This is a genomic window from Kitasatospora sp. NPDC058184 (genome assembly GCF_042883725.1).
Lineage (GTDB): Bacteria > Actinomycetota > Actinomycetes > Streptomycetales > Streptomycetaceae > Kitasatospora.
The window spans coordinates 275,698-330,525 of record NZ_JBHVVE010000010.1 but is presented as its reverse complement, the minus strand read 5'-3'; the positions used below and the strand labels follow the sequence as shown (position 1 = coordinate 330,525).

General features: G+C 74.0%; 54 protein-coding genes and 1 tRNA gene (1 of these 55 only partly in view). 29 read left to right on the top strand and 26 right to left on the bottom strand.

From position 1 onward, the window contains the following. Together ACFVXH_RS21620 and ACFVXH_RS21615 are read right to left on the bottom strand one after the other, a co-directional pair. Positions 1-368: the beginning of a glutamate ABC transporter substrate-binding protein gene (locus ACFVXH_RS21620; RefSeq protein WP_387826137.1), read on the bottom strand. Its footprint begins 628 nt before the window's first position; the window shows 368 of its 996 coding nt (coding positions 1-368); it begins with the start codon at positions 366-368; its stop codon lies beyond the left edge, outside the window. Positions 369-390: 22 nt separating this feature from the next. Beyond that, positions 391-1,932, bottom strand: coding sequence for a hypothetical protein (locus ACFVXH_RS21615; protein ID WP_387826134.1), 1,542 nt, complete (start codon positions 1,930-1,932; stop codon positions 391-393). 370 nt (positions 1,933-2,302) lie between these two features. Between ACFVXH_RS21615 and ACFVXH_RS21610 the strand changes: the two genes are divergently transcribed. Continuing rightward, positions 2,303-2,878 carry a nucleosidase gene (locus ACFVXH_RS21610; protein ID WP_049649370.1) on the top strand — a complete coding sequence of 192 codons (576 nt, stop codon included), beginning with the start codon at positions 2,303-2,305 and terminating at the stop codon, positions 2,876-2,878. A 107-nt stretch (positions 2,879-2,985) separates the two neighbouring features. Here the strand turns inward: ACFVXH_RS21610 and ACFVXH_RS21605 are convergent, their stop codons facing one another. Beyond that, on the bottom strand, positions 2,986-3,918 hold the full coding sequence (locus ACFVXH_RS21605; protein WP_387826131.1) for a sigma-70 family RNA polymerase sigma factor: 933 nt from the start codon (positions 3,916-3,918) through the stop codon (positions 2,986-2,988). Positions 3,919-4,021: 103 nt separating this feature from the next. Here ACFVXH_RS21605 and ACFVXH_RS21600 point away from each other — a divergent pair, with 103 nt between their 5' ends. Continuing rightward, positions 4,022-4,804, top strand: coding sequence for an SDR family oxidoreductase (locus ACFVXH_RS21600; RefSeq protein WP_387826128.1), 783 nt, complete (start codon positions 4,022-4,024; stop codon positions 4,802-4,804). Positions 4,805-5,029: 225 nt separating this feature from the next. Here ACFVXH_RS21600 and ACFVXH_RS21595 read toward each other — a convergent pair whose 3' ends face one another. Continuing rightward, a complete protein-coding gene (locus tag ACFVXH_RS21595) occupies positions 5,030-5,680 on the bottom strand; it encodes a cysteine hydrolase family protein (RefSeq protein ID WP_338016376.1) in 651 nt (216 codons plus the stop codon). Positions 5,681-5,695: 15 nt separating this feature from the next. On the opposite strand from ACFVXH_RS21595, the gene ACFVXH_RS21590 reads away from it, so the two are divergent. Continuing rightward, complete coding sequence (locus ACFVXH_RS21590; RefSeq protein ID WP_074005563.1) at positions 5,696-6,658, top strand: GlxA family transcriptional regulator; 963 nt, start codon at positions 5,696-5,698, stop codon at positions 6,656-6,658. Positions 6,659-6,687: 29 nt separating this feature from the next. Here ACFVXH_RS21590 and ACFVXH_RS21585 read toward each other — a convergent pair whose 3' ends face one another. Next, the gene (locus ACFVXH_RS21585) at positions 6,688-7,893 is read right to left on the bottom strand and encodes an MFS transporter (RefSeq protein WP_387826124.1); all 1,206 of its coding nucleotides are present in this window, start codon (positions 7,891-7,893) and stop codon (positions 6,688-6,690) included. Positions 7,894-8,055: 162 nt separating this feature from the next. On the opposite strand from ACFVXH_RS21585, the gene ACFVXH_RS21580 reads away from it, so the two are divergent. Further along, positions 8,056-8,907 carry a helix-turn-helix domain-containing protein gene (locus ACFVXH_RS21580; protein WP_387826121.1) on the top strand — a complete coding sequence of 284 codons (852 nt, stop codon included), beginning with the start codon at positions 8,056-8,058 and terminating at the stop codon, positions 8,905-8,907. Positions 8,908-9,138: 231 nt separating this feature from the next. Here the strand turns inward: ACFVXH_RS21580 and ACFVXH_RS21575 are convergent, their stop codons facing one another. From ACFVXH_RS21575 to ACFVXH_RS21565, 3 genes are all read right to left on the bottom strand, one after another. Continuing rightward, the gene (locus ACFVXH_RS21575; RefSeq protein WP_387826119.1) at positions 9,139-10,689 is read right to left on the bottom strand and encodes an AMP-binding protein; all 1,551 of its coding nucleotides are present in this window, start codon (positions 10,687-10,689) and stop codon (positions 9,139-9,141) included. Between the two features lie 172 nt (positions 10,690-10,861). Further along, positions 10,862-11,377, bottom strand: coding sequence for a hypothetical protein (locus ACFVXH_RS21570; RefSeq protein WP_074005567.1), 516 nt, complete (start codon positions 11,375-11,377; stop codon positions 10,862-10,864). A 316-nt stretch (positions 11,378-11,693) separates the two neighbouring features. After that, on the bottom strand, positions 11,694-12,443 hold the full coding sequence (locus ACFVXH_RS21565) for an SDR family oxidoreductase (protein ID WP_074005568.1): 750 nt from the start codon (positions 12,441-12,443) through the stop codon (positions 11,694-11,696). Positions 12,444-12,561: 118 nt separating this feature from the next. Between ACFVXH_RS21565 and ACFVXH_RS21560 the strand changes: the two genes are divergently transcribed. Next, positions 12,562-13,947: an aspartate aminotransferase family protein gene (locus ACFVXH_RS21560; protein ID WP_387826115.1), complete on the top strand. Its 1,386-nt coding sequence runs from the start codon at positions 12,562-12,564 to the stop codon at positions 13,945-13,947. Positions 13,948-14,121: 174 nt separating this feature from the next. Then, on the top strand, positions 14,122-14,856 hold the full coding sequence (locus ACFVXH_RS21555; protein WP_387826113.1) for an alpha/beta fold hydrolase: 735 nt from the start codon (positions 14,122-14,124) through the stop codon (positions 14,854-14,856). A gap of 60 nt (positions 14,857-14,916) precedes the next feature. On the opposite strand, the gene ACFVXH_RS21550 is transcribed toward ACFVXH_RS21555, so the two are convergent. Continuing rightward, complete coding sequence (locus ACFVXH_RS21550; RefSeq protein ID WP_387826110.1) at positions 14,917-16,116, bottom strand: pentapeptide repeat-containing protein; 1,200 nt, start codon at positions 16,114-16,116, stop codon at positions 14,917-14,919. Positions 16,117-16,332: 216 nt separating this feature from the next. Between ACFVXH_RS21550 and ACFVXH_RS21545 the strand changes: the two genes are divergently transcribed. Further along, complete coding sequence (locus tag ACFVXH_RS21545) at positions 16,333-16,512, top strand: hypothetical protein (protein ID WP_147409168.1); 180 nt, start codon at positions 16,333-16,335, stop codon at positions 16,510-16,512. Between the two features lie 12 nt (positions 16,513-16,524). Here the strand turns inward: ACFVXH_RS21545 and ACFVXH_RS21540 are convergent, their stop codons facing one another. The 4 genes from ACFVXH_RS21540 to ACFVXH_RS21525 all read right to left on the bottom strand — a co-directional run bounded on the left by ACFVXH_RS21540 (position 16,525) and on the right by ACFVXH_RS21525 (position 21,029). Continuing rightward, positions 16,525-17,727, bottom strand: coding sequence for an alpha/beta hydrolase family protein (locus ACFVXH_RS21540; RefSeq protein WP_387826107.1), 1,203 nt, complete (start codon positions 17,725-17,727; stop codon positions 16,525-16,527). A gap of 105 nt (positions 17,728-17,832) precedes the next feature. After that, a complete protein-coding gene (locus tag ACFVXH_RS21535) occupies positions 17,833-18,864 on the bottom strand; it encodes an LD-carboxypeptidase (RefSeq protein WP_387826104.1) in 1,032 nt (343 codons plus the stop codon). 59 nt (positions 18,865-18,923) lie between these two features. Then, a complete protein-coding gene (locus ACFVXH_RS21530) occupies positions 18,924-20,255 on the bottom strand; it encodes a tetratricopeptide repeat protein (RefSeq protein WP_387826101.1) in 1,332 nt (443 codons plus the stop codon). A gap of 156 nt (positions 20,256-20,411) precedes the next feature. Further along, positions 20,412-21,029, bottom strand: a complete 618-nt coding sequence (locus ACFVXH_RS21525; RefSeq protein ID WP_074005573.1) for a TetR-like C-terminal domain-containing protein — start codon at positions 21,027-21,029, stop codon at positions 20,412-20,414. 68 nt (positions 21,030-21,097) lie between these two features. Here ACFVXH_RS21525 and ACFVXH_RS21520 point away from each other — a divergent pair, with 68 nt between their 5' ends. Continuing rightward, the gene (locus ACFVXH_RS21520; RefSeq protein ID WP_387826098.1) at positions 21,098-22,462 is read left to right on the top strand and encodes an alpha/beta hydrolase; all 1,365 of its coding nucleotides are present in this window, start codon (positions 21,098-21,100) and stop codon (positions 22,460-22,462) included. Positions 22,463-22,769: 307 nt separating this feature from the next. Beyond that, a complete protein-coding gene (locus ACFVXH_RS21515; protein WP_049649385.1) occupies positions 22,770-23,336 on the top strand; it encodes a LysM peptidoglycan-binding domain-containing protein in 567 nt (188 codons plus the stop codon). 117 nt (positions 23,337-23,453) lie between these two features. Here the strand turns inward: ACFVXH_RS21515 and ACFVXH_RS21510 are convergent, their stop codons facing one another. Further along, on the bottom strand, positions 23,454-24,005 hold the full coding sequence (locus ACFVXH_RS21510) for a hypothetical protein (RefSeq protein ID WP_387826095.1): 552 nt from the start codon (positions 24,003-24,005) through the stop codon (positions 23,454-23,456). A 14-nt stretch (positions 24,006-24,019) separates the two neighbouring features. Continuing rightward, complete coding sequence (locus tag ACFVXH_RS21505; protein ID WP_387826092.1) at positions 24,020-24,448, bottom strand: ATP-binding protein; 429 nt, start codon at positions 24,446-24,448, stop codon at positions 24,020-24,022. Between the two features lie 161 nt (positions 24,449-24,609). Here ACFVXH_RS21505 and ACFVXH_RS21500 point away from each other — a divergent pair, with 161 nt between their 5' ends. Genes ACFVXH_RS21500 through ACFVXH_RS21490 form a run of 3 tightly spaced genes read left to right on the top strand, consistent with a single transcriptional unit; the run spans position 24,610 to position 25,932 of the window. Then, positions 24,610-25,557, top strand: a complete 948-nt coding sequence (locus ACFVXH_RS21500; RefSeq protein ID WP_387826089.1) for a helix-turn-helix domain-containing protein — start codon at positions 24,610-24,612, stop codon at positions 25,555-25,557. Continuing rightward, positions 25,514-25,651: a DUF397 domain-containing protein gene (locus ACFVXH_RS21495; protein WP_387826201.1), complete on the top strand. Its 138-nt coding sequence runs from the start codon at positions 25,514-25,516 to the stop codon at positions 25,649-25,651. The genes ACFVXH_RS21500 and ACFVXH_RS21495 overlap by 44 nt, the downstream gene beginning before the upstream one ends. A 20-nt stretch (positions 25,652-25,671) precedes the next feature. After that, positions 25,672-25,932, top strand: a complete 261-nt coding sequence (locus tag ACFVXH_RS21490; protein ID WP_387826086.1) for a DUF397 domain-containing protein — start codon at positions 25,672-25,674, stop codon at positions 25,930-25,932. A 74-nt stretch (positions 25,933-26,006) separates the two neighbouring features. Here ACFVXH_RS21490 and ACFVXH_RS21485 read toward each other — a convergent pair whose 3' ends face one another. Further along, the gene (locus ACFVXH_RS21485) at positions 26,007-26,600 is read right to left on the bottom strand and encodes a CGNR zinc finger domain-containing protein (protein WP_387826083.1); all 594 of its coding nucleotides are present in this window, start codon (positions 26,598-26,600) and stop codon (positions 26,007-26,009) included. Positions 26,601-26,697: 97 nt separating this feature from the next. Here ACFVXH_RS21485 and ACFVXH_RS21480 point away from each other — a divergent pair, with 97 nt between their 5' ends. The 4 genes from ACFVXH_RS21480 to ACFVXH_RS21465 all read left to right on the top strand — a co-directional run bounded on the left by ACFVXH_RS21480 (position 26,698) and on the right by ACFVXH_RS21465 (position 29,688). After that, positions 26,698-27,765 (top strand): alcohol dehydrogenase catalytic domain-containing protein, encoded by a 1,068-nt coding sequence (locus tag ACFVXH_RS21480; RefSeq protein WP_387826081.1) that lies wholly within the window; start codon positions 26,698-26,700, stop codon positions 27,763-27,765. Positions 27,766-27,789: 24 nt separating this feature from the next. Then, a complete protein-coding gene (locus ACFVXH_RS21475; RefSeq protein ID WP_387826078.1) occupies positions 27,790-28,791 on the top strand; it encodes an alpha/beta hydrolase in 1,002 nt (333 codons plus the stop codon). Positions 28,792-29,094: 303 nt separating this feature from the next. Further along, positions 29,095-29,292, top strand: coding sequence for a hypothetical protein (locus ACFVXH_RS21470; protein WP_049649391.1), 198 nt, complete (start codon positions 29,095-29,097; stop codon positions 29,290-29,292). Between the two features lie 312 nt (positions 29,293-29,604). Then, positions 29,605-29,688 (top strand) — tRNA-Leu (locus ACFVXH_RS21465). A 64-nt stretch (positions 29,689-29,752) separates the two neighbouring features. Here ACFVXH_RS21465 and ACFVXH_RS21460 read toward each other — a convergent pair. Further along, the gene (locus ACFVXH_RS21460; RefSeq protein WP_387826075.1) at positions 29,753-33,262 is read right to left on the bottom strand and encodes a hypothetical protein; all 3,510 of its coding nucleotides are present in this window, start codon (positions 33,260-33,262) and stop codon (positions 29,753-29,755) included. A 309-nt stretch (positions 33,263-33,571) separates the two neighbouring features. On the opposite strand from ACFVXH_RS21460, the gene ACFVXH_RS21455 reads away from it, so the two are divergent. Beyond that, complete coding sequence (locus ACFVXH_RS21455; protein WP_380745370.1) at positions 33,572-33,961, top strand: peptidoglycan-binding protein; 390 nt, start codon at positions 33,572-33,574, stop codon at positions 33,959-33,961. Positions 33,962-34,203: 242 nt separating this feature from the next. Further along, positions 34,204-34,560, top strand: coding sequence for a peptidase inhibitor family I36 protein (locus ACFVXH_RS21450; protein ID WP_143204708.1), 357 nt, complete (start codon positions 34,204-34,206; stop codon positions 34,558-34,560). A gap of 17 nt (positions 34,561-34,577) precedes the next feature. Here the strand turns inward: ACFVXH_RS21450 and ACFVXH_RS21445 are convergent, their stop codons facing one another. The 5 genes from ACFVXH_RS21445 to ACFVXH_RS21425 form a co-directional block, all read right to left on the bottom strand. Further along, positions 34,578-34,985, bottom strand: a complete 408-nt coding sequence (locus ACFVXH_RS21445; RefSeq protein WP_387826071.1) for a hypothetical protein — start codon at positions 34,983-34,985, stop codon at positions 34,578-34,580. 112 nt (positions 34,986-35,097) lie between these two features. After that, the gene (locus ACFVXH_RS21440; protein WP_387826069.1) at positions 35,098-35,556 is read right to left on the bottom strand and encodes a hypothetical protein; all 459 of its coding nucleotides are present in this window, start codon (positions 35,554-35,556) and stop codon (positions 35,098-35,100) included. A gap of 133 nt (positions 35,557-35,689) precedes the next feature. Beyond that, a complete protein-coding gene (locus ACFVXH_RS21435) occupies positions 35,690-36,715 on the bottom strand; it encodes a hypothetical protein (protein ID WP_387826066.1) in 1,026 nt (341 codons plus the stop codon). Positions 36,716-36,779: 64 nt separating this feature from the next. Continuing rightward, positions 36,780-37,049: a hypothetical protein gene (locus tag ACFVXH_RS21430; protein ID WP_387826063.1), complete on the bottom strand. Its 270-nt coding sequence runs from the start codon at positions 37,047-37,049 to the stop codon at positions 36,780-36,782. Between the two features lie 354 nt (positions 37,050-37,403). Further along, a complete protein-coding gene (locus ACFVXH_RS21425) occupies positions 37,404-37,691 on the bottom strand; it encodes a hypothetical protein (protein ID WP_387826060.1) in 288 nt (95 codons plus the stop codon). A gap of 169 nt (positions 37,692-37,860) precedes the next feature. Here ACFVXH_RS21425 and ACFVXH_RS21420 point away from each other — a divergent pair, with 169 nt between their 5' ends. Beyond that, complete coding sequence (locus tag ACFVXH_RS21420) at positions 37,861-38,445, top strand: LuxR C-terminal-related transcriptional regulator (protein WP_387826057.1); 585 nt, start codon at positions 37,861-37,863, stop codon at positions 38,443-38,445. A gap of 36 nt (positions 38,446-38,481) precedes the next feature. On the opposite strand, the gene ACFVXH_RS21415 is transcribed toward ACFVXH_RS21420, so the two are convergent. From ACFVXH_RS21415 to ACFVXH_RS21405, 3 genes are all read right to left on the bottom strand, one after another. Further along, positions 38,482-39,699 (bottom strand): hypothetical protein, encoded by a 1,218-nt coding sequence (locus ACFVXH_RS21415; protein WP_387826054.1) that lies wholly within the window; start codon positions 39,697-39,699, stop codon positions 38,482-38,484. A gap of 44 nt (positions 39,700-39,743) precedes the next feature. After that, positions 39,744-40,952 (bottom strand): hypothetical protein, encoded by a 1,209-nt coding sequence (locus tag ACFVXH_RS21410; RefSeq protein WP_387826051.1) that lies wholly within the window; start codon positions 40,950-40,952, stop codon positions 39,744-39,746. Positions 40,953-41,230: 278 nt separating this feature from the next. Further along, positions 41,231-41,563, bottom strand: a complete 333-nt coding sequence (locus ACFVXH_RS21405; protein WP_387826048.1) for a hypothetical protein — start codon at positions 41,561-41,563, stop codon at positions 41,231-41,233. A 311-nt stretch (positions 41,564-41,874) separates the two neighbouring features. Between ACFVXH_RS21405 and ACFVXH_RS21400 the strand changes: the two genes are divergently transcribed. Then, the gene (locus tag ACFVXH_RS21400) at positions 41,875-43,089 is read left to right on the top strand and encodes a histidine kinase (protein ID WP_387826045.1); all 1,215 of its coding nucleotides are present in this window, start codon (positions 41,875-41,877) and stop codon (positions 43,087-43,089) included. 86 nt (positions 43,090-43,175) lie between these two features. After that, positions 43,176-43,859, top strand: coding sequence for a response regulator (locus tag ACFVXH_RS21395; RefSeq protein ID WP_387826042.1), 684 nt, complete (start codon positions 43,176-43,178; stop codon positions 43,857-43,859). 118 nt (positions 43,860-43,977) lie between these two features. Here the strand turns inward: ACFVXH_RS21395 and ACFVXH_RS21390 are convergent, their stop codons facing one another. Continuing rightward, the gene (locus ACFVXH_RS21390) at positions 43,978-45,390 is read right to left on the bottom strand and encodes an amidase (RefSeq protein ID WP_117489864.1); all 1,413 of its coding nucleotides are present in this window, start codon (positions 45,388-45,390) and stop codon (positions 43,978-43,980) included. A 134-nt stretch (positions 45,391-45,524) separates the two neighbouring features. Between ACFVXH_RS21390 and ACFVXH_RS21385 the strand changes: the two genes are divergently transcribed. From ACFVXH_RS21385 to ACFVXH_RS21350, 8 genes are all read left to right on the top strand, one after another. Further along, on the top strand, positions 45,525-46,187 hold the full coding sequence (locus ACFVXH_RS21385) for a TetR/AcrR family transcriptional regulator (RefSeq protein ID WP_387826039.1): 663 nt from the start codon (positions 45,525-45,527) through the stop codon (positions 46,185-46,187). A 160-nt stretch (positions 46,188-46,347) separates the two neighbouring features. Next, on the top strand, positions 46,348-47,595 hold the full coding sequence (aroA, locus tag ACFVXH_RS21380; RefSeq protein WP_387826036.1) for a 3-phosphoshikimate 1-carboxyvinyltransferase: 1,248 nt from the start codon (positions 46,348-46,350) through the stop codon (positions 47,593-47,595). 102 nt (positions 47,596-47,697) lie between these two features. Beyond that, the gene (locus tag ACFVXH_RS21375) at positions 47,698-48,723 is read left to right on the top strand and encodes an RNA ligase family protein (protein WP_387826033.1); all 1,026 of its coding nucleotides are present in this window, start codon (positions 47,698-47,700) and stop codon (positions 48,721-48,723) included. A 167-nt stretch (positions 48,724-48,890) separates the two neighbouring features. After that, positions 48,891-49,268, top strand: coding sequence for a YciI family protein (locus ACFVXH_RS21370; protein WP_074005594.1), 378 nt, complete (start codon positions 48,891-48,893; stop codon positions 49,266-49,268). Next, complete coding sequence (locus ACFVXH_RS21365; protein WP_387826030.1) at positions 49,265-50,542, top strand: RNA polymerase sigma factor; 1,278 nt, start codon at positions 49,265-49,267, stop codon at positions 50,540-50,542. The genes ACFVXH_RS21370 and ACFVXH_RS21365 overlap by 4 nt, the downstream gene beginning before the upstream one ends. A 155-nt stretch (positions 50,543-50,697) precedes the next feature. Further along, a complete protein-coding gene (locus tag ACFVXH_RS21360; RefSeq protein WP_380778252.1) occupies positions 50,698-51,747 on the top strand; it encodes an alpha/beta hydrolase in 1,050 nt (349 codons plus the stop codon). Between the two features lie 310 nt (positions 51,748-52,057). After that, complete coding sequence (locus tag ACFVXH_RS21355) at positions 52,058-52,969, top strand: diiron oxygenase (protein ID WP_387826027.1); 912 nt, start codon at positions 52,058-52,060, stop codon at positions 52,967-52,969. Between the two features lie 58 nt (positions 52,970-53,027). Continuing rightward, positions 53,028-54,722 (top strand): 4Fe-4S binding protein, encoded by a 1,695-nt coding sequence (locus ACFVXH_RS21350; protein ID WP_387826024.1) that lies wholly within the window; start codon positions 53,028-53,030, stop codon positions 54,720-54,722. Positions 54,723-54,828: the final 106 nt, after the last annotated feature.

Sequence of the window (54,828 nt, the reverse complement as noted above, 5' to 3'; positions counted from 1 at the left end):
TCGATGTCGAAGCCCTCGATCTGGCCGGTGTTCGGGTTGCGGGCGCCCCAGCGGTAGCTGTTCTGGTCCACGCCGATCACCAGGCTGCGCCTGGCCTTGATGGCCTTCACGGCCGGGCCGTCGTCGGTGCTCGGCGGCACGCTCTTCGTGACGTCGCAGCCGTCGGCCTGCTCCTGCTGCTCCTGCTGGTCCTGCTTCGTCCGGTGCAGGGCCGCCGGCGCGGCGCCGACCGGGCCGCCCCCGGCGAGCACGGCCGCGCCGGCCGCCAGCAGGGCCACCGCGACGGCGGGCCTGGTCCTCCTCCCGGAACCGCCGGAACGGCCGGAACCACTGGAACCTCTGAAGCTCCTGAAACCCCTGGTGCGCATCGGTCGCTCTCCCCCTTGCCCGTTACCGGTACTCGGCCAGTCGCCGGCCCAGGCCGCGCAGCGCGGCGGCCGCGGCCACCAGGCCGAGCAGCGCGGCGGCGACGGCGGCGGTGCGCAGGTCCCCGCCGGTGCCCTCGGCGGCCTGCTTGAAGCGGTCCTGCTCGATGTCGGCGGCCTGGGCGAGCGCCTTGTCGGTGGCGTTGAAGGAGGCGTCGGCGGTGGCCGCGTCGCCCTTGGCCGTCACGGTGGCCTCCAGCGCGCCCTGGTAGTCGGCCTCGAACACCTCCCGCTTCCGGGCCTCATCGTGCCGTTTGCGCCACTCGTCGAACTGCTTGGCGGCCTCCCGGACGCCCGGCTGGGCGGCCGAGGGGGCCAGGCGGAGGGCCTCCGGCAGCGAGCCGGCGGACCGGTCCGCCGGGACGTCGGTGGTTCCGGCGAGGTCTCCGACGGCCTTCGTCCACTGGTCGGCGTACTTGGTGGTCGAGCCGCGGGCGACGAAGTGGAGGTTCTCCGCCAGCCGGGCGGTCAGTACGTCCGCCCGGGCGGTGTTGAGCGCCTTCAGCGGGGCCGCGCCTTCGTGGACGCTCCGCTTGAGCGCCGCGCTGGTGGTCAGACCGGTGACGGCCAGCCACAGCCCGCCGGCCAGGACGGCGGCGGTGGCGCCCAGCAGCCCGATGTTGAACACCCGGTTGGTGCGGCGGAACAGCGTGAGCTGCACCCAGGCCAGCGCGGCCAGGGTGACCAGCGCCAGGCCGTACGCCCCCCACGGCACCGCCTTGGCCTCGGCGTAGTCGTCGGCCAGCTCCTGGTTCTCGGCCGCGGCCAGTTCGGCGGCGGCCGGCAGCAGCACGGTCTGCATCTGCTCGGAGGCGTACCGCAGGTAGGCGCCGCCGAGCGGGATGCCCTGCCGGTTGTCGGCCCGCGCGGTCTCCACCAGGCCGGCGTAGGCGGGGAGTTGCTGGTTCAGCCGGGAGAGCGAGCCCTGGGCGGGCGAGGTCGCGGTGGTCCGGGCGGCAGCCTGGGCGATCAGCTTGGCGGCGGTGGCGATGTCCTGCTCGTAGCGGGTGCGGACCGCGTCGGGCTCGGCGCCGGCCAGCAGGAAGCCGCTCGCCGCGGTGGTGGCGGCGTCGGCCAGGCTGCGGTGGATCTCGGCGGCGTCCCGGCTGAGCGGCTGGCTGTACGAGACCACCCGGTCGGCGGCCTGCGCCCTGGTCTCCAGCTGCCAGGCGGTGAGCCCGCCGAAGGCGACGGTGAGCACCGCGAGCACCACGCCGGCCAGTCGCAGCCGCCCTGGGGGCGTGCGGGTGGCCTGTGCGAGCCGGGCGCGCACGCCGGTGGCGACGGCCGCCGGAGGGCGCTTCTCGGGCGCCCCACCGGGTCTGGCCGCCGGGGGCGCCCCGCCGGACTTCGCGAGCGGTGCCGATCCGGGGACGGCCGGTGCCCCCGGTGCGGCCGCCGCCACCGGCACGGCCGTCGCCACCGCGGCGCCCGGCGCCCCCGGCAGCTGGTTCGGCCGTGCCGGGAACGCGGCGCCGGACGCGCCGTTGCCTACTGGTGTTGCCACCCGCCTCATCCTCCCCTGGGGCCGGGCCCGTCCCCGGGGCCCGACCGATGGCAGCAGTATGGCCGTGACTCCCCCCGACCACACCTGACTTGCGCCGATCTTGAGCATGTCGTGCACGTCCCCCGGACGGCCCGTGGCACCGGCGCGGCCGGTGCCGTCGGCGCCGCCGGTGCGGCCCGTACGGTCCCGTATGGCCCGTACGGTTCGTGCCGCTCCCGCCGGTCGTCTCCTGCCGGTCGTCCCGAGAGGTGGCGAACCGTCCGACGCGGGCCGCACCCTACGCGGTTCCCCCGGCCGGGCGGAGCGCGGGGGTCCGGTTGCGGGCGGGCTTTCCCGGGTGCGGCGACCCCTCGCTCCGTACGATGGAGGTATGCGCCTGCTTGGAACGATCTCGCCCGACCGTCCGCTGCTCGTCGTCGCCGTGCGCGAGGAGGCCGCCCACCTGGACGACCGCCTGCCCGTGCTGCTCACCGGGATAGGGAAGGTCAACGCCGCCGTCGCGCTGGCCACCGTCCTCGCGCAGGGCGAGAAGCCGTCCGAGGTGATCAACCTCGGTACGGCCGGCGCGCTGCGCCCCGGCTGGGAGGGCACCCACCACGTGGTCCAGGTGATCCAGCACGACCTCGACACCGCCGCCCTGCACGCGCTCACCGGGCGTGAGTACGGGGCCCCGCTGGTGATCGGCAAGGGCGACGGCCCGGTGCTGGCCACCGGCGACCTCTTCGTCTCCGACACGGACGCCCGCGACCGGCTCGCCGAGCACGCCGACCTGGTGGACATGGAGGGCTACGCCGTCGCCACCGTCGCCCACCGCGCCGGGCTGCCGGTGCGGCTGGTCAAGCACGTCAGCGACCAGGCCGGGGACGGTGCGGAGCACAGCTGGAAGGAGGCGGTGGACGACTGCGCCCGGAAGCTGGCCGACTGGGTGGTCGCGCAGGGCTGGTGACGTCCTCTCAGGGGCTGGTCAGGGTGGCGCGGTGACCGGGGGGAACGCAGGGCCGACCGGGCTTGACCGGGGAGGGCGCGGCCGCCCTCCCCGCCCCGCCTCCCGGGTCAGCCGTTCCGGAAGTCGGTGAGGTCCAGGCCCGCCAGCCGCTCCGGGTCGGTGAGCACGTCGATCGCGACGATCGCGCCGTCCACCACGGTGAACGCCATGACCGACAGCGGCCGGCCGTTGTCGCCGATGACCACCGCGCCCGCGGTGCCGTTGACCAGCGCCGGGCGGGCGAACGGCGACAGCGTGCCCCACAGGACGGCCTGGCCGGCCACCGTGCCGGCGCCCGAGAGCACCACGGTGTGCCGGGCCAGCAGCGCGCCGCCGTCCGAGCGCAGCACCACGTCCGGGTCGAGCACGGCGAGCAGCGCGTCCAGGTCGCCGTTGCGGGCGGCGGCGAAGAACGCGTCCACGGCCGCCCGCTGCCGGCCGAGGTCCGGGTCGGGCGCGGGCGCCTGCCCCTGCACCTTGCGGCGGGCCCGGCTGGCCAGCTGGCGGGTGGCGGCGGCGGTCTTCTCGATCAGCGGGGCGATCTCCTCGAACGGCACCGCGAACAGGTCGTGCAGCACGAAGGCGACCCGCTCGGCCGGTGACAGCGACTCCATCACCACCATCAGCGCCAGCCCGACCGAGTCCGCGAGCATCACCTCCTGCTCCGGGTCCACCACGCCCTCGCGCCGCAGCAGCGGGTCCGGGATGCGCGGCGGGCCCGGCTCGCCGCCCGGCCCGGCGGGCTCCAGCGGCTCCTCGCGGCGCAGGGCGCGGGTGCGCAGCAGGTTCAGGCAGACCCGGGAGACCACCGTGGTCAGCCAGCCGCCGAGGTTGTCCACCCCGGCGGTGTCGGTGCGGTCGTAGCGGAGCCAGGCCTCCTGGAGGGCGTCCTCGGCCTCGCTGATCGAGCCGAGCATCCGGTACGCGACCGCGCGCAGGTGCGGGCGGTGCTCCTCGAAGAGCGCGGTCCGGGAGGATTCCCCGTCCACCTTCTCGTCCACGTGTCACATTCCTTCGTCGCCGGGGGTCAGGGCAGCAGGAGTCACCCAACAACGGCCGCGGCGGGGAGATCAACTCCCCTCCCGGGACGAATCGGAGACGGTCATGACGAAGAACACGGTGCTGGTCACCGGAGGTACCGGGACCCTGGGCCGGCAGGTGGTCCCGCTGCTGCGCGCGGCCGGGCTGCCGGTGCGGGTGCTCAGCCGGCGGGAGCGCCCGGACGCCGACGGCGTCGCGTACGTGCGCGGCGACCTGCTCGGCGACCCGGCGACGGCGGCCGCCCGGCTGGACGAGGCGCTGGCGGGCGTGGACACCGTGCTGCACCTCGCGGGCGGCCCCAAGGGCGACGACGTCGCCACCCGGCTGCTGGTCGCCGCCGCCCGGCGGGCCGGGGTGCGGCACCTGGTGTACATCTCGGTGATCGGCGCGGACCGGCTGCCGCTCGGCTACTTCCGGGCCAAGCACGCCGCCGAGCGGGCGGTGGCCGAATCGGGCCTGCCGTACACGATCCTGCGGGCCGCGCAGTTCCACGACCTGGCGTTCACGGTGGCGGAGAAGACGGCCCGGCTGCCGCTCGTCCCGGCCCCCGGCGGGGTCCGCTGGCAGCCCGTGGACGTACGGGAAGTCGCCGCCCGGCTGGTGGAGTTGGCGCTGGGCGAGCCGGCCGGGGCGGTGCCCGACCTGGCCGGTCCGACGGTGTACGCGATGGAGGAGCTGACCCGCGGCTACCTCGCGGCGCGCGGCCGCAGCCGCCGGCGGCTGCCGCTCCGGGTGCCGGGCAAGGTCGGGCGGGCGTACCGGGCGGGGGAGAACCTGGCCCCGGCGGGCGCCGACCACGGGCGGCGGACCTGGGAGGAGTACCTGGCGGAGCGGCTGGCGGCCTGACGGCTGCCCGTCGTGGTCCGTGGGGTGGCCGCCGCGTCCCTCCTCGACGCCGTCCGCGCCGACTCCGCCGCCGCGCTCGGGCTCAGCGGCCCCCCGGCCGCCGTGCTCGGGCCCGACGTCCCCCGGCCTTCGGGGCCCTGGCGCGGCTGCGGGAGCTCGCGCTGGGCCCCGGGGCGTCGTACGTGCTGCTCAATGCCGAGGAGGGCAACGCCTACGAGCCGCTGTTCAGGCCCGGGCGGCTCCGGTGACGTCCTCGGTGGTCACCACCTTGGCGAAGCGCATCGCGTGCAGGGTGGCGGCCGTGGCGCGGGCGAGGTCGGCGGCCGGGATGGTGGTGCCGTCCGGGCCGGCCATGTCGAAGGAGTGCATGGCGTCGGTGGGGAAGATCGCGTCGTAGCCGAGGTTGCCGGCCATCCGGGCGGTGGTCTCGCAGCACACGTTGGTGATGATCCCGGTGACCACCACCTGCCGGGCGCCGCGCTCCTGCAGCCAGGCGTGCAGGTCGGGGGTGCCGTAGAAGGCGCTGTTGACGGTCTTGGTGACGTGCAGCGCCGGGGTGAGCCCGGCGACGAAGTCCTTCAGGTCGTGCCCCGGGGTGCCCCCGGCCAGCGGCGTGCCCGGGCCGTCGTGCTGCACGGTGACGATCGGGCGGTCGGTGTCCTGCCAGGCGGTGATCAGCTCGGCCATCCGCTGCTCGGCCTGCGGGTTGTCGCGGGGGCCGAAGGCGGGGGCCTCGAAGCCCTTCTGGACGTCGATGAGCAGCAGGACGGCGTCGGGGTCGAGGGCGAGGGGGGCGTCGAAGGCGTCGAGGTTCGTCATGCCGTCCATGGTGGTCGGCGGGGCCGGGGAGGCGTGATGGGCGGAGATGCCGACCATCGATAGATTCCTGCCATGCGTACGGTGGGTTGCCTGATCTTCGACGGTGTCCGGGCCTTCGACTACGCCGTGATCGGCGAGGTGTGGGCGAACCGGGCCATCCGGCCCGGCCAGCCCCTCTTCGACCTGCGGGTCTGCGGGCCGGAGGGCGCCCGGGTGCGGCTGGGCGGCGGGCTGGAGCGGCTCCCCGACCACGCCCTGGGCGCGCTCACCGACTGCGACCTGGTGGTGGTGCCGGGCGTCGAGGACCCGGGGGCCCGGCATACCCCGGAGGTCCTGGGCGCCCTGCGGGCCGTCGCCGCGGCGGGCGTCCCGATCGCCTCGCTCTGCGCGGGCGCCTTCGTCCTCGCCGAGGCCGGCCTGCTGGACGGCCGCGAGGCCACCACCCACTGGGCGCTCGCCCCCGAACTCGCCCGCCGCTTCCCGGCGGTGACGGTCCGGCCCGAGGTGCTCTTCACCGGCGGCGACGGCCTGTGGACCTCGGCCGGCGTCGCGGCGGGCATCGACCTCTGCCTGCACCTCGTCCGCACCGCCCACGGCCAGCGGGCCGCCGCCACCATCGCCCGCGCCATGGTCACCGCGCCCTTCCGGGCGGGCGGCCAGAACCAGTTCCTGCCCTCCCCGGTCCCGGACGCCGCCGTCGGCGACGACCCGCTGGCCCGCCTCCGCGCCGAGGTCCTGGCCTCCCTCGACACCCCCTGGACGGTGCGCCGGATGGCCGCCGCCGCCCTGATGTCCGAACGCACCTTCGCCCGCCGCTTCACCGCCACCACCGGCACCACCCCGATGCGCTGGCTCCTCGACCAGCGCGTCCTCACCGCCCAGCGCCTCCTGGAGGAGACCGACCTGCCCGTCGACACCGTCGCCACCCACTGCGGCTTCGCCTCCGCGGTCTCCCTGCGGCCGGTCTTCGTGGACCGGGTCGGCGTCGCCCCCCGCGAGTACCGTCGGGCCTTCCGCGGCCGCGAGGAGGGCTGAGCGGTTCGGACCGGCTGAACCGGTGGACGTCATCCGGGAGTTGATGGAGCGGTGGCGGGGCGGCGGGGGCCCGTTGCGGCGGAGAGGGCGAAGACCAGCAGGCCGAGGGCCGTCATGGCGGCGCCGGCGAGGTTGGTGAGGGGGAGGGCGGTGTCGGGGTGGGGGCCGCCGTGCTCGATGACGGCGGCGCCGAGCAGGGAGCCGAGGGTGATGCCCACGCCGAAGGCGGCGGTGTTGGCGGTGCCGACCAGGGCGGAGTCGCGGCCCGCGACCCGCAGGACGTAGGCCTGGGTCGGGGTGAGCAGGCCGAAGCCGCAGAAGCCGAGCAGGAAGAGGGTGGCCACGGCGGCGCCCTTGTGGTGGACGGTGGCGGTGAAGAGGGCGAGGGTGAGGGCGAGGGCCGCGAACAGGGCCGCCGTCATCGGGACGAGGGCGCGGTCGGCGGCCCGGCCGGCCAGCCAGTTGCCCGCGACCAGCCCGGCGCCGTAGACGGCCAGCAGCCAGACCACGTCGCCCGTTCCGAAGCCGGTGACGGCGGTCAGCATCGGCTGGACGAAGGTGAAGGAGGCGAACAGCCCGCCGAAGCCGACGGCCGTCGCGGCGAGGGCCAGCCAGAGGCGGAGGTCCGCGAAGACGGCCAGTTCGGCGCGGAGCGAGGGCGCGGCGGAGGCGGGGGCGTCGGTGGGGGCGGTGTCCGTGCGGGGGAGGAGCCGCAGCAGGCCGAGCAGTCCCGCCGCGCCGAACACGGCGACCAGCGCGAACGCCCCGCGCCAGCCCCAGGCCTGCCCGGCCAGGGTGCCGATCGGCAGGCCGAGCACGTTGGCCAGGCTCAGCCCGGTGAACACCAGGGCGATCGCGGCTCCCCGCCGGGCCGTCGGGACGAGCCGGGAGGCCACGACGGAGGCGACGCCGAAGAAGGCGGTGTGGGTGCACGCGGTGAGGAAGCGGGTGGCCAGGAGCAGGCCGAAGGTCGGCGCGAGGGCCGAGGCGAGGTTGCCCGCCGTGAACAGCAGCATCAGCAGGACGAGCAGGCGCCGGCGGGGCATCCGCAGGGTGAGCAGGGCGAGCGCCGGACCGCAGGCCTGGCCGACGGCGTAGGCGGTGGTGACCAGCCCGGCGCGGGCGACGGTGACGTCGAAGTCGGTGGCGAGGGAGGTCAGCAGGCCGTTCGTGACGAACTCGGTGGTGCCGACGGCGAAGGCGCTGAGGGCGAGCGCGAGCAGGGCGGGGGGCATGGCGGTGGAGGGTCCTTGGCTGGGGCGGGGCCGGGGCGCGGCCGGACGGGGCCATGCTCCGGCGCCCCGCGCGCCCCCGGCCAGCCACCTGTCGTTCCTACTCCTCGGAGGGTCACCCACGGCGCTGGCCTGCGGAAACCTTCCGCCGTAGCCTCGGTGGGCATGGGAGCCAACAGCGAGCTGGGCGAGTTCCTGCGCCTGTGCCGCGCCGCCGTCACCCCGGCCGAGCTGGACCTGCGCGTGCCGGCCGAGCACCGGCGGGTGGCCGGGCTGCGCCGGGAGGAGCTGGCCGGGCTGGCGGGCATCAGCGTCGCCTACTACACCCGGCTGGAGCAGGGGCGCAGCACCAACGCCTCGGACCAGGTGCTCGACGCGATCGCCCGCGTCCTGCGCCTGGACGCCACCCAGCGCACCCACCTGGGCGACCTCGCCCGCCGCCCGCCCCGGGCCGTACGGAGCCGCCCTCCGGTCGAGCAGCCGGACCCGCGCTCGGCGCACCTCCTCGCCTCGCTGGACCACGTGCCCGCCCTGCTGCTCGGCCGCCGCAACGACGTGCTCGCCTGGAACCGGCTCGGCCACGCGCTGCTCGCCGGACACCTCCCGTACGGGGCGCCGGACGATCCGGCCACCCGGCCGTCGATGAGCCGGCTGCTGTTCCTGGACCCGCGCACCCGCGCGCTCGAACGGGACTGGGAGCACTACGCCCGCACCCATGTCGGCTACCTGCGGCTGGTCGCCGGGCGGTATGGGGAGGACCGCGAGCTGGCCCGGCTGATCGGCGAACTCAGCATGAAGAGCCCGGAGTTCGCCGCCTGGTGGGCGGGTGGGAACGTGCGGGAGTGCACCTTCGGCAGCAGGACGCTGGACCATCCGGCGGTCGGGCCGCTGGAGGTGACGTACCAGGTGTGGCTCCAACCCGACCGGCCGGACCACCGGTTGGAGGTCTACACCCCCGGCCCGGACCCGGCCGCCGCGGCGGCGCTCGACGCGCTGGCGCGGTCGCGGCAGCCGTAGCGGGGGAGAAGGGGGAGGAGCCGACGGGGTGGCGGCCCTCAGCGCCGCCACCCCGTTGGCTTCTCGGCACGGGGCCCGTGGCGTGTTGAGCCAAACCCCACCTTGGGGTGAAGCCGGGTGGGGATTCCCGTGGGGACCGGTGCCGGTTCGGTGTGCGGCCGCCGCCACGGCCGCCACCCGGCGGCCGCGCACGGCGCGGTCCGGCGGGTGCGGTCCGGCGGGTGCGGGCCTTCAGGCCGTGGCGGCCGCGCGCAGCCGCTTCTTGTCCGGCTTGCCGACGGGCGTCAGCGGGATCTCGTCGACGAGGTGCAGCACCTCGGGGGCGAAGATCCGCCCCTTGCGCTCGGTGACGAACGCGCGGAGGGTGTCCAGGTCGGGCCGCTGCCCCGGGGCGGGGACGACGGCGACGTGGACGTGCTCCGCCTCCTGGTCGTCGCGGACGCCGAAGACGGCGCAGCGGGCGACCGCCGGGTGGGTGAGCAGGAGGTCCTCCACCTCGGAGGGGTAGACGTGGCCGCCGACCACGATGATCAGGTCCTTGACCCGGTCGGAGAGGTAGAGGTAGCCGTCCTCGTCGAAGTAGCCGACGTCCCCGGTGTTCAGCCAGCCGTCCCGGAGCACCGCGGCGGTGAGGTCGGGCCGCTTCCAGTACCCGGCCATGACGGCGTCGGAGCGCAGGTGGATCCCGCCCTGCTCGCCGGTCGGCAGGTCGGTGCCGTCGTCGGAGCGGATCGCCACCTCGACGCCCGGGACGGGCCGGCCGACCGGCACCTGGCCGCCGGGGCCGATCCGGTCGTGCTCCTGCGGGGTGAGGAAGGAGATCAGCTGGGCCTCCGACATCCCGTAGAGGCCGACCAGGACCGGCCCGAAGACCTTGAGCGCCTCGCGGATCCGGGTCGGTGAGGCGGCGCTGCCCCCGTAGGAGAGGTACCGCAGGCTGGACAGGTCGGTGCGGCCGATCGCCGGGTGGTCGAGCAGCTGGTGGAGCAGCGGCGGCAGCACCCAGAGGTCGGTGATGTGCTCGCGCTCGATGGCGGCCAGGACCGCGCCGGGCTCGAAGGAGCGCTGGAGGACCACCGTGCCGCCGTGCTGGAGGGTCAGGTCGGCGAAGATGCCGGCCAGGTGGGCGAGCGGGGTGGCGGCGAGGAGGCGGGGCGCGCCGGCGGCGGGGTCGCTGCCGATCGGGGCGTCGAAGATGCGGCGGTACGGTCCGTGCAGGCTGAGGATGCCCTTGGGGATGCCGGTGGTGCCGCCGGTGTGGCGGATGCTGAGGTCGTCCTCCGGCCCGACCCGGACGTCCGGGGCTTCGGCGGGGCGGTGGGCGGAGGCGGCGATGACGTCCTCGCCGAGGGCGGCGGGGTCGCCGCCGGGTCCGGGGCCGAGGGTGAGGACGGTCGGCACGTCGATCAGCGGGAGCAACTCGGCGGCCTCGGCGTACCGTTCGGCGTCCACGAGCAGCACGGTGGTGTCGACGCTCGCCGTGATCTCGGCCAGGACCGGGGTGCTCATGCCGTCGTACAGGTTCACCACCCGGGCGCCGGCGAGGCCCGCCGCGTACCGGGCGCTCAGGGCCTCGGGGGTGTTGCCGGTCAGCAGGGTCACGGTGGTGCCGAGGGCGGCGCCCCGGGCGATCAGCTCGTGGGCGAGGCGGTAGGCGGCGGCGGCGAAGTCGCCGGCGGTGATCTCGGCGCCGTCGGCGGTGACGACGGCCTGCCGGTCGGGATCGGAGGCGAGGGACTGGAGGATCAGAGCGGGACCGCTGACGAACTCCGCGTCGGGCATGGCTACTTCTTCCTTGTAGTTTGCAACCATGTCCACAGGCTAACCCCAACCTCCGCCCCTGGTTCGGGAACTGCCGAGGAGGGCCGAATGTGATCGTCCGTCACCCGGACAGGGGAATGATCGTGGGCGCGCGCCTGTTTCGGGGCGCACACCCGCTCAGGGGCCCGCGTGGTCAGAACGCCGCCGGGGGCCGGAGGGCGAGGTCGGTGGCGGTGGCCCAGTGCTCGGTCGCGGCGGTGACGATCGCGTAGCCGGGCTGGGAGGGGAGCCGGGAGATCAGGGCGCTGCGGCAGCCGTGGCTGCGGTGGACCTCGACGGGGACGGGGACGCCGTGGAGCCGGACCTCGCCGGGGGTGGGCGGGCCGTCCGGCGGGGCGAGGTGGATGCGGGGGTCGAGGCGGTCCGAATTCGCCAGGAAGGTGGAGAGTTGGGACTGCGGGGTGGTGAGGGAGCCCACCCGGTGGCCGGACGGGACGGGGCGCGAGGTCTGGACGACGGCCACGAGTTCGCCGTCCAGGTGGTAGTTGAGGTCGAGGTGGCAGAGGTAGCCGTCGGAGGACAGCCGCCCCAGCAGGAAGCGCCACCCGCGCGGGGCGTCGCGGAGCACGGCGATCTGCTCGCCCCACTCCTCGGCGGTCTCGCGGTGGGTCGGTATGCGGATGCCGTGCGGGCGGGTGTCGCGGAACAAGGGCTCCCCTAACGGGCTGGTGGTGACCGGGCGTCGGCACGATGATCGCGCCGCGAGGGGCACCGCGGGAGGGGGGGACGACTTTTCGGCCGTTCGCCGCGTCGGCGGATTGCTTCGGGCCGGGGTGGGACAGAAGCTTCGGGGCGTCGGCTTCGGCGGCGTCGCGGGGACATCCGGGCAACGGCCCGGTGAACCGCGGTCGACGCCGGTCGAACGGCAGCGGCAACCGGACGGGGGACGGGACATGGGTCAGGGCGGTGCCGCGACGTTCCGTGCGGGGGCGGCGCGGCGCCCGGCGCGATCCGAGAGATCGGCGCTAGCCGCGGCCCACGTACGGCATGGCGCTGGGCATGACCAGGACGGACTGGATGTTCACCCCGAGCGGCAGTCCGGCCATGGTCCGCACCATGTCGACCACGTGCCGCACGTCCATGGTCGGTTCGACCCGCCGTGAGCCGTCGGCCTGGAGGACGGCCGGCTGGGGGTGGTCGGGCGGGGTCACGTTCCCGATGTCGATCTGGCCGCAGGAGATGTCGTGGCGGCGGCCGTCCAGGGACAGCGAGCGGGTCAGCCCGGCCACCGCGTGCTTGGCGGCGGTGAAGGCGGCGGAGTCCGGGCGGGGCGTCTGTGCGGAAGGCGCGCCGTTGTTGATGATCCGTCCGCCGCGCGGGGTCTGACGCTTCATGATCCGGAAGGCCGCGCGCGAGCAGAGGAAGGTGCCGGTGGCGATGGAGTCCATCACGCGGTGCCAGTCCTCGACGGCCACGTCCTCGGTCGGGGTGTACGGCATGACGTCGGCGGCGTTGTTGAACAGGAGGTCCAGCCGTCCGAACCGTTCCTCGACGAACTCGAACAGGCCGTCCACGGCCACCGGGTCGGTGATGTCGGCGGGGAACGGGACGGCGCGGTCCCGGTCGGCGGGGGCGGCGAGCCCGGCCGTCTCCGCGAGCGGCTCCTTGCGGCGGCCGACCAGGACCACCGTCCAGCCGTCCGCCAGCAGGCCCAGCGCGCTCGCCCGCCCGATGCCGCGCCCCGCCCCGGTGACGACCGCCGTCCGCTCCGCCATGCCCCACGTCCCCTCTGCTCCGCTCTGCTCTGCTCGCGATGCCGTCCGGCAGGAACCCGTCCCTACGAAGGGCACCCCGAGCGTGCCCGGACAACCCTCGACCAAACAGGAGTCGCACATGAATGGCCGTAACCCGGCGGCGCAGTCGAACGGCCGCAGCCCGGCGCACGTGGATGTTCCCGACCCGGTACCGGGCCGGACCGACGGCAGCCGGCAGTGGTTCGAGCGGGCCAAGGAGTCGCTGGCGGGCGGCGTCAGCTCCTCCGCCCGGCTGACCTCGACCGGCCCCGACCCCTACCCGCTCTACCTGGTGGGCGGTTCGGGCGCGCGGGTCCGGGACGTCGACGGCAACACGTACGTGGACTACCTCGCCGGCTACGGGAGCGCGGTGCTGGGCCACGCCGACCGGCAGCTCGCCGAGGCGCTCGGCGCCGTCCTGGGCGCCGGCACGATGTTCGGCACCTGCAACACGGTGGAGGTCGAACTCGCCGAGCTGATCCGGGAGATGGTGCCCTGCGCGGAGCTGGTCCGGTTCGCCAACTCGGGCAGCGAGGCGGTGCAGGGGGCGGTGCGGGCCGCCCGTGGCTACACCGGGCGGTCCAAGGTGCTCAAGTTCGAGGGCCACTACCACGGTTGGTCGGACACCCTGGCCGTCTCCAACCGGCCCGACCCCGCCGAGGCCGGGCCGTACGGCGCGCCGCGCTCCGTGCCCCACTCGGCCGGCATCCCGGCCGGTGTCGTCGGCGACGTCGTGGTCTGCCCGTGGAACGACCCGGGAGCGCTGCGCGCGGTCCTGGACGCCCACCGGGGCGAACTCGCCGCCGTCGTCTGCGAACCGATCGTCGCCAACAACGCCTGCACCATGCCCGCGCCGGGGTACCTGGCGCTGCTGCGGGAGGAGTGCACGGCGCGCGGCATCGTGCTGGTCTTCGACGAGGTCTGCACCGGCTTCCGCACCGGCCCCGGCGGTGCCCAGGCGCTGTTCGGGGTCGTGCCGGACCTCGCCGTCTACGCCAAGGCGCTCGGCGGGGGCCTGCCGATCGCGGCCTTCGCGGGGCGGCGCGAGGTGATGGAGCCGGTGGCCGAGGGACGGGTGAAGCACGGCGGCACGTACAACGCCTCGCCGCTGTCCGCGACGGCCTCCCTGGTGACGCTGCGCAGGCTGAACCGGCCGGACACCGTGAAGCACATCGAGGAGAGCGGCCGACGGATCATGGAGGCCGTCCGGCGGGCCGCCCGGGACCGGGGCGTCCCCTGCGCGGTCCAGGGGGTGGGGGCGATGTTCCAGGTGGTGTTCACCGCCGACGGCGAGCCGACCCGGCACTACCGGGACCTGCTCCGCAGCGACCAGGCCCGCCACCACGCGTTCCGCCACGAGCTGCTCCGCCGGGGGATCCACGTCAACGCGTACGGGATGGCCTGCTGGTTCGTCTCGGCCGCCGTGACGGAGGACGACCTGGACGAGACCTGCGAGGCCGTGGAGGGCGCGTTCCGCACCCTGTGAGCCTGCGCTGTTTGCGCGGGAAGTCGGCGGGGCCGACTTCCCGCGCGCGGCCGGGCGGAGGCGGGCGGGTGCACCGGTGACTGTCGGAGGCGGGTCGTACACTCGCGCGCGGCAAGGGAGTTCCGGGAAACCGGAGTTGACCGGAGTTGACCGGCGTACGAGGGGGACTGTTCCATGGCGACGTTCGTGCTGATCCACGGCGCGGCTGCCGATTCCTGGTGCTGGGAGCCGCTGGCGGCCGAGCTGCGGGGGCGGGGCCACGAGGTGGTCGCGCCGGACCTGCCGTGCGAGGACGACACGGCCGGGCTGGCCGAGTACGCGGACGCGGCGGTGTCGGCGGTGTCGTCGTCGGATGCGTCGGCGGTGGCTTCTGAACGGCCGGCCGGCGACCGGACGGGCCCGCTCGTGGTCGTCGCGCACTCCTTCGGCGGCTTCACCGGCCCGCTGGTCTGCGCCCGGCTGCCGGTGGACCTGCTGGTCATGCTCCAGGCCCAGGTTCCGGCGCCGGGGGAGACGCCGGGCGCGTGGTGGGAGAACACCGGCTACCCGGAGGCCCGCCGCGAATCCGACCGCGCCAGGGGCGTGGCGGAGGGCGCGGAGGAGGACGAGCGCGCCCTCTTCCTGCACGACACCCCGCCCGCCCTGGCCGAGGAACTCCTCACCGAGCACGGGCGACGCCAGTCGGCCACGCCGTTCGGGACACCGTGGCCCCTGGAGGCCTGGCCGCAGGTGCCGACCAGGTTCCTGCTGGCCACCGGCGACCGCTTCTTCCCGCCCGCCTTCCTGCGCCGACTCGTCCAGGCGCGGCTCGGCCTCCGGCCGGACGAGATGCCGGGCGACCACCTCCCGATGCTCGGCCACCCGGAAGAACTGGCCGAGCGCCTGGAGGCCTACCTGGCGGCGCTGTAGCGGGCCCGCACCGCGCGGAAGGTCGGCGGCGCGTGAACGCCGTCAGTCGGGGGCGTTCGGTCAGTCGGGGTTCTGTACGACCTTGATGGACTGCAGCTGGGCCGGCGTCAGTTGGGCCTCGGTGAGGCCGCGCTTGGTGAAGCGCGCGCGGGAGAGGTCGGCGCCGGCGAAGGAACAGCCGCTCAGCACCGCGCCGGTGAGGTCCGCGCTGGCGAGCTTGGCGTGGTCGAAGTGGCAGTTCGTCAGGACGGCCCACTTGAAGCTGGTCTCGCTCAGGTCGGCGTGGCGGAAGTCGGCGCCCGAGGCCTTGCATCCCCGCAGCCTGGCCTGGGGGGCCGAGGCGCCCACCAGCTCCGTTCCCGTGAGGACGGCGCCGGACAGGTTCGCGTCCGGGATCCTGGTGTCCACCATGGTCGTGCCGGAGAGATCGCACCGGGTGAGGTCGGCCGAGGTGAGATCGGCGGAGTCCAGGTCGACACCGGTGAGGGTCGCCTCCACGAGTCGGGCGTCTCCCAGCTGCGCGTACTCCAGGGAACTGCCCGACAGCAGGCTCGAACTCAGGTTGGCCCGCCACAACCGGGCCCCGTCCCAGACCAGGTTCCGGAGATCGAGCCGCGAAAGGTTGAAGTGGCCGCCGGAATACCGCTCGGGCAGACGGCCCAGGATCAGCACCGCCACCTGGACGTCCTCGGCCGGATCCGGCTCCGGGCTGGTGGAACCCCCGAGTGGGCGGGCCTCCCGGAGGAAGTCGCGCAGCATCGACGGCCAGGACGGCTCGGTGGCCTCCTGGTCCTGCGGCGGGGTGCGCCAGGCGAGCCGTTCCAGGCGGTAGAGGGCGGCGATGCGGCGCTCCGGGTCGGTGGACCGGAGCTCCTCCCGTAGCGCCGCATCCGTGGTGCCCGCCTTGGGGGGTGGCGCCGGAGCGTCCCGTTCCACGTCGTCGGCGGCCAGCCAGAGCCGGTGGAAGCGTTCGACCTCGTCTTCCGGGTCCGGCTTCTGCCGCCCGACGGCGGTGCCGGCCAGGTACCGGACCATGGACTCCACCCGCGCCCAGGCGGGTACGGCCACGCCGTGCAGCAGTTGGCTCGCGGTGTCGTGGCTCACCGTCGTCGGCAGCTCGTCGCGCTGCTTGATGCCGAGGGAGATCTCGCGGAGGCTGGGTTTGCCCGCGCCCCGGTACAGCCCGTGCAGCGCTTCGACCAGGTCCCTGCGTGGCCCGGGCGGGAGTTTCTCACTGGTCGGAACGATGATTCCCGCCAAGGCCGCGCTACCCCTCGATGGACTGTCAGATTTCGTCCGTAACTGTCGGTCCATCATGAAGTGGCGGGGCGGTTCTGTCAGTTGAACGCGGGTTCCTGGCGGCAGGCCTCCGGTTTCATCCGGTCTCATCGACCGGGCGCGGTGCTGCCTCCGTCCGCCGCCAGGGTTGATCCAGGCCGTGAGAAGCGGCTGTCCCGAGGGATGAGGAGGAGCGCGATGTTCGAGCACGGTCGGCCCGGTGGGGCGGGACGGAGTGGCGAGGTGGCCGGACGGCGCCGTCGGTGGCGGGTCGTCCGGCGCACCGTCGCCCTGTACTTCGTCCGGGGCATGGCCACGGCGGCGGGTGGCGCCACCGTGACCGGCCTGCTCGCCTGGCTGGTCGCCCAGCGGGGCTAGTCCGGCGCCGCCCTAGCGCTGGAAGACCACTTCCGGATTGTCCGGCGAGGGGCCGTCCAGCAGCGGACCGTCGATCCCCTTCAGCGTCTGGTCGAAGAATGCCGTCACGTACTCGCGGGTGATCTCCACCCCGCGTGCCGGGGAGAGGGGCGGCGCCGGGAACCCGGCCTGCTCGTGCAGCAGGTCCAGGTCGCTGAAGCTGAAGTGGTCGGCGCCGGCGACCGTCAGCCACTTCTTGTAGCCGCCGAGGGCGTCCCAGGCCTGCCCCCACGTGGTGTCGCCGCCACCGGCCGGGTGGTTGTCGGGCGAACCCAGCATGAGGAACGGCCGGTTGATCTGGCCGGGCGTCGGGACCGGCTTGAAGGCGCCGTCCATGTTCACGCCGGCCCGTACGCGCGGGTCGGCGACCATCGCGGCGGAGGCCGCCGCTCCGCCGATGGAGTGTCCGGCCATGCCGATCTCGTGCTTGTCGATGAGGTGTGCCAGGCGCCACGCGGTGTTGCCGTGCGTCAACTGGTCGATCAGGAAGGACACGTCCCGCGCGCGGTTGGCGGGGATGGAGTCGATCCGCGACGGGTCGCCGCAGATCGCGCACGGCGTCGTCTGGCCGTTCGCCAGCGTCTCGCCGCTGTCCTCGTAGGTGTCGCCGACGAGCGCGACGACGTAGCCGTGACTGGCGAGGTCGGTCGCGAGCGCGGTGAGCGTGACGCGCGGGTCCTCGTACGCGGGTGAGAGGACCACCAGCGGGTACTTGCCGGGCTGCGGCCGCGCGCCGTCGAAGGCGTGCGTGGTGACGCCGGCGATGGTCTGTGGGGTGATGCCGGAGCTCGCCGGTAGGTTCTGCCGCTGGACGATTCCGGTTGCCTCGCCGAGGGACATGTAGGGGGCCGGGGTCCCCGTCCCGGGGACGGCCGGGTAGACCATGGTGACGGCCAGTTGGCGGGGGCCGGATGACGGCACCCACGGGTCGAGGCGGCTCGTGTCGGTGAGGTGGATGACGTCCTCGCCGGCGGCGTAGGGGCCGGTCGGCGCGGGGAGCGCGCCCTGGAAGGTCCGCGCGGGTGCGGCGGCCGCGGCCGGTGCGGTGTCGAACGCGTGCGTGGCCACCGGTGCGGCCGACGGTCCGGCCGTGGCGGCGAACCCGGCGCCGGTTCCGGTGGCGAGGGCGGCGAGCGTCAGCACCGCGACTGCGCTGATACGGCGATTGCGTTTCATGGGACAGACGCTAGGGTCCCGAGGCTCCGTGTCGGATCAACCCGTCGAGGTAACCGTCCTGTTGTCGTTCGTAGCCCCCACGGGGTACCGGGTCATACGCCGGGGCTACGTCGTGCGGCGCGGGGCTCCCTTGGTCGGCTCGTGGGGCCCCACCGCCGGTTCGAGCAGGGCGAGCGTCCGCTGCCGCGCGTCGAGGCCGACGCGGACGCCGACCGGCATCGGCAGGTTGGGGCCGGCGTGCCCGAAGTCGACGTTGCCCAGGACCGGGATGTCACGGTCCCCGAGGACGTCGAGGACGATCTCGCGCAGGGTCGGGGACGCGCCGGGTTCGAGGCCGTCGATCTCGCGCGGAACGCCCACGACCATGCCGGCGATCCGGTCGAGGATGCCGCTGTGCCGCATCACGTGCAGGTAGCTCCACACGTACGAGGCCAGGCCGCCCATCTCCTCCCAGAACAGCACCGCACCGTCGAACCGTTCGAGCGGCAGCGCGAAGGGCGTCGCCTGCGCCAGCACGATCCGGTTGATCAACCCGCCGATCAGCGGCCCTTCGACACGGCCGGGACGCCAGCACTCCCATGACGGGCTCGCGGGCAGTGCGCCGATCGCCTCGGTGCCGGTCAGCAACCTGGCGTAGAGCGCCTCGAGTTCAGCCTGGCGCGCCGCGGGCGCGGACCGCCAGTGTCCGCCGAAGCCGGGGACGGCCATGTCGGCGTGGAACCCGACCAGGCCCGTGCGCGCGTGGAGCACCAGGTGCAGCAGGGAGATGTCGCTGTAGCCGAGGATCGGTTTGGGGTCGGACCTGATCGCCTCGACGTCGATCAGGTCGAGGTAGCCGAGCGCCGTCTGGCCGCCGTCACTCGCGACGATCGCGCGCACCTCGGGATCGCGCAGGAGGGCGTTGAGCTCCCCGGCGATCTCCGCCGGGGTGGCCGCGCTCCACCAGTGGCGGCGGCCCGCTTCGAGGAGCGGAGCCCGGCGCACGCGGAATCCCATCCGCTCCAGCACGGCCACCGTCCGCTCGACGTTGGGCTCGTACGCGGGCGGCAGCGGACCGGACAGCGCGGCGATGACGACGAGGTCTCCGGGCGCCAGGGCACGCGGTCGAAGCAGTCGAGGCGGTGCGGAACCAGTCATGGCGCCAGTGTCGCCGCCGCCGTCGGCGGGGTCACCCGACTTTCGCCGGAAGGGTTCTGTCACCACCCCCGCCGTTCGGCGGCCGCGCGTTCCTCGGCGATGGTGGGGATGGCGGCGAGGGCCTCGGCCGGGCGGCCGTTCCGGAGCAGCATGTCGGCCAGGTCGAGGGTGGCCCGGTAGTGGGTGGACGCGCGGAGGAGTGCGACGGCCTCCTCCAGTCGGCCGTCCAGCTCCAGCAGCCGTGCCAGCGAGGTGTCCCACGCGCCGGGCTGCCGTTCGTTGAGGGCGGTGGCCTCCGCGATGCCCTGCGGGCAGCGGCCGGCCTCGCCGAGCAGCCGGAGCCGCAGCTGGAGGACGTCGTCCGGGTGCCCTTCGGCGTACGGGCCGGTGAGCCCTTCCACGAGTTCGAGCGCGCGGTCGGGGCGGCCGTCGTCGACGAGCAGGTCCAGTGTCCGGTGGAGGAGGTTCCCGCAGTCGTGGTAGTCGAAGGTGGGCCGGCCGGTCTCGACGGCTTCGTCGATCCTGCCCTGCCGGGCGAGGAGGTCCATCAGTGCCGCGCGGTCGTTCGAGAGGTCGTGGGCCTCGATGCGTTCGCGCAGCAGGGCCTCGGCCTCGGGTGCGCGCCCCGCGTCCTCCAGTGCCTTCGCGTACGCGTCGAAGGCGGCGTAGGGCTGGTCGGCGGCGAGGGATGCCAGCTCCTCGATCAGGCCCTGCCGGGCGAGGAGTTCCGCTTGGTACTCGGGGAAGTTGACGGGGTGGTGCCGGCCGGCGGCCACTTCGGTGCGCAGGGTCTCGACGGCCGCGTCGGTACGCCCGGCGCGTTCCAGGACCCGGGCGGTCAGGAGCAGCACCTGCCACCGCTCCAGCGAGCCCGCGGGCTCGGTCCCCGCGCGCTCCGCGGCCTGGGCGAGCACGTCGAGGACCTGGTCGTCCGCCCCCTGGCCCTCGGTCGCCTCGACCAGGCACGACAGCGGCCAGGACGCCCCGAGGTGGGGCGTGAGCACCTCGATGGCCTCGTCGATCCGCCCGGCCTTCGCCGACAACTCGGCGTAGCGCACGCACACGTGGGCGTCGTCCAGTTCGGCCGCGTCCGGGCGCACCATCGCGAGCGCCTCGTCGGCCTCGCCCTGCCGGATCATGATCTCGGCGGTGACCCACTCGGCGGCCCGCCAGCCGATGTCCGTGAACGGGTCCAGGAGTGCCAGCGCCCGCTCGAACTCCCCGGCCGCGCCCAGCTCCAGTGCCGCCGCCTTCGCGCAGTTCCAGTCCCCGCGCTCCTGCGCCGCCCGGGCGAGCAGCTCCACCTGGCCCAGGTCGAGGAGGGTCTGCGCCATGCGCGGGTGGACGCCGCCGAGGTTGTGCGCTTGCCAGGAGAGGTCGTCGATGTTCACGCGGGGAGCGTACGAACCGCCACTGACAGCGGCCCTGGGCTCGCCCCGTCCAGGGGTGGACCGGGGCCGGACCGTACGGGGAAGCCCTCGGCGTCCACCGCCCGCGTGCACGAGAAGTCGGCCGGTCCGACTTCTCGCGTGCGTGGGGCTGGCCCGTCAGGGGGTGGGTTCGGCTTCGCGGAGTCCGCGGAACACCGCGGGGGTCGTCCAGCCGCGCAGTGCGGCGTGGATCGTCGACTTGAACGCGGCCCGCGCGGTGGGGGCGTCGAGGGCTCCGGCGAGTTCGAGGGTGACGAGCCCGTGCAGGGTCACCCAGAGCGAGAGGGCGATCGAGGGTGCCGGGCCGTCGAGGACGGACTCCGCGACGGCCCGGTCGATCGCGGCGGTGAGCGGTCGGACGGGGTCGCTGGTGCCGACGGTGTCCGACGGTTCGAAGGACTGCACCCCGCCGAACAGCACCGTGTACAGGTGGCGGTGTTCGAGCCCCCAGTGCCGGTAGGCCGTGGCGAGGGCGTAGATGTCGGCGAGGGGGTCCGCGGAGGTGGGTACGTCCGCGACGGCGCGGAACAGGCCGGCGACGGCCTGGTCGCGGACGGCCGAGATCAGTCCGTCCTTGCCGCCGAAGAGGGAGTACACCGCCGTCGTCGAGGTCCCGGCGGCCGCGGCGACGGCCCGGACCGTGACGGTCTCCTGCGGGCGGGTGGCGAGCCATTCGGTCGCGCACGCCACGAGGCGCTCTCCGACGGTCTCGTCGTTCGTCTTCGGCCTTCCCATGACGGGGAGCCTACCGCCTTTGATAACGTCGTTTTGAAACAGCGTTACGAAACAAGGAGGGCTCCACCTTGTCCACGTTCGCCCTGCCCGCGACCCTCTTACGCCGCGCCGCCCGTTCGCTGTCGGCCCTGGCCGCCGTCCTGGCGTCGGTCCTCGCCTTCCTCGCCCTGGTCGTCCTCACGGACGGCGCGGGCTCGGGGCTCGCCGCCTGGCTGCCGGTCCTCGCGGCCGGGACCGCCCTCGCACGGTGGCGGAGCCGGAGCCGGAGCCGGGACCGGGGCCGGAGCCGCACCCGGGCGGCCCGGCTCGTGCCGTTCCTGCCGGTGGTCGTCGCGGCGGCGCTGACGGCGCCGGTCTGCGTCCCGACCGTGCCCACGGCCCGGCAGTACCCGCCGGACCTGCCGTTCGTGGCCACGGAGCACTGGAGCCTGGACACCGGCAGCAGCGTCGCGGTGTACCACTACCCGCCCGCCGGGCCCGGCCCCCGGCACCCCGTCCCGCTCGTGTACCTCAACGGCGGTCCGGTGCGCGGCATTTCGCTGCTCGACCACCGGTTCCTGCGGCTCCTGGCGGGGCAGGGCTACGACGTCTACGCCTACGAGCAGCCCGGTGGCGGACGCAGCGGCCTGCTCCCCATGGACCAGTACACGGCCGACCGGTCGGTCCGCGACCTCGGCGCCTTCGTCGACCGCCTGGGCGCGGGCGCGGTCGACGTCCTCGGGTTCTCGTCGGGCGCGGTCGTGCTCACCCGGGCCCTGGCCGATCCCGGAACCGCCGCGCGCGTGCACCGGGCGGTCATCGCCGAACCCGGCCCGATGGACGGCCCCACCGCGCACATCGCCGGGCACAAGGGCCATGAATCCGCGCGCGGCCTCGCCCCGGACCCGACCGGGCCGCGGTCGACGCACGTCCCCCGCTACGCGGTGGCGTTCGGCCTGCTGCGGCTCGGACTCCTCAGCCCCGGCACCGGGCTGATCGGACAGGCCGAGGGCGACAACGCCTTCACCGCCGCCGACCTGGGCGGCGACACCGCATCCGCCTACTGCGCGGGCGACGCGCACCGCATCCCCGTCGAGGACAGCGCGCGGAACTTCTCCTTCAGCCCCGCCGCCAGCCTCCGCGTCCAGCGGACGGTCAGGGACTCGGCGTCCATCGCACCGCAGTTGGGGCGGTCCCGGACCCCCGCGATGCTGATGATCGCCGAGTGCTCCTCGCAGGTCCGCCAATGGGCGACCGCCGTCCTCGCCGCCGACCCCGCGATCCGGCGCACCCAGTTCATGCCGGGGGTCGGGCACCACATGTGGAACGGCCTCGACGGCAACAACGACCGGGCGGCGGCCGTGATCGGCGCGTTCCTCCAGGACCAGCCGGCGCCCCTGCCGAACTCCCCGACCCGCGAGGGGATTCAGGCCTTCCTGCGCGACCACGAGTGAAGGCCCGGCAGCCGCGTACGGGGTGGACCGCCGGCGGCCGGGCCGGGGGAGACCGTGCCGCACAGGAAGTCGGCGGGGCCGACTTCTCGTGCGGGGCGGGATTGCCGGGGGGCAGCTGCGGGCGGCCGCAGGGGCGCGGCCGCCGTGCCGGGGATGTCACCCGATGCGGTGAATTGTGTGCAAACCCCGATGGCACCTAGAGTCCAAGGACTGGTGTTCGTGCGCCGGCGGCGGTGAGGCTGCCTCTCTCTGACGTGCCGCTAGCCGGGCGCGACGACGCCAAGTCCCTTATCCGAAAGGAATATCCATGAGTGACACTCTGTACGCTGGCAATGAACTCGGTCTCGGCCAGTCCCTGACCGGCGGTGCCTACACGCTGACCCTCCAGGGGGACGGGAACCTGGTGCTCTCCGAGCCGGGCGCCGTCGTGTGGGCGACCGAGACCCAGAACCAGGGCGTCGAGCGGGCCGTGCTCCAGGAGGACGGCAACTTCGTGCTCTACAAGGGCGACGGTGCGGCGTGGTCCACCGGGACCGACGGCCAGGACGTCGACCGCCTGGTCGTGCAGGCCGACCGCAACGTGGTGCTGTACGCCCGGGACGGCGGGGCGCGGTGGGCGACGGACACCAACACCGATTTCCCCCTCGCCGCCGAGGCCCCGGTCTCGGCCCCGGCTCCGGTCGCGGAGCCGGAGCCGGTCCCGACCCCGGAGCCCGTCGCGGTGCAGACCTACACCGTCGAGCCCGGGGACTCCCTGTGGGCCGTGGCCGAGCGCTTCTACGGTGACGGCAGCCGCTACCTGGAGATCGCGCAGGCCAACGGCATCGACGACCCGGACCTGGTGAACGTCGGTCAGGTGCTGACGATTCCGTGACCGTGCGGTCCGGGCGTCCGCGCCCGGGCACCTCGCCCTGATCACCGGATCACCGATCCGGTGTGCCGGTGACCGGCTCGTGGGAAGTCGGCCCCGCCGACTTCCCACGCAGGGCGTTCAGGTGCGGGCGGCCTGGGTGCGGCAGTGGGAGAGGGCGTACTTGATGCGGCTGTCGGGGCCGGGGGCAGCGGTGAGGAGTTCGCCGGCGGTGACGAGCGTGGTCCAGTACAGGGCGGGGTCGCCGGTGCGGGGCATGGGGTGGGCGGCGGCCAGGGAGAGGTAGGCCGTGGTGAGGTTGCCGGTGGTGAACCACCGCTGGAGGCCGTGACGGTGGCCGGGGCGGAGGCTGCCGTGGGCGTCGATGGCGGCCAGGAAGTGTTCGACGACGGCGAGTTCGGTGTCGGTGAGCGACTTGGGGACGTCGAAGACGCCGAGGGCCTCGAGGAGTTCACCGGTGTCGTTCTCGGAGTCCGGGTGGGGGTCCGAGAGCAGGGCGTCGTAGCACTCGGCCAGGCGGCGGCTGGTCTCGGCGAGGGGGATGTCGAGGGCGAGGCAGACGGCGCGCGCGACGGGCAGGGGCGGGTGGCCCAGGCGGGCAATCAGGGCGAAGGCCGCGGCCGGGGTCGCGCCACGGGAGAGGGCGTGCCGGGCCAGGGTCGTGAGGTGCATGGGGGTTCGGGCTTTCAGGCGAGGGCGGTGGCGGGCGCGGGGGCGACGAGCACCCAGACGAACTTGCCGATGCCGTCGGGACGGGAGGAGCAGCCCCAGCGCTCGGCGAGCTTGTTGACGAGGAACAGGCCGCGCCCGTGCTCGTCGGAAGGAGCGGGGGTGTGGAGGGTGGGGTGTCCGCTGCCGGCGTCGTGGACCTCCAGCCGCAGGCGGGAGTTGATCAGGGCGATGCGGATCTCGATGTGGCGGTCGTCCGGCGCGTCGGAGTGCTGGACGGCGTTGGCGAACAGTTCGCCGAGGAGCAGCTCGGCGGTGTCCGCATAGCGGTTGCCGGAGGGCAGCCCGGAGAGGTAGGCGCGGAGCAGGTAGCGCGCCAGGGGCGTGGACTCGGCGCGGGAGTCGAGGTGCGCGACGAACGCGCGGGGCCGGCGGGACGAGAGCATGGGGGAGCACCTCACGGGGGCGGAGGGGGGCGTGCGACAGGAGCGCACGGTTCACGCTGCGCATGCAGATGACTGCGTTCCGGTAACAATGATCGGCCTGTGGGGATACCGTGGTCCCCAATTCCGCGTGTTGGGCACGCGAAGCACAGCTGGGGGCAGTCATGGCACAGAGGAAGACCGGGCACGGACCGACGGCGAGCTCCGCCATCATGTTCGGCGAAGAGATCCGCCACGCGCGCGCGGCGATGGGCTACCGCCAGGAGGACCTGGGCAGGAAGATGCACCTCGACCGCACGGTGATCTCGCGGATGGAGGGCGGGCGGCGGAAGCCGTCGCTCGAGGAGCTTGCGCAGCTCGGGCAACTGCTGAACGCCACTGAACTGCTCACGCGGCTGTACGGCTGGGTCGACTGGAGCGCCTCGATCGAGCATCCGGACTGGTTCCAGGAGTATGTGGACCAGGAGGGCATCGCGGTCGGGTTGCGCGCGTACCAGGACACCGTGATGTACGGCCTGTTGCAGTGCCGCCAGTACGCGCGGGCACTCTTTCAAACTGGTGACGCGGCTGGAAATCCGGTGGAAGTCGAGGAGTTGACCAATGCTCGACTCAGTCGGCAGAGTCGTTTCCTGGTGCCCGATGGGCCGCTGCTGCTCGTCATCCTCGGAGAAAACACCCTTCGTACGGTCATCGGCGGCCCGAGCGTGATGCGGGCTCAGATGGAGCACCTCCTGAGAGTTGCTCAGCTCCCGAACGTGGTCATTCACGTGGCGCCATTCGCGGACCGGCGGATGCCCATCAAGACGGACATGGTGTTGCTTGAGCTGCCAGATGGGCAGCGCTTGGTGTACTCGGAGAGCCTCGATCGAGGGCATCTCAGCAATGATCCCGCCAGCGTGGTCAAGTACCAGCGCCACTATGATCAGCTCCGTGGCGAATGCCTGTCAGAGAGCGACTCGCTTCGGCGGTTCGCCGAGGCGCTGGAGGGATTCAAGGATGATGAGCAACGAGCTCGCCGCAGCCGACTGGCGGAAGAGCAGCTACAGCGGCAACGACGGCGGCAGCTGCATCGAGGTAGCCCCCGGATTCCCCGGCCTCGTTCCGGTGCGTGACTCCAAGGACCCGCAGGGCCCGGCCCTCGTTTTCCCGGCCTCCGCTTGGGAATCCTTCGTTGCGGCCGTCCGTACGGGCGACTTCCCGGAGTAGAACTCCCCAAGGAGCTGGCTGTGTTGATCTGGCGGAAGAGCAGCTACAGCGGCGACAACGGCGGCGACTGTATCGAGGTGGCGCTGCCGGTCTGGCAGAAGAGCAGTTACAGCCACAACGACGGCGGCGACTGCATCGAGGTGGCCCTCGGCTTCTTGCCCGGCGCCGTCCCGGTGCGTGACTCCAAGGACCCGCAGGGCCCGTCCCTCCTCTTCCCCGACTCCTCCTGGAACGCCTTCGTCGCGGCGGTGCGGGCCGGCGAGTTGCCGATCGAGGGCTGAGCCACCCCTCCACATCCCTCCCTCGGGGCGGGGCGCCAACTGGTGCCCCGCCCCGAGGCGTTCCCCGCTTGTGGCTACTTCGCCTTCGCCCGGTAGGCGCGCTTCTTCGCGAGTGCGCCGCAGGTCTTCATCGAGCACCAGCGCCGCGCGCCCGCCCTCGACGTGTCCACGAACGGCGTTCCGCAGTCGGGGTTTCCGCAGATGCGCACGCGCGTCCGCTGCTCCTCGGACGCGCAGAGCGCGATCAGGTCCCGCGCGACCATCGACAGCACGGCCGCGATCCCGTCCCCGTCCCACCGCACGGATGCCCCGTCCGCAGCGAGCACCGGTACCGAAGTCGCCTCGGCCGCAGCGCCGTTGACCACCACGACGTCCTCGGGCGCGGGCGGCACCCCCTCCGCCAGCGCGACGCCCGTCCGCTGGATCGCCTCGCGCAGCCGCCTCGCTCCCTCCAGCTCTGCCTCGTCGCAGCTCGGCGCCACCGTCGTACAGCCGCTCTCCACGCTCCACCGGCTCAGGTCCTCCGGCAGTGCCAGCCGCTCGACGCGCACGTCCTTGCCGCGATCGGCGAGCGTGCCGGCGAAGGCGAAGCACAGCCGTGCGTCGTCGAACCGGAAGTCGGTCTTGGCGCGCTGGCGCCCTTCTCGTCGGCCGTCTTCGTCACTCATGTCCACCACTCTAAGCGGTTGACACGCGGCGAAGCGGGCGCATAGCTTCAAGGTCCACCACTTGAACCGGTGGACTTTCCCCGAGGAGGTCGCGTCCATGCGCGCCGCAGTCATCGAAGAACTCCACCAGCCCCTCGTCATCCGTGACGTGCCCGACCCCGTCTGCCCGCCCGACGGCGCCATCGTGCGCGTCGGCGCCAACGGGATCTGCCGCACCGACTGGGCCCTGTGGGCCGGGGACTTCTGGACGGGAGGGCCGCAGGTCAAGCCCCCGTTCGTCCTCGGCCACGAGTTCGCCGGCACCGTCGTGGAGGTCGGCCGGGACGTTCGGGACTGGCGGGACGGCGACCGGGTCATCTTCCCGATGAACCCCGGCGAGGGCTCCTGCGAGATGTGCCGCAGCGGCAACCAGCACGTGTGCGAGCACGTGGACTCGCTCGTCCCCGGCGTCTCCTACTGGGGTGCCTTCGCCGAGTACGTCATGGTCCGCTTCGCCGACGTCAACCTCGTCCGGGTGCCGGAGACCGTCGGATTCGTCGATGTCGCGGCCCTCGCCTGCCGCTACATGACCGCCTTCCACGGCGTCGTCGACCAGGCCCGCGTGCGCGGCGGGGAGTGGGTCGCCGTGTACGGGGCCGGCGGCGGCATGGGCCTGTCCACGGTGGAGATCGCGGCCGCCACCGGCGCCAACGTCATCGCCGTCGACATCTCCGAGGAGAAGCTGGAGGCCGCCCGCGCCCTGGGCGCCGTCCACACCGTCAACGCCGCCACCGACGACCCGGCCGAGGCGGTCAGGACCCTCACCCGGGGCGGCGCCCACGTGTCCGTCGACGCCGTCGGCATCGCCGAGGCCTGCCGCAACTCCGTCCTCTCCCTGCGCACGCGCGGCCGCCACCTCCAACTCGGGCACACCACCGGTGCGGAGAAGGGCGACGTCGGGCTACCGATCGACGTGATGATGGTCAAGGAACTGGAGTTCCTGGGCGCCTTCGGCATGCAGGGCCAGCGCTTCGGCACCATGCTCAACATGATCGAGGCCGGCCGCCTCAACCCCGGCCGGATCGTCACCCGCACCGTCGGCCTCCACGAGGCGAGTGGCGTGCTGGAGTCCCTGGAGACGTACGGGCCGACCGGCGTCGTCGTCATCGACGAGTTCCGGGCCTGAGCACCGGTGGAAGGAAGCACGACCATGCCCGTTCCCCGCCTGCTGGTCGACCCGGAACTGCGCCGGGCCCTCGACGCCGTCCCGATGACCCCCAACGGCGCGTTCGACCTGACCGACATCCCCGCCACCCGCGAGACCCTCCGCGCCTTCGCCGCGGCCGTCGCCGACTCCACCCCCGACGACCCGTCGGTCACCGTGACCGAACACCGCGCGACCCGGCCCGACGGCCCGGACGTACCGATCCGCCTGCTGCGGCCCACCACCGCCGGGCCCGGCCCGCTGCCGGTCCTGCTCTGGTTCCACGGCGGCGGGCAGGTACTCGGCTTCGCCGCTCAGGACGACCCCTGGCTCAAGCGGCTCAGCACACGGCTCGGCTGCGCCGTCGCCGCCGTCGACTACCGGCTCGCCCCGGAGACCCCCGCCCCCGGCGCCGCCGAGGACGGGCACACCGCCCACCGGTGGCTCCTCCACGAGGCGCGGGCACTCGGCCTGGACGGCGCCCGGATCGGCATCGCCGGCCAGAGCGGCGGCGGGGGAGTCGCGGCGGCCACCGCCCTGCTGGTCCGCGACCACGGCGGCCCCACGCCGCTGTTCCAGGCGCTGATGTACCCCATGCTCGACGACCGGAACCGGACCGCGTCCAGCCACGAGATCACCGACCTCGGCATCTGGGACCGCGCCACCAACCTCCTCGCCTGGCGGGCGATCCTGGGCGACCGCGCTGGAACCGACCAGGTCAGCCCGTACGCCGCCCCCGCCCGCGCGGAGGACCTCGGCGGCCTGCCGCCCACCTTCGTCGCCGTCGGCGAACTTGACTCCTTCCGCGACGAGGACCTCGACTACGCCATGCGCCTGCGCGCCCACGGCGTCCCCGTCGAACTCCACCTCTACCCCGGCGCGTACCACGCCTTCGACCTGTTCGCCCCCGAGTCACAGCTCGCCGAGAGCTTCGAGCAGGCCTGGCTCGGCTACCTCACCCGCCACTTCCGTACCCCCGCGCCCCAGCACCCCCGGCCCCCGGCGTAGACCCGGTCTCCTGCCGTCTGCCCGGACGTGGTCGGAAGTGCCCCTCCGGATGGTCTATACCCGCATCGTCAGCCTCCACGAGGCGGGCGACGTGCTGGAGTCCCTGGAGACGTACGGCCCGACCGGTGCCGTCGTCATCGACGAGTTCCAGGCCTGAGCGGCCGCGGAAGGAGACACCGCCATGGCCGCTCCCCGCCTGCGGAGCCCAGGGGCGGCGGACGGGTAGCGAAGGCATCACCCGGTGTGATCGGGCTCTATCATGGCTTTCGTAAGCCCTAGCCGATCACTTGCGGGAGGCCACTCATGAGCGCCTCGGAAGTTGAACGCCCGATCTACCCGCCCGCGCGCCCCCGAGTCACGGTCGAGGAACTGCTGGCAGCCAAGAACACGCAGCCCATACGGTCCCTCGATGAGCTCCAGGCCGACACTTTCGAGTCGGACGAAGAGCTCGACGAGTTCCTGGCGTTCGTCCGCGCCGAACGCCAGCGGAACGTGGCCTGAGGGAGCAAGGTGCAGCCTGTCATTCTTGACACCGACGTCACGTCCCTGACGCACAAGCGCAGGTTGGCGGGGGCAGGCTCTCGGCGGCCGGCCTGAAGGCCGGTCTTCCGCGTCCCGTCAACGACATGTGGATCGCGGCCTGCTGTCTCACCTACGACCTTCCGCTGGCGACGCTGAACCTGAAGGACTACGCGTACTTCCAGGAGGAGCACGGCCTCCGAATCCTGGGAGCGGAGTAGCCCCCGGCCGTCTGCCCGGAGGTGGTCGGAGGCACCCCTCCGGATGGTCTATAGTTTTCCTCATCACCCAGATGCGCGGGTGGCGGAATAGGCAGACGCGCTGGATTCAGGTTCCAGTGCCCGAAAGGGCGTGGGGGTTCAACTCCCCCCTCGCGCACAGATGAACGGCCGGTTGATCTTCGGATCAACCGGCCGTTCTTTGTTGTCCGGACGCGCGGGGTTCAGTGCTTGTCGTAGTGGCGGCAGAGCAGGACGCCGCCGAGGACGGTGAAGAAGGTGTCGAGGCCGGCCTTGACCGTCGCGATCACGAAGCCGGAGTCCGGTTCCTTGAGCATGATCCGGTTGTTCAGCAGGGCCGTCGCGGGGGAGATCGCGAGCAGGACCTGTGCCGCGCCCTCGTCGGCGTCCTCCGTCGTGCCGTCGACGATCCGGGCCACGGCCCCGCGCAGGTTCCAGAAGCAGCCCTTGAGCATCAGGAGGACGGGGATCGGGTCCCCGGCGTCCGCCAGTTTCGAGAGCCACCCCTTGAACGCGGTCCGGTAGACCACGGCCAGGACCGCGAACGCCAGGGCGAACAGGGTGGCGACGAGGGCGATGGCCCAACCCGGCGCCGGGGTCGTTTTCAGCACGGTGGTCGCGATGTCGAAGACCACGAGGGTGAACAGCAGGTTGGCGACCTGGACGAGCGGGCCGAGGTAGGGCCAGTCGAGGCCCTGCGCGCTCTCGTAGGCGAGGAGGTCGCCCGCCGCGTAGAAGGCGAACTGCATGGTCTGCAGGATCGCCGCGACCAGCAGCCACGTCTTGTCCGTGGGGGTGAGCGTGTCCCTGGGGGCGGACCCGTGCCTCAGGGCCTTCAGCGGGGTGGACTTCTCGGGGAAGGGCTCGGCGCCCTTGCCCTTGATCAGCCGGTAGACCAGTGTCACCGGGAGCGCGCCGAGGAGGCAGACCGCGCCGTTGACGGTCAGTGGCGCGTCCGGATCGCCGGCCTGCTTGGCGATCCACTTCCAGAGCTTCCCGAGGATTCCGGCGTCGCGTTCGGCGGTCAGCGCCGTCTTCAGCTTGCCGACGGCCTTGGAGACCAGGTCGACCATCGCGTGGACCAGGACGTCCCCGAAGTCGAGGGCCGCCAGGGCCAGTTGCTCGAACGATTCGAGGAGCTTGGCGAGGGTGGAGGCCTTGAGGTCCTGGGGGTTGGCGGCGAGTTTCGTGAAGCCTTCCAGTAGGTCACTTACGCCGTTGACGAACTCCCCGCCGGCCTGCTTCAACGTGGGGGCGCAGGCGTTCCAGGCGTCGTCGTCGACGATCTCCTTGTCGCCGGCCTGCGACGCGACCGACATCCCGGCCGCCTTGTCCTGGAACCAGTTGAGGTGGGCGTTGCCCCCGCCGAGGTCGGCGAGTTTCGCGTCCCCGATGACGGGCACGTCCTGCTTGCCCTTCCCGGACCAGGTGTCGAAGCTGCCGACCGTCGTGTCCCCGAGCTTGGCGCGGGCGCCATCGAAGGTCTTCCTGACGCTGTCCTTCTGCTCCTTGAGGTAGCCGTCGGCGAGCTTGCCGACCTCGGCCACGGCGGCCTCGGTCTTGTCGAGCATGTGGAGGACGGAGTCCTCGAAGACCTTCTTGGTGCGCCAGATCGCGGGGAAGTCGAACCACGCGGCCAACCAGTCGACGACGTTGAGGAGTTTCGAGCCGATCACGTTGAAGATGCTGCCGATGAAGCCCCAGACCGCCTCGATCGCCTTCTTCGCCGAGGTCCAGAACGTCTTGAGCTCCGTCCCGATCCGGGCGATCACGGCGAGGATGCCGTTCTTCGTGTCGAAGGTGATGCTCACGGGTGTGATGGCCCCGCTGTGCAGGCCCGCGTGCAGGTCTCCGAAGGCGATCGGGGAGCCCTCCCAGGAGTCGTCGGGGACCTCCGGCTCATTGGGCTCCTCGTACACGAGCTCCGGGGCGCCATTGCCTTCCTGCACCGACAGCCGGAAGCTGCGTACGTCCTGCGACATCGGATCGGCCTTGTAGCCGGCCATGGCCGTGATCGCCTTGGCCGCCGGTACGGCGATCAGCTTGGACTTCGCAGCCCAGGGCGCCAGGGAGTCGTGGGTCGGGTGCCCGGCCTGGCCGGGGACCTTCGCGCCCGCCAGGGCGCCGCTGCCGAAGTCGGGCAGGGGGCCGGCGGGGTTGGTGAGGTTGAGCTTCTTGTTCTTGGTGCCGCGCAGGTAGTCCTCGGTGTCCCGCGAGGGCCGCAGGGCGATGTCGTCGATTCCCGGGACCTTGAGGATGAGGTCGGGAGCGGACAAGCCGGTCGGGGTGAAGGTCAGGGTGATCCTGCCGAACAGGTCGGTTTTCAGGGGGGTCGGCTGGTCGGTGATATCGGTGACCTGGCCGTCGAAGGCGACCTCGCCCGAGGTGTTGCCGGGGGCGCGGGCGAGGGTCACATGCTGCCCCGGCATGGGCGCACCGAACTGGTCGAGGAGGGTGGCCTCCAGCCGGTAGCGCTTGACCTCCTTGACGCCCGCCGCGGGGTCGTGGACGTGTACCCGCCGCCACAGGCCGGTGGCGCTGTCCTGGACGTCGAGCCGGAGCTCGTTCTTCGTCTCGTCGCCGGGCTCGGTGCCCGCCTCGACCAGGAAGACGGTCGAGGTCTCCAGCGGCGAGGGCGGCGTGGCGACGGCGACCACGTCCTTCTGGAGCGGGATTCCCGGCAGTGCCGCGCCCTGGGCGGGCAGGCGGTGGATCCAGCAGACGTGGTCGGTGTCGACGACGTAGACGGCACGGCCACCGTCAGCCGTGGGATGGGAGTCCACCCGGACGGTGCCCTTGTCGTGGAGCTTCTGGCCAGGCTTCAGCGTGTCGCCCTCGTAGAGCACCGTCCACAGGCCGTCGGCCGAGTCGCTCACCAGGAAGGTCGCCCCCTCGCCCGTCGCGAAGCCGGTGACGACCTGCTTGGCCTGGAAGGGGAGCGGATCCGTCTGGACGCTGAACGTCGTACTGAGAGTTGCCCGCGAGGCGATCACCGTGCCCGAGTCCACGCTCGCCAGCACGACCTCGGAGCCCGAAAGCGCAGCGGCCACGGGGACGCCGTTCGGGCCGGGCGTGCTTGTGGGGAGGTAGGCGTCCCCCTGATCCTTGGATCTGATCCAGAGTCCCGATGCCCCCGTCGGTACGGCGTACGTCACAGGATCCCCCTGTGTCGTGTACGTCGTGTCGACAGTTTCGTAGTTCCGCTGAGGCAGACCGGTGGTGTCGAGCGGAACGGGTTCCGCCCACTGGGTGCCGTCCTGGGACAGCTCCACGGTGAAGACCTGGCTGACGAGGTCTTGAGGGTCGGTGGACCCGAAGAGGAATTCCGCGACCACCCTCCGAGAGCCGTTTCCGGGCGTCACGGTCACCGTGAGGTCCCTGAACACCCAGCCGGGCTGCTTGGCCTGCTCCTGGAGCCAGTCCTCGAACGGGCTGGTGACGCGCCAGCCGGTGGGGGTGCCCAGGGCACGGGCCACGTGCCTGATGTCGGGGACCGGGCCCGATCGAGGGGAGAACACCAGGGCCTGGTGCCCGTCCGAGTCCGAACCCGCCTTCTCTCCGGGGTTGTGGAACGCGAGGACCGGCTTGCGGCGGGCGGTGTCCACAATCACCGGCCCGCCCAGGACCACGTCCTGGCTGAGGACTTGGGTGACCTCCACCCGGTCTGCTGTGCGGCTGCGCAGCCGCCGGTCGGTCTCGCTCGGCGCCATCATGAGCGGCTCCATTTCGGTTGGGAGGCGAACCAGCTTGGTTCGCGCACTGTGTACCCGGGCCGCGAGCGCGCCCGTGCGGCGAACGGTGACGTTCCCACCAACAGCCCTTTCCGGAGGGAAGACGGGCAGAGGCCGTCCCCGCAGGGCAGACCGGCGGGCCGGGGGCAAGGGTTTCGACCAGGGGCGAATTCCTGGCTCCGGCGCGCCGATCGGAGCATCGTCGTCACCAGCGAAGCCACGCCGGCCCCGCGGCGGACGACGATCCGCGAGGGGCCGGCGCCAGCCGGAACTCAAGGAGAGGCACTGATCATGCGCATCAACACCTGGACCCGCCGCGCCGCCGCCCTGGCCGTGGGCGCGACCGCCGTCGTCGCCCTGACCGCCGGTTCCGCCAGCGCCGCGAGCACCCTCGCGAAGGGCAGCTACGGCTCGGCCGTCGGCTGCCTCCAGCAGGGCCTCGACTACGTGGACAGCGCCGGTCTCCAGGTCGACAACGACTTCGGCGGCCTCACCTACAACGCCGTCGTGCACTACCAGAGCGGCCACGGACTGAGCCCGGACGGCGTCGTCGGCCCGGCCACCGGCGGCTCCATCAAGAACGCGGTCAGCCGGGCCTACAACGCCTCGAACCACGGCGGCGACCACTCCCCGGAGCTCGGCGCCTGGCTGGTCAACTGCAGCGGCCAGCTCCCGGGCTGACGCGGGCCGCGACGGGCCGGGTGCACCCGGCCCGGTGAGTGACTGACGAGGGGCTCGGCGGCCTGGCCGCCGAGCCCTTCCCCATGGTCGGATGACGGATTCGCCACCACGCCGCCCGGTGTGTGTACTTACGACTTTCCCCGGCGCCGTTTACTCCTCCCCTCCGGGGTGGGATCCCCCTCCCGAACGGCGATACCGCCGATCACCGGTGCATCGGAAGGGAGTTGGCGTTGGAGTGGTCCGTGCCGAGACGGGCGGCCGTCTCGCTGACCGCCGCCGCCATCGCGGGCGCGGCCGTGATCCCGGCGGCGGGCGCGCCGTCCGTGCCCCGGCAGCTCGCCCGGCCCCGGGGCCGTACGGTGTGCGCGTTCACCGAACTCGACTTCCACGGCCTGCTGGTGCACATCCGGCAGCCGCGGCTGCTGATCGAGCCGCCCGTCGAGAGCGTGGTCAACACCAGCCACGTCGCCTGGTGCTTCTACGAGTCGCCCGCGTACGGCGGCCTCGCCGTCACCCTCGAACCGGGCCGCGGGGCCGCCAGCTTCCCGTACCCGGTGCAGTCCGCGCGGCCGGTGGGGGAGGACGACCCCACCGGCTGACGCAGGCCCCCGTGGGGTCAGGTGCAGAGCTTGTCCTCCGGGCCGGCCTCGCTGACGATCACGTTCCTGTTCAGGTCCACGTCGTAGGTCCAGTACGCGGTCCACAGGCCGATGCCGCTCTGGAGCGCGGAGTCGAAGGAGTGCCGGACGGCCGTGCCGTCCTCGGAGGTGACGTAGCGGAAGGCGACGCGGTTCGCGGTGGAGTCCGGGTCGGGCCTGCCGCGGGTGAGGGTGACGAAGTCGGTCCAGTCGTAGGTGGCGCCGTCCCAGCCGAAGTGGATCCGGCCGTTCTCGCACCTCAGCGGGCGCACCTCGGGGCCGCTGCGGACATGGGCCGTCCGGTCCGAGGGGGCCGCCGACGCGGTGCTCGCGCAGGTTCCCGCAAGCGCGCACACGGCGGCTGCCACGACCCAGGGGTTCCTCATTGCCTCGCCTTCCTTCCTGTGGTGGTCGAATGCCGTGGCCGGCCGGTCCTCCCGGCCCGCCACGGGTGACGGCCGGTCGACCCGACGGTCGACCGGCCGGTGCCGAGAGGGCTCAGCTGCAGAACTTGCTGGTCGGGCCTTCCTCGCTGACGATCACGTACGTCTCCGAGTCCGCGTCGCGGGTCCAGTACGCGGCCCACAGGCCGGTGCCGCTCTGGTACTCGGAGTCGAACGAGTGCCGGACGGCGCCGGCGGAGGAGACGAAGGCGTAGGCGAGGCGGTTCCTGCTGGTGTCGGCCGGGTCGGGCTTCGTGGTGTAGAGGCCGACGAAGTCGGACGAGGTGCGGGGGGCGCCGTCCCAGCCGTAGAAGATATGACCGTTCTCGCAGGTCAGCGGGCGCAGTTCGGGATCGCCGGGGACGACGCCCCGGCCGCCCGAGGGGGCGGGCGGGACGTGGGCCGCGACGGGCCTCGGGCTGGTGTCCGCGGGCGCCGGGGCTGCCGACGCCGTGCCCGTGAAAGCACCGGCCAGTACACAGACGGAAGCCGCCGCGACCCGGAGGTTCTTCATGTCCTCGCTTCTCCCTTGTTCGCGGGACCGCCCACCGATCCCGGTCTGCCTGCGTACCAATCGGAGGCCCCGGGGCAGACCGTGTGACCGGGATTTGGTTCGAATGGCGGCCGTCCCGTACCGGCCGTTCCGGCTACCGGCCCTCCACGCGGCGGGCGTGGCGGAGGACCGCGAGGACCGCCGCGCCCGCGACGGCTCCGAGCGCGAACAGCACGGCCATGGTCGCCGCGTCGGGGGCGGTGACCGGCTGGCCGCGCAGCGCCTGCCAGAGGAGGACGAGCACCAGGCCCAGGTAGGCCGCCCCGGCGATCCCCATCAGCGCGACCCGGTGGCGCTCGGACAGCCCGCGCGGCCGGGTGGCGAGGAGGAAGCCGAGCAGCGGCAGCACCTGGAGCGCGTGGAGTCCGAGGAAGTGGGGGATCCGCAGGTCGCCGCCGAGGGTGCTCCAGTCGGTGACGGGCATTCCCGGGCCGCCGTCGGCGAGCCCGACGGTGTGCGCGCCGACGGCGGGCAGGCCGTGGCCCCGTCTGGCGGCCGCGCGCTGCGGGGAGGTGGGCAGCGTCATCAGGAACGCGACGGCCATGCCGAGGGCGCTCACGGCGATGCCCAGCCGCAGCCCCCACGCGAACACCGGCGGCCGCACCCGCTGGCGCAGCAGCAGCACGACGACCACCAGGGCCATCGCCCAGGTGGCGACGATGAAGGCGGCCATCGTCATCCACACCGCCGTTGCCGTCGGGGTGGCGAAGTTGAAGTGGCTGGTCGTGCCGGCCGCCGCCGCGGCGGCGATCAGGGCCATCTCGACGACCAGCGACACGGCCGTCACCCGGGAGACGACCCGGACGAGGCGGTCGTGGCCGCGGACGAAGGTGAGCAGCCAGAGCAGGGTGAGGGTGTAGAGGGCGATCGAGAGCGCGAAGCGGGCCGGTTTCGCCCAGGCGGGCTGTCCGGTGATCGACCGGGGATCGGCGAGCAGGCCGACCAGGGCGACGGCCAGCATCAGGGCCATCAGGGCGGCCGTCCCGGCCAGCGGCCGGTTCGCCGCCCATGCCCGCCGCGCCAGTTCCGAGGGCCTGGGGGCCCGCGCCATGGGGTTCCTCTCCGGGTGGGGCCACGGGAACGGCCGGTCGACCTCGTGGTCGACCGGCCGTTTCGTCATTCCGGGATCCGGTTCAGCGGGGGCCCTGTCCCGGGGCCCCGTACGTCCGGTGGTGCGGGGTCCGTCAGCCGTTCACCAGGGTGGCGCCCGAGCCGGTGAACCCACCGGTGACGCCCTCGTCGTCGGACCAGATCCCGAAGTCGGCGTGCGAGACGCCCTCGGGGCTGACCGAGGACTCGGCGCCCGCGACACCGGCGCCGTCCGGGCCGGCGGTGAAGAAGCCCTGGCCCCAGGCCGCGTCGACGCCCCCATGGGCCGAGGCCAGGCCGGCGGCGCCGATCACGAGCGGGACGGTGAGGGCGCTGACGGCCAGGACACGCTTGAGAGCACGCATGGTGGTTTCCTCCGTGGGATTCGAGGTCATGAGCGGCGGCGCCGATCGGCCCGCCGGAACCAGCCAGACACGCACCGCCAGCCCCCGCAAGCGAGGCCGCCATCCGAACAGGCCTAACGGTTCGTCAGACGCGCCGCGCCGACCTGCGGAAATGGCCGATCGGGCGATCATCCGCCGAGGTCGTTCGGGCGGAGCAGCCCTGCGGGCCTGCGGCATGGGGTTCCTCTCCGGGCAGGCCCATGGGAACGGCCGGTCGACCTTCGTGGTCGACCGGCCGTTTCGTCATTCCGGGATCCGGTTCAACGGGGGCCCTGTCCCGGGGCCCCCGTACGGCCGGCGGCGGTGCGGGGATCGTCAGCCCTGCTGCCAGGTGGCACCCGAGCCGGTGAACGCGCCGGAGACGCCGGTGTCGTCGGACCAGACCCAGAAGTCGCTGTGCTGGAGGCCGTCGGCGGAGACGGTGGAGTTCGCGTCAGCGACGCCGGCGCCGTTCTGGTTGACGACGAACTGACCTTTGCCGAAGTTCGCGTCCAGGCCCTCCTGGGCCGAGGCGATGCCTGCGGCGCCGATCGGCCCGCCGGAACCAGCGGGACACGTGCCGCCTCCCCTCGCAAGCGGGGTCGCCAGCCGAACGATGCCCACGGTGCGTCAGGCGCGCCGCGCCGACCTGCGGAAACGGCCGCTCGGGCGGTCGATCGCCGAGGTCGTCCGGGCGGAGCAGGCGGTGCGTCAGGAGACACGGGGGCGGCCGGCCGACCCGAGGGCCGACCGGCCGCCGGGCTCACGGGGCCGTGGATCGCGGTCGGCCTCGTTGGCGGACGAGCCCGACCCCGTCCTGGTCACCCGGGTCGGCACCGGTGCCCTCTACCTCGACCGCCTCGGCGCGGTGTCCTCCTGGCACGCCATGCTGCTGGAGGCGTCGGCCGCCCTCTGTGCCGAGGACGACCGGGACGCCCTGCGCCGCTTCGCCCTCGCGCTGGACACCCCCGGGGCCGACCGGTGGTGCTTCGACCAGGCCCGGGTCCGGCTCGCCCACGGCGAACGGCTCCGCCGGGCCCGGGCGACGGTCCGGGCCAGGGCCCAACTCGCCGCCGCCCTGGAGGTGTTCGAGGAGCTGGACGCCCGGCCGTGGGCCGAGCGGGCGCGGAACGAACTGCGGGCGACGGGTGCGAGCAGGCCGCGGGCGGATGCCTCGAACACCCACGGCCTGAGCGCCCAGAAGCTGGAGACCGCCCGCCTCGCCGCCTCCGGACTCACCAACAAGCAGATCGCCGAACGGCTGTTCCTCTCGCACCGGACCGTCGGCGCGCACCTGTACCAGATCTACGAGCGGCTCGGCATCACCTCCCGCACCATGCTGCGCGACGCCCTCGACCCGGGGGTGGAGCGGGGCTGAGAACGGCCGGTCCGAGAGGGGACCGGCCGTTCCGCGTCAGGGCTTCCAGACGACGGGGTGGGACGCGACCGGCTGGCCGGCCGCGTTCAGCTCGACGGCGTGACCGGCGACCAGTCCGGCGTCGTTGATGTACCTGGCCTGGGCGTACGGGCTGAGCGGGGACGGCGGGAGCGTGACGGTCGTTCCGTCGGGCTGCCACAGCAGGGCGGTGCTGCGGGTCCAGTCCGGGCCCTGGGTGCTGCCGACGGCGGTACCCGCGCTGTTGACCGCCATGGCCTCGCTCTGCCGGCCTGCCGGGCCGCCGAGCAGGGTCTGGCTGCCGTCCGGGTTCCAGCGGGCGGCGAACGTGGAGTGCGCCGCGTCGAACGTGGCCCCGACGACGGTGCCCGCGCTGTTGACGGCCCGTGTCCGGCCGTAGCCGGCGTCGCGGACGGTGCCGTCGGCCGTCCAGACCAGCACCCGGTCGAACTCCGTGCCGCCGGCCCGCCGCCCGTGGCCGAGCACCACGCCGTCGTCGGTCATCCGGTCCACCCGGGCGCCGTCGACGCCCGGCGGGAGCGGGAGCGCGGTCACCGCGTCGGCCGGGCTCCAGAGCACCGGGGTCTCCTGGTAGCCGCCGTCGGCGAGGCGCCGTACGGAACTTCCGGCGACGAAGCCCGCGTTGGTGACGGAGGCGGTCGAGCCCATGGTGTCGCCGGGCAGCAGCGGCAGGTCGACCCGGGTGCCGTCGGCCCGCCACTTCAAGGGCTTGGGCTGGTAGACCTCGTCGTACGAGCCGCCCACCACGACACCGGCGTCGTTGACCGCTCCCGCGCCGCCGCCGCGGACTCCGGCCGGCAGCTCCAGCGCGGTCGGGGTGCCGTCCGGGGCCCAGCGGACCGGGTGGTTGTCGCTCATCGACACGAAGGAGGCCCCGACCACGGTGCCCGTGTCGTTGTACCCGCTCGGGCGGCTGGACAGGTCGCCGGGCAGCGGCGCCAGGACGGTGTAGCCGAGGTGGTCGGGGCTCCAGCGGATGGCGCGCGGACCGGACTGGCCGGGGGTCTTCGCGAAGTACTCGCCGACGACGGCGCCGTCGCGGCTCAGGCCCCACACCGTGCTGTAGGCGGTGTCCGGCGGGGTCGGCAGGAACTGCGGGGAGGCCAGGTAGTGGGCGGGAGCGGCAGCCGCCGCGGGTATCGGGCCGAGGAGCAGGGCGGCGGCCGTCGCGGCGGCGGCGAGGGCGGCCGTACGAGAAGTGCGTGAACCGGTCATGCGGAGAACTCCTGTTACGTCGGGGCGACTTCGGGTCGTGGCCATCAGGGCTTCCAGACCATCGCGCGCGGCAGCGACTGCGCGTCCGGCAGGGTGGCGTGCCCGACGATCACCCCGGACTCGTTGACGAGGGAGGCCGAGGCGTACGGGCTGAGCGAGGACGGCGGGAGCGTGACGGCCGTCCCGTCGCGCTTCCACAGCAGTGCCGTGCCGTGGTCCCAGTCCGAACCCGTCGCGGTGCCGACGGCGGTGCCCGCGCTGTTGATCGTGCGCGCCGTGCTCTGTTGGCCTGCCGGGCCGTCGAGCAGCGTCCGGGTGCCGTCCGGGTTCCAGTAGGCGGCGTGCAGGGAGCGGGCGGCGTCGAACGCCGCCCCGACGACGGTGTCGGTGTTGGTGATGGAGTTCGGCCGGCCCTCGCCGATGTCCCGGACGGTGCCGTCCGCCGCCCAGAGCACCACCCGGTCGAGCTCGGTGCTCCCCTCGCGCCGTCCGGGGCCGACGATCACACCGGCGTCGGTGATCCGGTAGACCCCGGCCACGTCGATCCCCGGCGGGAGCGGCAGCGCGGTCACGGTGCCCGACGGGCTCCAGACCACCGCGCGCTTCCGGGGCTCGCCGCTGAGACGTCGTTCGGACCAGCCGATGACGAAGCCCGCGTCGTTGACGGCCGTGGTCGCACCGGTGTCGTCGCCGTCCAGCAGCGGCAGGGCGACCCTGGTGCCGTCGGCCCGCCACTTCACGGGCAGGGGGCGGAACACCGCGTCGTACGAATCGCCTATCACGACACCGGTGTTGTTGATCCCGTTCGCGCCGCCGCCGCGGGCTCCGGCCGGCAGTTCCAGGGCGGTCGGGGTGCCGTCGAGGGCCCAGCGGACCGGGTGGTTGTCGGTCAGCGACGCGAAGGAGACCCCGACCGCGGTGCCCGCCTCGTTCATGGCGCCCGGGCGGGTACCGGTCTCGCCGGGCAATGGTTCCAGGGTGGTGTAGCCGAGGGTTCCGGTGTTCCAGCGGAGGGCGCGCGGGGCGAACAGGCCGGGGATGCTCAGGTAGCACTCGCCGAGGACGTCGCCCGCGTTGTTCAGGCTGTACGCGGTGCTGAGCGGGCCGGCGTTGGCGGGCAGCGGTAGGAGGTGGGGGGTCGGGAGCGGCGGGCCCGGGTCGGCCGTTGCGGCGGGTACCGGGCCGAGGAGCAGGGCGACGGCCGTCGCGGCGGCGGTGAGGGCGGCCGTGCGCGGGGTGGATGAACCAGCCATCCGGGAACTCCTGTCTCTTCAATGACCTTGTGGATCAAGCGAATTGACGTTCCGTCGGAGTCAGGCTGGTCGGGTGCCCGGTCCGGTGGCCAAGTCTCGGCCACCGTCCGTTCGTTGGCAGGCCGATCACCGAAACGGCCGGAATCCGCACCCCCGGATCCGCATCGGGCTGGTCGGGAGGGGTGCGGATCCGGGGCGGCGGCCGATTTCCCGTGGTTCGGCCGTGCGGGGCGGTGGGGGTGCCGGGGCGGGCGTCGTTGCGCCTCCGCCCGGCTGCGTCAGCCGGGTGCGATCGCCGGGCCGCCGCTGCCGGTGGTGCCCTCGGCGATGCCCTCGGTGGCGTCCCGGCCGCCGCTCCAGCCGCTTCCGGAGCCGCCGCCACCGGAGCCGCCGCCGGAACCCCGGACGTACACCGTGAAGGAGGTCAGGCCGGGGGGCAGTTCCCAGGCCCCACCGGCCCGGACGGACACCCGGTAGGCCTGCGGGCCGCCGTCCCGCTGGGCGGGTGCGGCCGGGGCGGTCGTCGTGGTGCCGGTCGTGACGGCCAGCGCCGTGGCAGTGGAGGCGGTCGCCAACAGGCCTTGCCGGAAGAGCTTTTGATTGATCGTCATCCTTGCGATGGTCTGATCTCCGGCGGCCCCGGCGGTGGCTTCGACCCCGAATCACGCGAACGAGTGGTCGCGTTCCGGCCGAGTTCGACGCGGGCCCTCGTCGGTGAAGGTCGGCGGCCCTCGGACGGGCGGCCCTCGGACGGGCGGCGCGGGACCGCGCCCGGGGCCCCGCCGCGGGGAGCCGCGTCGTGCTCGGCGGAGTCGGCGGAGCCGGCGGGTGGCGGACGGCGCGGGGGCACGGCGCGGACCTGCGGAGATCCTCCCTCGATCGGGGGAGGGCGAGGGTGCGAAGGCCGGTGATACTGGCGGACATGATCAAGGGACTGAAGCCGCTGCTGCGCGGGTCGACGTATACGGGTGTGCTGTTCGCGGTGGTCGGGGCAGTGGCCGCGCTGCCGGTGGCGATGGTGGCGCTCGGGGTGACGCTGGGGCTGTCCGGCCGCCCGGACTCGGTCTGGGTGGCGCTGCCCCTGTGGGCGGTGCTGCTCGGGCTGTGCGGGCTGCCCCGGCTGGTGCGCCGGGTGCTGGCGGCGGGGGCGCGCAGGACGCTGGGCGTCGCGGTGCCCGCCCCGGTGAAGGGGGCCGCCGCGGCGGAGTGGTGGCGGACGCCGGCGTTCGTGGTGGCGCACGTGGCGCTGGGCTGGACCGTGCTGATCGGCGGCAGCACGCTGCTGGTGACGGCCGTGGCGCTGCCCGGCCGCTGGGCGGAGGGCACGGCGAGGGTCAGCCTCCTCGGCTGGGCCACGGACGTGACGGGCGTCTGGGCCTGGATCGTGGGAGTGCTCGCCCTGGTGCTCGCGGTGGCGCTGTTCGTGGCCGTGTCGGGCGCGCTGCGGTGGCTGGCGCCCCGGCTGCTCGGGCCCTCGCCGGCCGAGCGGCTCGCGATGGCCGCCGAGCGGGAGCGGCTGCTGGCCGAACGCAACCGGCTGGCCCACGAACTGCACGACTCCATCGGGCACACCCTGACCGCCGCCACCATCCAGGCCGCCGTCGCGGGCGAGGTGCTGGCCGACGACCCGGTCGCCGCGCGGGCCGCCATGCGCAGCATCGAGGAGTCGACCCGGGCCGCGCTGGAGGACCTCGACTACGTGCTCGGCGCGCTGCGCGAGGAGGAGTCCGGCACCGCGCCGACCCGCACCCTCACCGACCTGCCCGAACTGATCGACCGGCTCCGGCACGCGGGCGCCGTCGTGGCGCCGCGCACCACCGGGGACCTGGCGCAGGTGCAGGGCACGCTCTCCCGGGCCGCGTACCGGATCGTCCAGGAGGGGCTGACCAACGCGCTGCGGCACGGCTCGGGCGGGACGATCGAGCTGCGGGTGGCGGCGGGGGCGGACGAGCTGGAGCTGAGCGTGGTCAACGGGGTGGCGGACGGGGCCGGGGCGGGCGGCTTCCCGACCTCCGGGCACGGCCTGCCCGGGCTGGCCGAGCGGGTGCGGCTGCTGCACGGCGAGTTCGAGGCCGGCCCGTACGGCGAGGGGCAGTGGCGGCTGGCGGTCCGGCTGCCGATGCGGTGGTCGGCGTGAGCGGGGGCGGTGGTCGCGGCTCCGGGGGGAGCGGGGCCGGGGGGAGCGGGGCCGACGGGAGCGTGAGCGGGAGCGGTGAGGACAGGGTGGCCGACCCCGCCGCTGGGGCGGCGCCCGACGTCACCCTCCTGATCGCCGACGACGACCCCGTCACCCGCAGCGGCCTGAGCACCCTGCTGGGTGCCCAACAGGGCATCACGGTGGTCGGGCGGGCCGCCGACGGCGTCGAAGTGGTCCAGCAGGTGCGGATGTTGCGCCCGGACGTGGTGCTGATGGACGTGCGGATGCCGCGTCGCAACGGGATCGAGGCGACCCGCGAACTGCTGAAGGACACCGACCCGCCCAAGGTCGTGGTGATCACCACCTTCGAGAACGACGGCTACGTCACCGCCGCGCTGAGCGCCGGCGCCAGCGGCTTCGTGCTGAAGCGGCGGCCCGTCCCGCAGATCGCCGAGGCGGTGCGGGTGGTGGCCGCCGGGGAGGCGGTGCTGTTCCCCGCCGCGCTGCGCCGGATGGTCGCGGCCCGGCCGCTGGAGTCGGCCGAGGCGCTGCCCAGGGCGGCGCTGACCGGCCGGGAGGAGGGGGTGCTGCGGCTGATGGCGACCGGGCTCTCCAACCCGGAGATCGCGCAGGCCCTCGCGGTGAGCCAGGAGACGGTGAAGACGCACGTCGGGAACGTGCTGGGCAAGCTCGGCGCGCAGAACCGGACCCATGCGGTGGTGATCGCGTACGAGAGCGGGCTGGTGGTGCCGGGGCTGCCCGGCGCCTGAGCGGCGGTGCGGCCACGGTGATGTGGCCACGGCGGGAGCAGCCCCGGCGGTCGGTGCGGCCTGCGGCGTGCGGTGTGCGGGCGTGCGGGCGTGCGGCCTGTGGCTTACGGCCTGCGGCTTACGGCCTCGGGTCGATCGGGGCGAGGGTGCCGAGGCGGTCCTCGACGGCCTGGGCGGCGGCCAGGCAGAGGTCCTCCCGGAAGGCCCGGCCGACGAGCTGCACACCGGTGGGGAGGCCGTCCGCGGCGAGACCGGTCGGGACGGCGACGGACGGGACGCCGACGAAGCTGGTCACCGAGCAGAGCCGCATGGCCGAGGCGACCCGGTCCCGGCCCGCCTGGTCCCGCGACTCCAGGCCCGGTTCGACCGGCGGCTCGGTGAACACCGGGCCCAGCAGCAGCGGGTACGCGTGCAGGAACTCCGCCCAGGAGCGGCGGATGTTCATCCAGGTGCCCAGCAGCCGGATCAGGCCGGGGCCGTCCACGGGCGGGGAGCTGCGCATCGTCAGCTCGATGAAGCGGTCGCCGCCCTCGCCCAGCAGCTGCCGGACGGCGGGCCAGTTCGGCGCGAACTCGGTGCCGGTCAGGCGGTGGTAGGTGTCGAGCGCCTCGTCCAGCCGCGGGACGTCGGGGACCTCCTGGACGTCGTACCCGGCGTCGCGCAGGGCGTCGGCGGCGGTCTCGACGGCGCGGCGGACGGTCGGGTGGACGCCGTGGCCGCCCGGGTCGGCGACGACGGCGACCCGGACGGGGGCGGCGAGCGGCTCGCCGTACAGCGGGACGGGCACGGCGCGCGGGTCGCGCGGGTCGGTGCCCGCCAGCGTCTCGTAGGCGAGCCGCAGGTCGGCGACCGTACGGGCCAACGGGCCGTCGGTGACCAGGACCTGGGAGGCCGGGCCGGGGTCGTCCGGGCCGATCAGGCGCTGGTCGGCGGGGAAGCGGCCGGTGGTCGGATCGAGGGCGGCGACCCCGCAGAAGGAGGCGGGGATGCGGACCGAGCCGCCGGAGTCGTTGCCGAGGCCGAGCGGGGCCATCCCGGCGGCGACGGCCACGCCGTCCCCGCCGCTGGTGCCGCCCGGGGTGCGGCGCCGGTCCCAGGGGTTGTAGGTGTCGCCGTACAGCTCGCTGCGGGTGTGCATCCCGGCGAGGATCAGGGTCGGCAGGTTGCTGTGGCCGATCGGGATCGCCCCGGCCGCGCGCAGCCGGGCCACCGGGACGGCGTCGTCGGTGGCGACGTGGTCGCGGAAGCGCGGGGTGCCGAAGGTGGTGGCCACGCCGGCGATCGGGGTGCACTCCTTCACGGTGAACGGCACGCCCGCGAGCGGCCCGAGGGGCTCGCCGGCGGCCCGGCGGCGGTCGGTGTCCCGCGCGGCCGCGCGGGCCCGGTCGGCGAGGAGCTGGGTGACGGCGTTCAGACGGGGGTTGACCTCGTCGATCCGGGCCAGGTGGCTGTCCACCACCTCCAGGGCCGACACCTCGCCGCCGCGCACGGCGGCGGCGAGTTCGGTGGCGGGCTTGCTCCACAGGGACATGGGGGCGCTCCTCGGCGGGTCGTCGGGCTCGTTCCGATGCGGTCGCATCGGAACGGAACGAACCCTAGCCCGGAACCGATACGCTTGCATCGGAATATCGAATATCGGAGAACACGGCGGCGAGGAGGACGGGCATGCCGAAACAGGTGGACCACGAGGGCCGGCGCCGGCGGATCGCCGAGGCCGTCTGCCTACTGGTGGACGAGCACGGGCTGGAGGGCGTCACCCTGAGGGACGTCGCCACCCGGGCGGAGGTCTCGATGGGGGCTGTCCAGCGCTGCTTCCGCACCAAGGAGGAGATGCTGCTGGCCGCGCTCGCGCACGTCGGGGAGCGGGTCACCGCGCGGGTGCGGAACCGGCTCACGGCCGGCCCTGCGCAGTCGGCGGCCACCGAACTCGGGCTGGTGGCGGGCGAGGTGGCGCTGCTGCGCGAGGAGCACCGGGCCGAGGCCAGGATCTGGCTCGCCTTCGTCGCCGGGGCCGCCGTCAACCCGGCGCTGGCGGCCACCCTGCGGAGCAGTTACGCGGCGCTGGAGGAGCTGGTGGTGCGGCTGGTCGCGGAGGCGGCGGGCGGGGGATCGGCGCTGGGCGGGGCGACGGCGGGCGGGCCGGCGGCCGGGGGATCGGCGCTGGGCGGGGCGGCGGTCGACAGGGCGGTGGACGCGCGGACCGAGGCCCGTACGCTGCTCGCCCTCGCCGACGGGCTCACCGCGCACGTACTGGTCGGGCACCGGACGGTGGCGGAGGCGGAGGAGGTCCTGCACACGCACCTGGCCGGGCTCTGGGCGCGCTGCTGAAACGGCCCCTCGGCACGCGGCTGAAGCCTTCGCCCACTGTTGTCGCCCCCGTCACCGTCCAGTCCGTGGATGGTCGGCCACGGCGGTGGCCGGGTCGGGCAGGATCGGGCCCGACGTCACCGGAGACACCTGTCGGACACTCGTGTTGGGAGAGCCTGCCGTGACTGCTGTGGAGATCCCCGGGTCCAAGTCCATCACCGCCCGGGCGCTGTTCCTGGCCGCCGCCGCCGAGGGCGTGACCACCCTGCGCCGGCCGCTGTCCTCGGACGACACCGAGGGCTTCGCGCAGGGGCTGGACACCCTCGGGTACCGGATCGAGCGGACGGCCGGGGCGTGGCGGGTGGAGGGCCGCCCGGCCGGTCCCGCCGTCCCGGAGGCCGAGGTGTACTGCCGCGACGGCGCCACCACCGCGCGCTTCCTGCCCACCCTCGCCGCCGCCGGCCACGGCACGTACCGCTTCGACGCCTCCGCCCAGATGCGCCGCCGCCCGGTCGCCCCGCTCACCCGGGCGCTGCGCGACCTGGGCGTGGACCTGCGGCACGAGGAGGCCGAGGGGCACCACCCGCTGACGGTCCTCGCCGACGGCGTCCGCGGCGGTGAACTCACCCTGGACGCAGGGCAGTCCTCGCAGTACCTGACCGCGCTGCTGCTGCTCGGCCCGCTCACCCGGGACGGCCTGCGGATCACCGTCACCCGGCTGGTCTCCGCGCCGTACATCGGCATCACCCTGGCGATGATGCGCGACTTCGGGGTCGAGGTGAAGCGGGAACGGACGCCCGCGGGCGAGCTGTTCGAGGTGCCCCCCGGCGGCTACCGGGCCGCCGACTACCCGATCGAGCCGGACGCCTCCACGGCCAGCTACTTCTTCGCCGCCGCGGCCCTGGCCGGCCGGGAGGTCACCGTCCCCGGCCTCGGCCGGGACGCGCTCCAGGGCGACCTGCGCTTCGTCGACGTGCTGCGGCGGATGGGCGCCCGGGTGGACGTCGGCGCCGACCGCACCACGGTGGCCGGCGAGGGCCCGCTCGGCGGGATCACCGTCAACATGCGGGACATCTCCGACACCATGCCCACCCTCGCGGCCATCGCCCCGTTCGCCACCGGGCCGGTGCGGATCGAGGACGTCCACAACACCCGGGTCAAGGAGTGCGACCGCCTGGAGGCCTGCGCCGACAACCTGCGCGCGATGGGCGTCACCGTGGCCACCGGGGACGACTGGATCGAGATCCGGCCCGGCACGCCCCGCCCGGCCGAGGTCATCACCCACTCCGACCACCGGATCGTCATGTCCTTCGCCGTCACCTCGCTGCGCACCCCCGGCATCACCTTCGACGACCCGGGCTGCGTGCGGAAGACCTTCCCGGGGTTCCACGAGGCCTTCGCGGCGCTGCGCGCGGAGTGGGGGGTCTGACCCGCGCCGCTCCGACCCGGGTCGTCGCTCCGACCTGGGTCGCCGTCCGGGCCGGGAAATCCCGGTTGCCAGGCGGCGGCCCCGGCGGCGAGGATTCCGTTCGTGTCCGAGACGGTGTTCGAGACGGTGTCCGACGGGCCCGGGCTGCGGCCCTACCCCAAGATCCCCGCCCGGGGCCGCTCCGGCGGGCCCGGCAGCCGCGAGTGGACCGCGGCCGAGAAGGTGCACGGGGCACACTTCGCCGTGGTCTGCGAAGGCGGCTCCGTCCGGGCCGCGAAACGGCGTGAACTGCTGGACGACGAGGGGCTGGACGGCTTCTTCGGGGTGAGCCGGATCTGGCCCGAACTCTCCGTCGCGGCCGCCCGGTTCGCCGCCGCGGTGCGCGAACCGTGGGGCGCCGCCGCCGTGGTGACGGTCTACGGCGAACTGGCCGGCGGCCGCTACCCGCACCCCGGGGTGCCCGCCGTCCCCGGCGTCGACCCGGTCCAGACCGGCGTCTGGTACGCCCCCGGCCTGCGCTGGCTGCCCTTCGACGCCACCGTCGAGACACCCGAAGGCCGTTGGTGGATCGCCGACCGCACCCTGCGCACGGCCGCGCGGGCCGCCGGACTCACCTGCGTCCCCCTGCTCGGCCACGGCCCGCTGAACACCCTGCACGACCTGCCGGTCCGCTACCCCAGCCGGGTGCCCGCCCTGCTCGGCCTGCCCGAGCTGCCGGACAACCTCGCCGAGGGGTACGTCCTCAAACCGGCCGGCGAATGGCACGAGTCCGCCACCGCCCGTCCGCTCGTGAAGGTGAAGCAGCAGGCCTTCGCCGAGGACGACCGCTACGACGGCGCCCGCCCCTACCTCCCCCCGCCGGAGGGCGCGGCCGGCGTCCCCGCCTGGCTCCTCGTCCAGGCCTCGGCCCTGCTCACCCCCACCCGCGCCGCCGCCGCCGTCAGCAAGCTCGGCCCCCGCACGCCGGCACAGGCCGTGGCGGCGGAGATCGCGGCGGACGTGGCCGAGGAACTCGCCGACGCCGTGGGAGGGTTGGACCCGACCGTCCTGGCCGCCCTGCGCCAGGCCCTCGAACCGGGGGCCCGGGCCCTCACGTCCTTCGACGCGGAGGACCGGCGCAACTCCTGAGCGCCGGGTGGCCGGCGGCTGCCGTACCTTGATCGTTCGTGGGGGTCAGGGGCGCGAGAAAGATTCCTCGGGAAAGTCGTCGGCCGATGTAGAGGCCGGGTTCCGCCGCTCCGACTGAGAGGTGACGGCGCGCCGACGGGGCGCGTGAGACGGAGGGGACACCCGGAATGAAGTACGTCGCGATGATCTACGGCAACCAGGCCAAGTGGGACTCCTTCCCGGCCGAGGCGTGGCCGGAGGCGATCGCCAGGCAGGAGGCGTTCAACGCGCGGTACCGGGAGAGCGGGGAGCTGGTCGGCGCGTACGGGCTGGCGGACGCGGCGGCGGCGCAGCTGGTGCGGCGGGCGGAGGGGGTGCCGGTGGTCACCGACGGGCCGTACCTGGAGACCAAGGAGTACGTGGCCAGCTTCTACCTGCTGGACTGCGAGAGCCTGGAGCGGGCCCAGCAGATCGCGGCGGACATGCCGTTCGCGGACGTGGAGCCGGTGGAGCTGTGGCCGATCCTGCACGAGTCCGCGGCGGGCGACCTCCCCGTGTGCGAGTGAGCGGAACGACCGGTGCCGTCGAGGGCCTGCTGCGCGAACTGGCGCCGCAGGTCCTCGGCGTGCTGGTGCGGCGGCACGGCGGGGCGTTCGACGCGTGCGAGGACGTGGTGCAGGAGGCGCTGCTGGCCGCCGCGACGCAGTGGCCGGAGGGCGGGGTGCCGGGCAACCCGAGGGGCTGGCTGGTGACGGTGGCGGAGCGGCGGCTGGTGGACCGGGTGCGCAGCGATTCGGCGCGCCGCCGCCGGGAGGAGGCGCTGGCGCTGGCCACGCCGCAGTCGGCGCTGCTGGCCCCCGCGGCCGACGCGCCCGACCCGGCGGCGGACGACTCGCTCGCGCTGCTGTTCCTCTGCTGCCACCCGGCGCTGTCCGTGCCGAGCCGGATCGCGCTGACCCTGCGCGCGGTCGGCGGCCTGACCACCGCGCAGATCGCGGCCGCGTTCCTGGTGCCCGAGGCGACGATGGCGCAGCGGATCAGCCGGGCGAAGCAGACGCTGAGGACCGTGGGCGGGGGACTGTCCCTCGGCGGGGGAGAGTCCCTCCCGGAGGGCGGGGCGGGGCGGCTGGGCGAGGTCCGGCACGTGCTGTACCTGGTCTTCAACGAGGGCTACACGGCGAGCGGCGGCGAGGAGCTGACCGCGCCGCGGCTGTCCGAGGAGGCGATCCGGCTGACCCGGCTGCTGCGGCGGCTCACCCCCGGGGACGCCGAGACGGCGGGGCTGCTCGCGCTGATGCTGCTGACCGACGCCCGCCGGCCGGCCCGTACCGGGGCGCACGGCGCGGTGGTGCCGCTGGACGAGCAGGACCGCGGCCGGTGGGACCATGAACTGCTGGACGAGGGGCTGGAGTTGATCGCCTCGGTGCTGCCGCGCGGGCAGGCCGGTCCGTACCAGGTGCAGGCCGCGATCGCCGCGGTGCACGGGGAGGCGGCGACGGCGCGGGAGACCGACTGGCCGCAGGTCCTGGCGCTGTACGACCTGCTGCTGCGCCTCGACCCGAACCCGGTGGTCGCGCTCAACCGGGCGGTCGCGGTCGCGATGGTGCACGGGCCGGAGGCCGGGCTGGCACTGGTGGCGGAGCTGGCCGGGGACCGGCGCCTGGCCCGGCACCACCGGCTGCTCGCCGTCCAGGCGCACCTGCTCGACCGGCTCGGCACCGACCCGGCGGCCGCCGCCCGCGCCTACCGGGAGGCGGCGGCCAGGACGGCGAGCGCCCCGGAGCGGCGCCATCTGGCCTCCCGGGCACGGCGGTTGGAGATGGCCTCGAGTACAGGGTGAGCGGGCGGGCGGCAGGGTCGAGGGCGGGGTCGAGGGCGGGTTCAGACGGCGTCCAGGGGGCTTCCGCGTCCGCCGGGAGGGGCCCATCATGGGCTCCCGGCCCCGGCAGAACCGCCCCGACACCGTTCCAGGGCCGCCGTCAGGAGGCAGAAGAGATGACGATCCCACCGCCCGTTCGGATCCAGGCCGCCGTCGTCCGCGCCGCGTACGCGCTGCCCGAGGGCCTGCGGCGGGCCGTCGCGGGCAAGCCGGTGGTCCTCGACGGGCAGACGCTCGCGCTGGACGCGCAGTTGATACTCAAGCTCCAACGGCTGTCCGGGGCGTCCCTGGTGATGTCGGGCGGGGTCGGGCCGTCGCGCGCCGCGATGGAGCACGCGCGGCACCTGGTGGGCGGGCCGCGCAACCGTACGGTGGCCGCGCGGAGCGTCGGCATCCCGCAGGAGCACGGCGAACTGGCCGCGACGCTGTACACCCCGGAGGGGCTGGCGGCCGGTTCCGGCCTGCTGGTCCTCCTGCACGGCGGGGGCTGGGTGGTCGGCAGCCGGGCCAGCCACGACCACGTCGCCCGCTTCCTCGCCCAGCGGGCGCGGGTGCGGGTGCTGTCGGTGGAGTACCGGCTGGCGCCCGAGCACGCGTTCCCGGCGGCGGCCGAGGACGCGCTGGCCGCGTTCGACTACGCCTACGCCAAGGCCGCCGACCTGGGCGCGGACCCGGAGCGGATCGCGGTCGGCGGGGACAGCGCGGGCGGCAACCTGGCCGCCGTCGCCGCCCAGCAGGCGGTCCGGCGGGGCGGCCCCGCGCCGGTGTTCCAGCTGCTGCTGTACCCGGCGACCGACGCCTCGACCCGGCGCCCCTCGCGCGCACTGTTCGCCGACGGGTTCTTCCTGACCAGCGCCGACATGGACTGGTTCGCCGACCGGTACGCGCCCGCGCCCGCCGACCGCACCGACCCGCGGCTGTCGCCGCTGCTCGCCGAGGACCTGACCGGCCTGCCGCCCGCGTACATCGGCACCGCGGGCTTCGACCCGCTGCGCGACGAGGGCGAGGCGTACGCGCGGGCGCTGGAGGAGGCCGGGGTCGCGGTGCGGCTGAGCCGGCAGTCGGACCTCATCCACGGGTACGCCAGCTACATCGGTATCGGCCACCGCTTCCGGGAGGCGACGGCCGAGGCGGCGGAGGCGCTGCGGCAGGCGATCGGCGGGTAGCGGCAGCGCGCCGGAGGGCTTGCGGCGAAGGGCGGGACCCCGGCAGCGGGCGGGTCCCGCCCTTCGCCGTGCCGTGAGACGGAAGGCGGGGCGGGGCCGGAGGCGGAAGGGGGACGGGGCCGGAGGCGGAAGAGGGGCGTGACCGTGAGACGGAAGGGGGCGTGCCCGGAGGCGGAAGGGGGGCGTGAGCCGTACGGTCACGCGCCGGATCGCTGTCGCGCAGGGGGTTCTCGGCGACCGGCTCTTATTGTACTGTCCGTCTAATAAGCGGGTGAGCGGGAACCCGCGGAACAGGCACCTGGAGGCAGCCATGGCTCTCACCTGGCAGACGGGGCACGGCCACACCACGGCCGACGACGACGTCTCGAAGCGGCTGCTGGAGTCGGCCGCCACCCTCTCCTACGACCCCTCGACCGAGATCGACTGGGACGCCCCCCTCCCGGACGACCACTACGGCCTCAATCCGGAGTGGAGCACCCTCTACGGCACCCGGCTGTGGGACGAGATGACCGAGCGCCAGCGGGTCGCGCTCACCCGGCACGAGGTCTGCTCGATCATGAACACCGGTATCTGGTTCGAGATGATCCTCCAGCAGATGGTGCTGCGCGACCAGTACCTCAAGAACCCCGCCACCGCCGAGTTCCAGTTCGCGCTCACCGAGATCGCCGACGAGTGCCGCCACTCGATCATGTTCGCCCGCGCCTGCGCCAAGATGGGCGTCCCCGCCTACCGCCCGAACAAGGTGATCGCCCAGGCCGGGCGCGCCTTCAAGGCGCTCGCCAAGGGCGAACTCGCCTACGGCGGCATCCTGGTGGCCGAAGAGGTGCTCGACGTCATGCAGCGCGACTGGATGCGCGGCGAGAAGGTGCTGGAGATCGTCCGCGGCACGTCCCGGATCCACGTGGTCGAGGAGTCCCGGCACATGAAGTTCGCCCGGCAGGAGATCCGCGAGCGGATGCGCCACGCGAGCCCGGCCCGCCGGCGCGCCTCGGCCACCGGCATCGCCGTGGGCGCGTACGTCATCGTCACCAGCATGGTGCACCCGGGCGTGTACAAGGCCGCCGGGCTCGACGTGCAGCGGGCGCTCGCCGAGGTGCGGGCCAGCGAGCACCGCAAGGCGATGATGCGCACCAGCTCCCGGCACCTGATGGCCTTCCTCGCCGAGACCGGCCTGCTCACCAGCCGCTCGGCGGCCGTCTACCGCCGGGTGCACATGCTCTGACGGACCGTCACCACCGAGCCGCCCCATCCCCCACGCGCAGCGAGGACCCACCCCGGCCATGGCCTACGCGATCACCCAGACCTGCTGCAACGACGCCTCGTGCGTGTCCGTCTGCCCGGTCAACTGCATCCACCCGACCCCGGACGAACCGGAGTTCGGCACCACCGACACGCTCTACATCGACCCGCGGGCGTGCATCGACTGCGGCGCCTGCGCGGACGCCTGCCCGGTGGACGCCGTGTTCCCGGTCGACCGGCTGCGCGGACCCGACACCGTGTCCGGCGACCTCAACCGCGACTGGTTCCGCGACCACCCCAACGACCACGCCTGGGGCGCGCCCAGCTTCCCGCGCAGCCTGCCGGCCGAGGTCGGCGCGCTGCGGATAGCCGTCGTCGGCACCGGCCCGTCCGCCGGGTACACCGCGCAGGAACTGCTGCGCGGCACCAGCGCCGAGATCACCATGATCGACCGGCTGCCGGTCACCGGCGGCCTGCTGCGCCACGGCGTCGCGCCCGACCACCAGTCCACCAAGCGGATCGCGGAGAGCTTCGCGAGCGTCTTCCACGACCCCCGGCTGCGGATGCACCTGAACGTGGAGATCGGCACGGACCTCACCCACCAGGAGCTCGCCGCCCACCACCACGCGGTGGTGTACGCGGTCGGCGCGGCCGCCGACCGCCGGCTCGGCATACCCGGCGAGGACCTGCCGGGCAGCCTGCCCGCCACCGCCTTCGTCGGCTGGTACAACGCCGAACCGACCGTGCCCGCCGACGCGGTGGAGCTGTCGGCGGAGCGCGTGGTGGTGGTCGGCAACGGCAACGTCGCGGTGGACGTCGCCCGCATCCTGCTCACCGACCCCGACCGGCTCGCCGCCACCGACATCGCCGACCACGCCCTGGCCGCGCTGCGCCGCAGCCGGGTCCGGGAGGTCGTGCTGCTCGCCCGGCGCGGCCCCGGGCAGGCGGCGTGGAGCAGGGCGGAGTTCCTGGCGCTGCGGCGGCTGCCGGGCGTCGAGGTGGTGGTGGCGGACCACCCGGAGGTCCGGGCGGCGATCGAGGCGGCGGCGGAGGCGGGGGCGGAAGGGGGGTCGGAAGCGGGGTCGGGTACGGCGTCGGGGGCGGCGCTGCTCGCCGGGCTGCCGCTGGTGCCGCACGACGGTGACGCGGCGCCCGGGCCGGGGCGGCGGATCGTGCTGCGGTTCCTGTCGGCGCCGGTCGAGTTGTCCGGGGAGGGGCGGGTCGAGGCGCTGACCGTCGAGCGGACCGCCCCGGCGGCGGACGGCCGGGTCGAGGGCACCGGCGTGCGGGACGTGCTGCGGGCCGGGCTGGTGGTGCGCTCCATCGGGCACCGGGGCGTCCCGCTGCCCGGGCTGCCGTTCGACGAGCGGACCGGGACGGTCGCGCACCGGGCGGGGCGGGTCGTCGACCCGGCGACCGGACGGCCGCTGCCGGGGACGTACGTGGTGGGCTGGGCCAAGCGCGGGCCGTCCGGCGGGATCGGCGCCAACCGGGCCTGCGCCCGGGAGACGGTGGGCGCGCTGCTGGACGACGCGACCGCCCGCGCGCTGCCCGTCCCGGAGGCGGGGCGCGGCGACTTCGAACGGCTGGTGCGCAAGCGGCGGCCGGACGCGGTCGGGCTGCGGGAGCTGCGGGCGGTGGACCGCGCGGAACGCGAGCGGGGCGAGGCCGAGGGGCGGCCCCGGGTGAAGCTCGCCACCGTCGCCGAGCTGCTGGCGGCGGGGCTGCGGCGGTAGGGCCGGTCTTCGAACTCGCGTCTGCGGGGCGGCGCACAGGACGTGGGGCGGGACGGGGGGGGGGCGCCCTACGGCGCACCCGCCGGGCCCCCCCCGGGGGGGTGCA

Excerpts from the sequence above, each read along its gene's own strand:
- ACFVXH_RS21415 (WP_387826054.1), bottom strand. The coding sequence starts at position 39,699 with ATGACCGGTTCACGCACTTCTCGTACGGCCGCCCTCGCCGCCGCCGCG.
- ACFVXH_RS21410 (WP_387826051.1), bottom strand. The coding sequence starts at position 40,952 with ATGGCTGGTTCATCCACCCCGCGCACGGCCGCCCTCACCGCCGCCGCG.
- ACFVXH_RS21350 (WP_387826024.1), top strand. The coding sequence starts at position 53,028 with ATGGCCTACGCGATCACCCAGACCTGCTGCAACGACGCCTCGTGCGTG.
- ACFVXH_RS21390 (WP_117489864.1), bottom strand. The coding sequence starts at position 45,390 with ATGTCCCTGTGGAGCAAGCCCGCCACCGAACTCGCCGCCGCCGTGCGC.
- ACFVXH_RS21540 (WP_387826107.1), bottom strand. The coding sequence starts at position 17,727 with ATGAAACGCAATCGCCGTATCAGCGCAGTCGCGGTGCTGACGCTCGCC.
- ACFVXH_RS21510 (WP_387826095.1), bottom strand. The coding sequence starts at position 24,005 with ATGCACCTCACGACCCTGGCCCGGCACGCCCTCTCCCGTGGCGCGACC.
- ACFVXH_RS21585 (WP_387826124.1), bottom strand. The coding sequence starts at position 7,893 with ATGCCCCCCGCCCTGCTCGCGCTCGCCCTCAGCGCCTTCGCCGTCGGC.
- ACFVXH_RS21555 (WP_387826113.1), top strand. The coding sequence starts at position 14,122 with ATGGCGACGTTCGTGCTGATCCACGGCGCGGCTGCCGATTCCTGGTGC.
- ACFVXH_RS21505 (WP_387826092.1), bottom strand. The coding sequence starts at position 24,448 with ATGCTCTCGTCCCGCCGGCCCCGCGCGTTCGTCGCGCACCTCGACTCC.
- ACFVXH_RS21610 (WP_049649370.1), top strand. The coding sequence starts at position 2,303 with ATGCGCCTGCTTGGAACGATCTCGCCCGACCGTCCGCTGCTCGTCGTC.
- ACFVXH_RS21460 (WP_387826075.1), bottom strand. The coding sequence starts at position 33,262 with ATGATGGCGCCGAGCGAGACCGACCGGCGGCTGCGCAGCCGCACAGCA.
- ACFVXH_RS21525 (WP_074005573.1), bottom strand. The coding sequence starts at position 21,029 with ATGGGAAGGCCGAAGACGAACGACGAGACCGTCGGAGAGCGCCTCGTG.
- ACFVXH_RS21480 (WP_387826081.1), top strand. The coding sequence starts at position 26,698 with ATGCGCGCCGCAGTCATCGAAGAACTCCACCAGCCCCTCGTCATCCGT.
- ACFVXH_RS21575 (WP_387826119.1), bottom strand. The coding sequence starts at position 10,689 with ATGCCCGACGCGGAGTTCGTCAGCGGTCCCGCTCTGATCCTCCAGTCC.
- ACFVXH_RS21435 (WP_387826066.1), bottom strand. The coding sequence starts at position 36,715 with ATGACGAAACGGCCGGTCGACCACGAGGTCGACCGGCCGTTCCCGTGG.
- ACFVXH_RS21565 (WP_074005568.1), bottom strand. The coding sequence starts at position 12,443 with ATGGCGGAGCGGACGGCGGTCGTCACCGGGGCGGGGCGCGGCATCGGG.
- ACFVXH_RS21440 (WP_387826069.1), bottom strand. The coding sequence starts at position 35,556 with ATGAAGAACCTCCGGGTCGCGGCGGCTTCCGTCTGTGTACTGGCCGGT.
- ACFVXH_RS21595 (WP_338016376.1), bottom strand. The coding sequence starts at position 5,680 with ATGGTCGGCATCTCCGCCCATCACGCCTCCCCGGCCCCGCCGACCACC.
- ACFVXH_RS21485 (WP_387826083.1), bottom strand. The coding sequence starts at position 26,600 with ATGAGTGACGAAGACGGCCGACGAGAAGGGCGCCAGCGCGCCAAGACC.
- ACFVXH_RS21355 (WP_387826027.1), top strand. The coding sequence starts at position 52,058 with ATGGCTCTCACCTGGCAGACGGGGCACGGCCACACCACGGCCGACGAC.
- ACFVXH_RS21360 (WP_380778252.1), top strand. The coding sequence starts at position 50,698 with ATGACGATCCCACCGCCCGTTCGGATCCAGGCCGCCGTCGTCCGCGCC.
- ACFVXH_RS21515 (WP_049649385.1), top strand. The coding sequence starts at position 22,770 with ATGAGTGACACTCTGTACGCTGGCAATGAACTCGGTCTCGGCCAGTCC.
- ACFVXH_RS21445 (WP_387826071.1), bottom strand. The coding sequence starts at position 34,985 with ATGAGGAACCCCTGGGTCGTGGCAGCCGCCGTGTGCGCGCTTGCGGGA.
- ACFVXH_RS21500 (WP_387826089.1), top strand. The coding sequence starts at position 24,610 with ATGGCACAGAGGAAGACCGGGCACGGACCGACGGCGAGCTCCGCCATC.
- ACFVXH_RS21600 (WP_387826128.1), top strand. The coding sequence starts at position 4,022 with ATGACGAAGAACACGGTGCTGGTCACCGGAGGTACCGGGACCCTGGGC.
- ACFVXH_RS21370 (WP_074005594.1), top strand. The coding sequence starts at position 48,891 with ATGAAGTACGTCGCGATGATCTACGGCAACCAGGCCAAGTGGGACTCC.
- ACFVXH_RS21475 (WP_387826078.1), top strand. The coding sequence starts at position 27,790 with ATGCCCGTTCCCCGCCTGCTGGTCGACCCGGAACTGCGCCGGGCCCTC.
- ACFVXH_RS21405 (WP_387826048.1), bottom strand. The coding sequence starts at position 41,563 with ATGACGATCAATCAAAAGCTCTTCCGGCAAGGCCTGTTGGCGACCGCC.
- ACFVXH_RS21455 (WP_380745370.1), top strand. The coding sequence starts at position 33,572 with ATGCGCATCAACACCTGGACCCGCCGCGCCGCCGCCCTGGCCGTGGGC.
- ACFVXH_RS21385 (WP_387826039.1), top strand. The coding sequence starts at position 45,525 with ATGCCGAAACAGGTGGACCACGAGGGCCGGCGCCGGCGGATCGCCGAG.
- ACFVXH_RS21535 (WP_387826104.1), bottom strand. The coding sequence starts at position 18,864 with ATGACTGGTTCCGCACCGCCTCGACTGCTTCGACCGCGTGCCCTGGCG.
- ACFVXH_RS21470 (WP_049649391.1), top strand. The coding sequence starts at position 29,095 with ATGAGCGCCTCGGAAGTTGAACGCCCGATCTACCCGCCCGCGCGCCCC.
- ACFVXH_RS21400 (WP_387826045.1), top strand. The coding sequence starts at position 41,875 with ATGATCAAGGGACTGAAGCCGCTGCTGCGCGGGTCGACGTATACGGGT.
- ACFVXH_RS21560 (WP_387826115.1), top strand. The coding sequence starts at position 12,562 with ATGAATGGCCGTAACCCGGCGGCGCAGTCGAACGGCCGCAGCCCGGCG.
- ACFVXH_RS21545 (WP_147409168.1), top strand. The coding sequence starts at position 16,333 with ATGTTCGAGCACGGTCGGCCCGGTGGGGCGGGACGGAGTGGCGAGGTG.
- ACFVXH_RS21430 (WP_387826063.1), bottom strand. The coding sequence starts at position 37,049 with ATGCGTGCTCTCAAGCGTGTCCTGGCCGTCAGCGCCCTCACCGTCCCG.
- ACFVXH_RS21580 (WP_387826121.1), top strand. The coding sequence starts at position 8,056 with ATGGGAGCCAACAGCGAGCTGGGCGAGTTCCTGCGCCTGTGCCGCGCC.
- ACFVXH_RS21590 (WP_074005563.1), top strand. The coding sequence starts at position 5,696 with ATGCGTACGGTGGGTTGCCTGATCTTCGACGGTGTCCGGGCCTTCGAC.